The sequence below is a fragment of the Methylomonas sp. MgM2 genome (assembly GCF_054172045.1).
In genome coordinates this window covers 1-56245 of sequence record NZ_JBSYXO010000011.1, presented here as the reverse complement: position 1 = coordinate 56245, position 56245 = coordinate 1, and the positions used below count along the sequence as shown (strand labels likewise).

The 56245-nt window shown below is 49.6% G+C and carries 58 protein-coding genes, 3 tRNA genes and 1 pseudogene (1 of these 62 cut by a window edge); 42 read left to right on the top strand and 20 right to left on the bottom strand.

The features are described 5' to 3' along the window. Positions 1-114, top strand: partial view of a type I DNA topoisomerase gene (topA, locus tag ACW73I_RS10500; RefSeq protein WP_458029258.1) — the 3' end only. It extends 2205 nt beyond the left edge of the window; 114 of the gene's 2319 nt are visible here — the last part of the coding sequence; its start codon lies off the left edge, out of view; the stop codon is at positions 112-114. 35 nt (positions 115-149) lie between these two features. Here the strand turns inward: topA and ACW73I_RS10495 are convergent, their stop codons facing one another. Further along, positions 150-611 (bottom strand): DUF192 domain-containing protein, encoded by a 462-nt coding sequence (locus ACW73I_RS10495; RefSeq protein WP_458029256.1) that lies wholly within the window; start codon positions 609-611, stop codon positions 150-152. A gap of 65 nt (positions 612-676) precedes the next feature. On the opposite strand from ACW73I_RS10495, the gene ACW73I_RS10490 reads away from it, so the two are divergent. The 14 genes from ACW73I_RS10490 (at position 677) to cydB (ending at position 15362) form a co-directional block, all read left to right on the top strand. Beyond that, positions 677-760: transfer RNA gene (locus ACW73I_RS10490), tRNA-Leu, on the top strand. A gap of 112 nt (positions 761-872) precedes the next feature. Beyond that, complete coding sequence (tig, locus tag ACW73I_RS10485) at positions 873-2174, top strand: trigger factor (RefSeq protein ID WP_458029255.1); 1302 nt, start codon at positions 873-875, stop codon at positions 2172-2174. Positions 2175-2185: 11 nt separating this feature from the next. Beyond that, complete coding sequence (gene clpP, locus ACW73I_RS10480; RefSeq protein ID WP_458029254.1) at positions 2186-2818, top strand: ATP-dependent Clp endopeptidase proteolytic subunit ClpP; 633 nt, start codon at positions 2186-2188, stop codon at positions 2816-2818. Between the two features lie 105 nt (positions 2819-2923). Next, on the top strand, positions 2924-4198 hold the full coding sequence (clpX, locus tag ACW73I_RS10475) for an ATP-dependent Clp protease ATP-binding subunit ClpX (protein ID WP_458029253.1): 1275 nt from the start codon (positions 2924-2926) through the stop codon (positions 4196-4198). Between the two features lie 147 nt (positions 4199-4345). Then, the gene (gene lon / locus ACW73I_RS10470; RefSeq protein WP_458029251.1) at positions 4346-6760 is read left to right on the top strand and encodes an endopeptidase La; all 2415 of its coding nucleotides are present in this window, start codon (positions 4346-4348) and stop codon (positions 6758-6760) included. A 205-nt stretch (positions 6761-6965) separates the two neighbouring features. Next, positions 6966-7238, top strand: coding sequence for an HU family DNA-binding protein (locus ACW73I_RS10465; protein WP_013820824.1), 273 nt, complete (start codon positions 6966-6968; stop codon positions 7236-7238). Positions 7239-7251: 13 nt separating this feature from the next. Next, a tRNA-Val gene (locus tag ACW73I_RS10460) sits at positions 7252-7327 on the top strand. Positions 7328-7333: 6 nt separating this feature from the next. Then, a tRNA-Asp gene (locus tag ACW73I_RS10455) sits at positions 7334-7410 on the top strand. A gap of 93 nt (positions 7411-7503) precedes the next feature. Next, entirely contained in the window at positions 7504-9366 is a 1863-nt protein-coding gene (locus ACW73I_RS10450) for a SurA N-terminal domain-containing protein (protein ID WP_458029250.1), read from the top strand. 168 nt (positions 9367-9534) lie between these two features. Beyond that, positions 9535-10035, top strand: coding sequence for a hypothetical protein (locus tag ACW73I_RS10445; RefSeq protein ID WP_458029249.1), 501 nt, complete (start codon positions 9535-9537; stop codon positions 10033-10035). A gap of 162 nt (positions 10036-10197) precedes the next feature. Continuing rightward, the gene (phoB, locus tag ACW73I_RS10440) at positions 10198-10890 is read left to right on the top strand and encodes a phosphate regulon transcriptional regulator PhoB (protein ID WP_458029358.1); all 693 of its coding nucleotides are present in this window, start codon (positions 10198-10200) and stop codon (positions 10888-10890) included. 5 nt (positions 10891-10895) lie between these two features. Continuing rightward, entirely contained in the window at positions 10896-12170 is a 1275-nt protein-coding gene (phoR, locus tag ACW73I_RS10435) for a phosphate regulon sensor histidine kinase PhoR (protein ID WP_458029248.1), read from the top strand. Between the two features lie 633 nt (positions 12171-12803). After that, positions 12804-14192 carry a cytochrome ubiquinol oxidase subunit I gene (locus ACW73I_RS10430; protein WP_458029247.1) on the top strand — a complete coding sequence of 463 codons (1389 nt, stop codon included), beginning with the start codon at positions 12804-12806 and terminating at the stop codon, positions 14190-14192. Between the two features lie 3 nt (positions 14193-14195). Continuing rightward, on the top strand, positions 14196-15362 hold the full coding sequence (cydB, locus tag ACW73I_RS10425; protein ID WP_458029245.1) for a cytochrome d ubiquinol oxidase subunit II: 1167 nt from the start codon (positions 14196-14198) through the stop codon (positions 15360-15362). 311 nt (positions 15363-15673) lie between these two features. Here cydB and ACW73I_RS10420 read toward each other — a convergent pair whose 3' ends face one another. Next, the gene (locus ACW73I_RS10420) at positions 15674-16072 is read right to left on the bottom strand and encodes a cupin domain-containing protein (protein WP_458029244.1); all 399 of its coding nucleotides are present in this window, start codon (positions 16070-16072) and stop codon (positions 15674-15676) included. Between the two features lie 469 nt (positions 16073-16541). Next, a complete protein-coding gene (locus ACW73I_RS10415) occupies positions 16542-17345 on the bottom strand; it encodes a L,D-transpeptidase family protein (protein WP_458029242.1) in 804 nt (267 codons plus the stop codon). A gap of 428 nt (positions 17346-17773) precedes the next feature. On the opposite strand from ACW73I_RS10415, the gene ACW73I_RS10410 reads away from it, so the two are divergent. Continuing rightward, positions 17774-18196, top strand: coding sequence for a DUF6524 family protein (locus ACW73I_RS10410; protein ID WP_458029241.1), 423 nt, complete (start codon positions 17774-17776; stop codon positions 18194-18196). Between the two features lie 171 nt (positions 18197-18367). Here the strand turns inward: ACW73I_RS10410 and hisD are convergent, their stop codons facing one another. From hisD to ACW73I_RS10375, 7 genes are read right to left on the bottom strand one after another with little or no spacing between them, the layout of a single operon-like run. Beyond that, positions 18368-19669: a histidinol dehydrogenase gene (gene hisD, locus ACW73I_RS10405; protein ID WP_458029239.1), complete on the bottom strand. Its 1302-nt coding sequence runs from the start codon at positions 19667-19669 to the stop codon at positions 18368-18370. A gap of 4 nt (positions 19670-19673) precedes the next feature. Beyond that, positions 19674-20300, bottom strand: coding sequence for an ATP phosphoribosyltransferase (gene hisG, locus ACW73I_RS10400; protein WP_458029238.1), 627 nt, complete (start codon positions 20298-20300; stop codon positions 19674-19676). A gap of 13 nt (positions 20301-20313) precedes the next feature. After that, positions 20314-21579, bottom strand: coding sequence for a UDP-N-acetylglucosamine 1-carboxyvinyltransferase (murA, locus tag ACW73I_RS10395; RefSeq protein WP_458029237.1), 1266 nt, complete (start codon positions 21577-21579; stop codon positions 20314-20316). Next, positions 21572-21919 carry an STAS domain-containing protein gene (locus ACW73I_RS10390; protein ID WP_458029235.1) on the bottom strand — a complete coding sequence of 116 codons (348 nt, stop codon included), beginning with the start codon at positions 21917-21919 and terminating at the stop codon, positions 21572-21574. Before ACW73I_RS10390 ends, murA begins: the two co-directional genes overlap by 8 nt. Next, positions 21919-22383, bottom strand: a complete 465-nt coding sequence (gene mlaD, locus ACW73I_RS10385) for an outer membrane lipid asymmetry maintenance protein MlaD (protein ID WP_458029234.1) — start codon at positions 22381-22383, stop codon at positions 21919-21921. Before mlaD ends, ACW73I_RS10390 begins: the two co-directional genes overlap by 1 nt. Position 22384: 1 nt before the next feature. Beyond that, positions 22385-23167: a lipid asymmetry maintenance ABC transporter permease subunit MlaE gene (mlaE, locus tag ACW73I_RS10380; protein WP_458029233.1), complete on the bottom strand. Its 783-nt coding sequence runs from the start codon at positions 23165-23167 to the stop codon at positions 22385-22387. A gap of 15 nt (positions 23168-23182) precedes the next feature. Beyond that, positions 23183-24001 carry an ABC transporter ATP-binding protein gene (locus ACW73I_RS10375; protein ID WP_458029231.1) on the bottom strand — a complete coding sequence of 273 codons (819 nt, stop codon included), beginning with the start codon at positions 23999-24001 and terminating at the stop codon, positions 23183-23185. A gap of 191 nt (positions 24002-24192) precedes the next feature. On the opposite strand from ACW73I_RS10375, the gene ACW73I_RS10370 reads away from it, so the two are divergent. The 14 genes from ACW73I_RS10370 to ACW73I_RS10305 all read left to right on the top strand — a co-directional run bounded on the left by ACW73I_RS10370 (position 24193) and on the right by ACW73I_RS10305 (position 36736). Beyond that, complete coding sequence (locus tag ACW73I_RS10370) at positions 24193-25113, top strand: KpsF/GutQ family sugar-phosphate isomerase (RefSeq protein ID WP_458029357.1); 921 nt, start codon at positions 24193-24195, stop codon at positions 25111-25113. Between the two features lie 9 nt (positions 25114-25122). Continuing rightward, complete coding sequence (kdsC, locus tag ACW73I_RS10365) at positions 25123-25656, top strand: 3-deoxy-manno-octulosonate-8-phosphatase KdsC (RefSeq protein WP_458029229.1); 534 nt, start codon at positions 25123-25125, stop codon at positions 25654-25656. Continuing rightward, on the top strand, positions 25653-26219 hold the full coding sequence (gene lptC / locus ACW73I_RS10360; protein WP_458029228.1) for an LPS export ABC transporter periplasmic protein LptC: 567 nt from the start codon (positions 25653-25655) through the stop codon (positions 26217-26219). The genes kdsC and lptC overlap by 4 nt, the downstream gene beginning before the upstream one ends. Then, positions 26206-26706, top strand: coding sequence for a lipopolysaccharide transport periplasmic protein LptA (gene lptA, locus ACW73I_RS10355; RefSeq protein ID WP_458029226.1), 501 nt, complete (start codon positions 26206-26208; stop codon positions 26704-26706). The genes lptC and lptA overlap by 14 nt, the downstream gene beginning before the upstream one ends. A 1-nt stretch (position 26707) precedes the next feature. After that, the gene (gene lptB / locus ACW73I_RS10350) at positions 26708-27433 is read left to right on the top strand and encodes an LPS export ABC transporter ATP-binding protein (protein ID WP_458029224.1); all 726 of its coding nucleotides are present in this window, start codon (positions 26708-26710) and stop codon (positions 27431-27433) included. 13 nt (positions 27434-27446) lie between these two features. After that, entirely contained in the window at positions 27447-28889 is a 1443-nt protein-coding gene (locus tag ACW73I_RS10345; RefSeq protein ID WP_458029223.1) for an RNA polymerase factor sigma-54, read from the top strand. A gap of 38 nt (positions 28890-28927) precedes the next feature. After that, a complete protein-coding gene (hpf, locus tag ACW73I_RS10340) occupies positions 28928-29218 on the top strand; it encodes a ribosome hibernation-promoting factor, HPF/YfiA family (protein WP_458029222.1) in 291 nt (96 codons plus the stop codon). Between the two features lie 49 nt (positions 29219-29267). Further along, positions 29268-30125 (top strand): RNase adapter RapZ, encoded by an 858-nt coding sequence (gene rapZ / locus ACW73I_RS10335; protein ID WP_458029221.1) that lies wholly within the window; start codon positions 29268-29270, stop codon positions 30123-30125. Between the two features lie 31 nt (positions 30126-30156). Further along, complete coding sequence (mgtE, locus tag ACW73I_RS10330; RefSeq protein ID WP_458029220.1) at positions 30157-31515, top strand: magnesium transporter; 1359 nt, start codon at positions 30157-30159, stop codon at positions 31513-31515. A 73-nt stretch (positions 31516-31588) separates the two neighbouring features. Next, positions 31589-32338: a septum site-determining protein MinC gene (gene minC / locus ACW73I_RS10325; RefSeq protein WP_458029219.1), complete on the top strand. Its 750-nt coding sequence runs from the start codon at positions 31589-31591 to the stop codon at positions 32336-32338. Positions 32339-32358: 20 nt separating this feature from the next. Then, positions 32359-33171: a septum site-determining protein MinD gene (gene minD, locus ACW73I_RS10320; RefSeq protein ID WP_458029218.1), complete on the top strand. Its 813-nt coding sequence runs from the start codon at positions 32359-32361 to the stop codon at positions 33169-33171. Next, on the top strand, positions 33171-33425 hold the full coding sequence (gene minE / locus ACW73I_RS10315) for a cell division topological specificity factor MinE (protein WP_458029217.1): 255 nt from the start codon (positions 33171-33173) through the stop codon (positions 33423-33425). Before minD ends, minE begins: the two co-directional genes overlap by 1 nt. Positions 33426-33503: 78 nt before the next feature. Further along, positions 33504-33704 carry a winged helix-turn-helix domain-containing protein gene (locus ACW73I_RS10310; protein ID WP_458029215.1) on the top strand — a complete coding sequence of 67 codons (201 nt, stop codon included), beginning with the start codon at positions 33504-33506 and terminating at the stop codon, positions 33702-33704. Between the two features lie 251 nt (positions 33705-33955). After that, complete coding sequence (locus ACW73I_RS10305) at positions 33956-36736, top strand: glycosyltransferase (RefSeq protein ID WP_458029214.1); 2781 nt, start codon at positions 33956-33958, stop codon at positions 36734-36736. A 71-nt stretch (positions 36737-36807) separates the two neighbouring features. Here the strand turns inward: ACW73I_RS10305 and ACW73I_RS10300 are convergent, their stop codons facing one another. From ACW73I_RS10300 to ACW73I_RS10265, 8 genes are all read right to left on the bottom strand, one after another. After that, on the bottom strand, positions 36808-37704 hold the full coding sequence (locus tag ACW73I_RS10300) for a phosphoribosylaminoimidazolesuccinocarboxamide synthase (protein ID WP_458029212.1): 897 nt from the start codon (positions 37702-37704) through the stop codon (positions 36808-36810). A gap of 136 nt (positions 37705-37840) precedes the next feature. Further along, a complete protein-coding gene (pqqE, locus tag ACW73I_RS10295; protein ID WP_458029211.1) occupies positions 37841-38968 on the bottom strand; it encodes a pyrroloquinoline quinone biosynthesis protein PqqE in 1128 nt (375 codons plus the stop codon). Continuing rightward, on the bottom strand, positions 38946-39218 hold the full coding sequence (gene pqqD, locus ACW73I_RS10290; protein ID WP_458029210.1) for a pyrroloquinoline quinone biosynthesis peptide chaperone PqqD: 273 nt from the start codon (positions 39216-39218) through the stop codon (positions 38946-38948). Before pqqD ends, pqqE begins: the two co-directional genes overlap by 23 nt. Positions 39219-39251: 33 nt before the next feature. Further along, on the bottom strand, positions 39252-39806 hold the full coding sequence (locus ACW73I_RS10285) for a Uma2 family endonuclease (RefSeq protein ID WP_458029209.1): 555 nt from the start codon (positions 39804-39806) through the stop codon (positions 39252-39254). A gap of 2 nt (positions 39807-39808) precedes the next feature. Next, on the bottom strand, positions 39809-40534 hold the full coding sequence (pqqC, locus tag ACW73I_RS10280; protein ID WP_458029208.1) for a pyrroloquinoline-quinone synthase PqqC: 726 nt from the start codon (positions 40532-40534) through the stop codon (positions 39809-39811). An 11-nt stretch (positions 40535-40545) separates the two neighbouring features. Beyond that, positions 40546-41457, bottom strand: coding sequence for a pyrroloquinoline quinone biosynthesis protein PqqB (gene pqqB, locus ACW73I_RS10275; RefSeq protein WP_458029207.1), 912 nt, complete (start codon positions 41455-41457; stop codon positions 40546-40548). Positions 41458-41564: 107 nt separating this feature from the next. Further along, positions 41565-41639 carry a pyrroloquinoline quinone precursor peptide PqqA gene (gene pqqA, locus ACW73I_RS10270; protein ID WP_458029356.1) on the bottom strand — a complete coding sequence of 25 codons (75 nt, stop codon included), beginning with the start codon at positions 41637-41639 and terminating at the stop codon, positions 41565-41567. A gap of 135 nt (positions 41640-41774) precedes the next feature. Next, positions 41775-42575 carry a sulfite exporter TauE/SafE family protein gene (locus ACW73I_RS10265; RefSeq protein WP_458029206.1) on the bottom strand — a complete coding sequence of 267 codons (801 nt, stop codon included), beginning with the start codon at positions 42573-42575 and terminating at the stop codon, positions 41775-41777. 94 nt (positions 42576-42669) lie between these two features. On the opposite strand from ACW73I_RS10265, the gene ACW73I_RS10260 reads away from it, so the two are divergent. The 7 genes from ACW73I_RS10260 to ACW73I_RS10230 all read left to right on the top strand — a co-directional run bounded on the left by ACW73I_RS10260 (position 42670) and on the right by ACW73I_RS10230 (position 49789). Next, positions 42670-43914 carry a multifunctional CCA addition/repair protein gene (locus tag ACW73I_RS10260; protein ID WP_458029205.1) on the top strand — a complete coding sequence of 415 codons (1245 nt, stop codon included), beginning with the start codon at positions 42670-42672 and terminating at the stop codon, positions 43912-43914. Continuing rightward, positions 43911-44261, top strand: a complete 351-nt coding sequence (locus ACW73I_RS10255; RefSeq protein WP_458029204.1) for a DMT family protein — start codon at positions 43911-43913, stop codon at positions 44259-44261. The genes ACW73I_RS10260 and ACW73I_RS10255 overlap by 4 nt, the downstream gene beginning before the upstream one ends. Positions 44262-44287: 26 nt before the next feature. Next, a complete protein-coding gene (locus ACW73I_RS10250; RefSeq protein WP_458029203.1) occupies positions 44288-45136 on the top strand; it encodes a 23S rRNA (adenine(2030)-N(6))-methyltransferase RlmJ in 849 nt (282 codons plus the stop codon). 20 nt (positions 45137-45156) lie between these two features. Beyond that, positions 45157-45582: a hypothetical protein gene (locus ACW73I_RS10245; RefSeq protein ID WP_458029202.1), complete on the top strand. Its 426-nt coding sequence runs from the start codon at positions 45157-45159 to the stop codon at positions 45580-45582. A 36-nt stretch (positions 45583-45618) separates the two neighbouring features. After that, complete coding sequence (tldD, locus tag ACW73I_RS10240) at positions 45619-47058, top strand: metalloprotease TldD (protein WP_458029201.1); 1440 nt, start codon at positions 45619-45621, stop codon at positions 47056-47058. A gap of 61 nt (positions 47059-47119) precedes the next feature. Further along, on the top strand, positions 47120-48451 hold the full coding sequence (gene pmbA / locus ACW73I_RS10235) for a metalloprotease PmbA (RefSeq protein WP_458029200.1): 1332 nt from the start codon (positions 47120-47122) through the stop codon (positions 48449-48451). A 57-nt stretch (positions 48452-48508) separates the two neighbouring features. Further along, positions 48509-49789, top strand: coding sequence for an HD-GYP domain-containing protein (locus tag ACW73I_RS10230; protein WP_458029199.1), 1281 nt, complete (start codon positions 48509-48511; stop codon positions 49787-49789). Here ACW73I_RS10230 and ACW73I_RS10225 read toward each other — a convergent pair. After that, positions 49786-50799, bottom strand: coding sequence for a quinone-dependent dihydroorotate dehydrogenase (locus ACW73I_RS10225; protein WP_458029198.1), 1014 nt, complete (start codon positions 50797-50799; stop codon positions 49786-49788). The two genes, ACW73I_RS10230 and ACW73I_RS10225, sit on opposite strands and share 4 nt — an antisense overlap. A gap of 7 nt (positions 50800-50806) precedes the next feature. Then, the gene (gene thiO, locus ACW73I_RS10220; RefSeq protein ID WP_458029197.1) at positions 50807-51898 is read right to left on the bottom strand and encodes a glycine oxidase ThiO; all 1092 of its coding nucleotides are present in this window, start codon (positions 51896-51898) and stop codon (positions 50807-50809) included. 508 nt (positions 51899-52406) lie between these two features. On the opposite strand from thiO, the gene ACW73I_RS10215 reads away from it, so the two are divergent. The 5 genes and pseudogenes from ACW73I_RS10215 to ACW73I_RS10195 form a co-directional block, all read left to right on the top strand. After that, positions 52407-53141: a hypothetical protein gene (locus tag ACW73I_RS10215; protein ID WP_458029196.1), complete on the top strand. Its 735-nt coding sequence runs from the start codon at positions 52407-52409 to the stop codon at positions 53139-53141. A gap of 136 nt (positions 53142-53277) precedes the next feature. Next, positions 53278-54222, top strand: coding sequence for a prolyl aminopeptidase (gene pip, locus ACW73I_RS10210; RefSeq protein WP_458029195.1), 945 nt, complete (start codon positions 53278-53280; stop codon positions 54220-54222). Between the two features lie 15 nt (positions 54223-54237). Then, positions 54238-54819, top strand: a complete 582-nt coding sequence (locus tag ACW73I_RS10205; RefSeq protein ID WP_458029194.1) for a UbiX family flavin prenyltransferase — start codon at positions 54238-54240, stop codon at positions 54817-54819. Positions 54820-55020: 201 nt separating this feature from the next. Next, complete coding sequence (gene hxlA, locus ACW73I_RS10200) at positions 55021-55668, top strand: 3-hexulose-6-phosphate synthase (protein ID WP_458029193.1); 648 nt, start codon at positions 55021-55023, stop codon at positions 55666-55668. A 149-nt stretch (positions 55669-55817) separates the two neighbouring features. Further along, a pseudogene (locus ACW73I_RS10195) lies at positions 55818-56245 on the top strand (transketolase); the annotation flags it as partial.

Below are 56245 nucleotides of genomic sequence, written 5' to 3'. Positions count from 1 at the left end.
TTGACATTAAAGACTACTAAGCGGCGAGGAACGGAAAAGGTTTGTCCGCAAAAGGACTGCAAATATGCAACACCGTACGAGGGAGACCCCGGCGACGTTAACGGCCCCTCTTGAAACTAAATGTCGGCGGTGCAGGCTTAGAAGTCGGTTTAGTCGTAATCCAGCAGAAGCATGTCGCCGATTCCGATATGATGCTTGTCAATAGAGCCGGCGGTCACTTCGAGCATATACCGCGCATTTTCCGTCGATACGGATATTGGGCAAGGTTCTTTTCCGCAGGGTTGCAAGTTGTGGAGCATTGAGACCACTTTGCCGTTGTCGGATAAAAACAATACGTCAAGCGGAATAAGCGTGTTTTTCATCCAGACGCCACGGATAGCCGAATCTTGATAGACAAATAACATTCCGCTATTTTCCGGCAAACTAGGTCTATGCATTAGGCCTGTTTTGCGGCGCTGGTGTGTATCGGCAATCTCGACTTTGATTTGGTAACTATCCGGGAATGTTACCGAGCCTGGTTGCATAGTCTTGCCGTTTGGGTTTGCTTGAATCGGCAGTGTGGCTATGAATGCCAAGATCCCGCAGGAAAAAGCTAGTGATTTTATGTTCATATCTGAAAATTTAAATTTGGTTGTGTTTATTTACAGGTCTTATTATAATCGGATGTTCTTTTGTTGCGAGCGTGGCGAAATTGGTAGACGCGCTGGATTTAGGTTCCAGTGGCAACCCCGTGAGAGTTCGAGTCTCTCCGCTCGCACCATTTCTTTCCGTTTTCGCAGCGATACAGCATCTCTTCTTTGTTAAAGTCATGAATCCCGCTGGCCTGTCCCCCAAATCCAATTCGTTCTTTGTTAATTTTTTGAGGTAATCCAATGCAAGTTTCTGTCGAGAAGACATCAGAATTAAGCCGAAAAATGACTGTTAGTGTTCCTGATAATGTTCTTCAGGAAAAAATGGAGACTCGCTTTAAAAAATTGGCTCGGGAAGTAAAAGTCGATGGTTTTCGTCCCGGTAAAGTGCCGACCAGCATGGTTAAAAAACTATACGGAGAGCGTGTAAAAAGCGAAGTGGCCGGCGACTTGATTCAATCGACTTATTTCGAAGCGTTGCAACAGCAAGCATTGGTTCCGGCAGGACATCCTCACATTACTCCTAGCGATAAAAGCGAAGGGTTTGAATACGTTGCAGAGTTTGAGGTGTATCCGGAAGTTACTCTGGATACGATTAACGAGCTTGAAATCTTTCGCCCGCTCGCGTCAGTTACCGATACTGATGTCGAGAACATGATTGATAAGCTTAAACAGCAAAAGAAAGCCTGGAACGTTGCTGAGCGCGCCTCGCAAGAGGGTGACAAAGTCACCATTCACTTCTCCGGCGTATCCGAAGGCGAGAACTTTACCGATGGTAAAGTTGAAAACTACGCCGTAGTGATCGGCGATAAGCAAATGATTCCCGGTTTTGAGGATGAATTGAAGGGCCTGTCCGCCGGGGAAAGTAAAAGCTTTAACATCACTTTTCCCGAGAAATACAACAGCGAAAAGTTAGCTGGAAAGGCGGCAGAGTTCGAAATCGAAATGGTTAGGGTGGAAGAGCCTGTATTACCCGAGGTGGATGCTGATTTCATCAAGGCGTATGGTGTTGACGAGGGCGATATCGATACTTTCCGCGCCGACGTAAGAGCTAACATGGAAAGAGAGTTGGAACAAGGCATGAAAAATAAGTTGAAAACCAACGTCATGGATGCCTTATACGAAAATGTCAAAATCACCTTGCCTAATGCGTTGATCGACCAAGAAATTCAGGCCTTGATAAAGCCCTATGCCGACCGCGCAAGCAAGGCGCGCTTAAAGGTCGAAGACTTGAATTTGCCGCGCGAAATGTTCGAGACTCAAGCAAAACGTCGCGTTGCCTTGGGTTTGATCTTGGGTGAAATCATTCAGAAAAATGAGCTCAAAGCCGATGCCGACAAGGTGCGAGATGTAATCGAGAATCTGGCCAAAAGTTATGAGAAGCCAGAAGAGGTCATTAACTGGTATTATGCGGATAATAGCCGCTTGAACGATGTCCGGCAAATGGTGCTGGAAGACCAAGCCGTGGCTTGGGTCGTTGAGCGCGCTAGAGTCACCGACCAAAACGTCGGTTTTGAGGACGTCATGGAACGACAGCAAGCATAGGAAACTACTAAATGATCGATCGAAATGGCATGAATAGTATGGAGCCCCAAGCCGCTGGCGGTTTGGTGCCAATTGTGGTGGAGCAAACGGCGCGGGGTGAGCGTTCGTTTGACATTTATTCCCGCTTGCTGAAAGAGCGGGTTATTTTCTTGGTCGGCCAGGTTGAAGACTACATGGCCAACCTGGTGGTTGCGCAATTGCTGTTTTTGGAGTCGGAGAATCCGGACAAAGATATTCATTTGTATATCAATTCTCCCGGCGGTTCTGTAACGGCGGGTATGTCTATTTACGACACCATGCAGTTCGTAAAGCCCGATGTGAGTACCATGTGTATCGGTCAGGCGGCCAGCATGGGAGCTTTGTTGCTAGCAGGCGGCGCAGCCGGTAAACGCTATTGCTTGCCGCATTCCCGTGTGATGATCCACCAGCCTTTAGGGGGCTTTCAAGGCCAAGCTTCGGATATCGCTATACATGCAAAAGAAATCTTGTCTATCCGCGATAAGCTGAACAAGATTCTAGCGCACCATACCGGTCAGCCATTAGAGAAAATTCAACAAGATACCGACAGGGATAATTTCCTTAGTTCAGAACAGGCCGTCGAGTATGGTTTGATCGACAAGGTTCTATCCAGTCGTAACGTCTAAACTAATCATGAAAATTCGCCGCTAGGCGGCGAATTTTCTGTGAAAGTTAAGTTTTTTGATATATCCTTCAGCTATTGAAGAAATAGTTTACCTCGGGGTCTGTCTATGAGTAAGGACAAAAAAGGTAAGGACGAAGAGAAACTTCTTTACTGTTCCTTTTGCGGTAAAAGTCAAAATGAAGTCAGGAAGTTGATCGCGGGGCCGTCCGTGTATGTTTGCGACGAATGTGTTGAGCTTTGTAACGACATTATTCGAGATGAATTGTCAGAGGATGAAAAGGCGATAGGTAATGGAGCCTTGCCTAAGCCAAAAGAAATTAAGCAGGAGCTGGATAATTACGTCATTGGCCAGGAAAGAGCAAAAAAAATTCTGTCGGTGGCGGTCTATAACCACTACAAACGCTTACGCAGCAATAGCAAAAAAAACGATGTCGAGTTAGCTAAAAGTAACATTTTGCTAATAGGCCCTACCGGTTCCGGAAAAACCTTATTAGCGGAAACGCTTGCGCGTCTGCTCGACGTGCCTTTTACTATCGCGGACGCGACGACGCTTACCGAAGCAGGCTATGTTGGTGAAGACGTCGAAAATATCATTCAAAAAATCCTGCAGAAATGCGACTACGATGTGGATAAGGCAGAGACCGGTATCGTCTATATCGACGAAATCGACAAAATTTCCCGCAAATCCGACAATCCGTCGATTACCCGGGACGTATCGGGCGAGGGTGTGCAGCAAGCGCTCCTGAAACTAATAGAGGGCACCGTCGCGTCGGTGCCTCCGCAAGGTGGGCGCAAGCATCCGCAGCAGGAATTTTTGCAGGTCAATACGGCCAACATACTTTTCATTGTCGGGGGCGCTTTTGCGGGCTTGGATAAAGTCATCAAAAACCGTACCGAAAAAGGCGGCATCGGTTTTTCTGCTGAAGTTAAAGCCAAAGACCAGAATGAAAATGTCGGTGAGATTTTCGCCGATGTGCGGGCGGAGGATTTAATCAAATATGGGCTGATTCCGGAGTTCGTCGGACGCTTACCCGTTGTGGCGACGTTGGATGAATTAGACGAGGCTGCGTTGATCGAAATTTTGACCCAGCCTAAAAACGCATTGATCAAACAATATAGGCATTTGTTTGAAATGGAAGGCGCCGAATTGGAATTTCGAGATGATTCTCTAGCGGCGATCGCGCGCAAATCGATGGAAAGAAAAACGGGCGCGCGTGGATTGAGAACCATCGTAGAAAACGTATTGCTGGATACCATGTATGAATTGCCGTCGAGCGATAATATCGCTAAAGTAGTCATTGACGAAAGTGTTATCAACGGTCAATCCGAACCGATCCTGGTTTATGAGAGCGATTTGAAACGAGCTGTTTCTGATTCATAAACATTGATTTTCAACCGATTGAAAAAAAGGGAGTTTGTGTTCAAACTCCCTTTTTTTTGGCCGAAGCTTTGCAAATAACTTGTTTTCTTCTTTATCGCCCTCATATAGGATGGCAATTAACGTATTCCTGCTGAAGGACATCTATCAATGACGCACGTAAAAAACAAAGATGAGCTTATTCCTGTTCTGCCCCTGCGGGATGTGGTGGTGTATCCGCACATGGTGATTCCGCTGTTTGTCGGCAGAGGCATGTCGATTGATGCTTTGGATGCCGCTATTAAACAAGACAAACAGGTGTTGTTAATCGCGCAAAAGCAGGCCGACATAGACGAGCCCGAATTTGATGATTTGTATAAAGTTGGAACGCTCGCCAATATCTTGCAATTGCTGAAACTTCCCGACGGCACGGTTAAAGTGCTGGTTGAAGGCACTCAACGCTGCTCTGTCATCGAATTTCACGAATATGAAGGCTATTGCGTAGCGGATGTGCTGGAATTGGCTGACGAATTGTCTATCGACGAACAAGAGTTGGAAGTGCTGCAGCGAACAGCGATTAACTCTTTTGATCAGTATGTGAAGCTGAACAATAAAATTCCGCCGGAAGTTTTGAATTCCTTGTCGGGCATCGATGAGCCCGGCCGATTGGCTGATACCATGGCCGCGCATATGTCCTTGAAGGTTGAGGAAAAACAAAACATGCTGGAAATGGTCGACGTCGTCAAACGCTTGGAAAGTTTGATGACGCTGATGGAAGGCGAAGTCGACATTCTGGAAATGGAAAAGAAAATCCGGGGCCGCGTCAAAAAACAAATGGAAAAAAATCAGCGCGAATACTACCTGAATGAGCAGATGAAGGCCATTCAGAAAGAGTTAGGCGAAATGGACGAAGCCGCCAACGAAGTAGAAGAGCTGGAAAAGAAAATCCAGGCCGCCGGCATGTCTGCAGAGGCAAAGACCAAGGCTATGGCGGAATTGAATAAATTGAAAATGATGTCGCCAATGTCCGCGGAAGCGACCGTCGTACGCAATTATATCGATTGGATGGTCAGCGTGCCGTGGAAAAAGAAAACCAAAGTGAGGCACGACCTAAAAGTTGCCGAGCAGGTGTTGGAAGAGGAGCACTATGGATTGGAGAAGGTCAAGGAAAGGATTTTGGAATACCTTGCCGTTCAGCAGCGGGTCAAACAACTGAAAGGACCGATTTTATGTCTGGTGGGGCCGCCGGGCGTTGGAAAGACTTCGCTGGGCCAGTCAATAGCGCGCGCAACTAATCGTAAATACATCCGTATGGCCTTGGGTGGCGTTAGAGACGAGGCGGAGATCCGCGGCCATAGGCGAACCTATATCGGTTCAATGCCGGGTAAGATTTTGCAGAATTTAGCCAAAATCAAAACACGTAACCCTATGTTTTTGTTGGATGAGATAGACAAGATGGCTGCCGATTTCCGCGGCGACCCGGCTTCTGCGTTGCTGGAAGTACTCGATCCCGAACAAAACCATACGTTTGCCGACCATTATTTGGAGGTCGATTTTGATTTGTCGGACGTAATGTTCGTGGCGACTGCGAATACGCTAAATATACCGGCGCCGTTAATGGACAGGATGGAAATCATTCGTCTGGCCGGTTATACGGAAGACGAAAAAGTCAACATTGCCACGCGTTTTCTACTTCCTAAACAGATCAAGAACAATGGCTTGAAAGAGGCGGAAATCGATATTTCGGAAGCCGCGGTGATCGATATTATTCGATATTATACCCGTGAGGCGGGCGTACGCGGCCTGGAGCGGGAAATCTCGAAAATCTGCCGCAAAGTTGTCAAGGATTTATTGCTGCAGAAAGACAAGGGCAAAATCTGCATCAATAAAGAAAACCTGGACAAATACCTAGGCGTTCGTCGCTTCGATTATGGCATGGCCGAAGATAAGGATCAGGTCGGACAAGTCACGGGCTTGGCTTGGACCGAAGTCGGCGGCGAGCTATTGACTATAGAAACCGCCGTGATGCCGGGTAAAGGCAAGCAGCAGGCGACCGGTAAGTTGGGCGATGTTATGAAAGAGTCGATCGACGCCGCCGTGACCGTAGTCAGAAGCCGCGCCAATGTACTGGGTATAGATAGTGAAGTATTCCAAAAAAGCGATATCCATATTCACGTGCCGGAAGGGGCTACGCCTAAGGATGGTCCAAGTGCTGGCATAGGCATGTGCACAGCGATCATTTCGGCGTTGACTAAGATTCCGGTTAGAGCGGATGTGGCCATGACGGGAGAAATAACACTGCGCGGCGAGGTGTTGCCAATCGGTGGTTTGAAGGAGAAGTTATTGGCGGCCCACCGCGGTGGAATTACGACGGTGGTGATTCCTTCGGAAAACGAGAAGGATTTGACTGAAATACCCGATAACGTCAAGGCTAATCTAACGATTAAATGCGTGCGTTGGATAGACGAAGTGTTAGAGATCGCATTACAGCAGATGCCTATTCCTGTTGAGGTGGGCGAAACCAATCGATCCGATGCGCCCAATGGAAAAAATGAGAGTAAACACCAAACGGTACTTGCCCACTAAAACTAGGGTTTATTTTGCTAAACCTTAGATTTCGGGGCTTGTAGCCACTTCTATGCTTGACATGGCTTGTTTTCCGTTGATATAAAGTTCCACCTTCTAACAAAGAAGGTGGCGTTCAATGGCGGCGGTTTCCGGCCTGTTAGCGCCTATCATATCGCTTGTTTGCTTGCGTTTAATTTAAAAAACAACACCTAAGGGGAAATAAATGAATAAATCGGAACTGATTGATGCTATTGCTGCAGCATCGCAATTGACTAAGGCCGATGCCGGACGTGCTTTGGATGGTTTTATCAAGTCTGTTGAAGAAGCGTTAAAGAAAGGCGATTCAGTAGCCTTGGTTGGTTTTGGAACTTTCGAGGTTAAAGAAAGAGCAGAGCGTAAAGGTCGTAATCCGCAAACAGGTGAAGAGATCACTATCAAGGCAGCAAAAATTCCTTCATTTAAAGCTGGCAAATCTTTAAAAGATGCTGTAAACTAGCGTCTCTTTAGTCGGGTGCTTAGCTCAGCTGGGAGAGCATCGCCCTTACAAGGCGAGGGTCGGGGGTTCGAACCCCTCAGCACCCACCAGACTTAGGAGCGGTAGTTCAGTTGGTTAGAATACCGGCCTGTCACGCCGGGGGTCGCGGGTTCGAGCCCCGTCCGCTCCGCCAAAACAGAAACCTCGGGCCGTATGGCTCGAGGTTTTTTTTTGCGTGTTAATTTGTGCCTGAATCATCAGGCGAAATGCTGTTTAGGACAGGGTTATGCTATTAGAGATTAGAGAAAAGGTGCAGGGTGTTTTCGCATCGATCATATTAGTGTTGATTTGTGTGCTGTTTGGCTTATGGGGGATCCAAAATTATCTGGGAGGAGGCAAGGAAGCTCCTGTGGTTACCGTAGGAGATAAGGAATTCTTTCAGAATGATGTGGCCAGAGCCTATCAACAATTCGCTCAAAATCTTGCCGGTACGAAATTCGACGAGGAGGCCCTGAAAAAGCAAGCCTTGCAGAAGTTGGTTCGTGACGAAGTGCTCTTGCAATACGCTCAAAACCAGGACCTCGTGATCACCAACGAAACAGCGAGAGCCTTTATTCAGTCGTTGGAATATTTTCAGAAAGACGGCAAATTCGATAAGACTCAATATCAAACCTTACTCGGTTCGCAAGGCATGTCTTCAGATGAATTTGTCAGCCGAATTAAGAAAGCCTTGATCATGGAACAGGTGCAACGCGCTATTGTCGATAGCGGGTTTGTTACAAAAGCGGAAGTTGACGAATTCTTCAAAATTCAAAATCAGACTCGCGACGTGGAATATCTGACCGTTTCCTTAAAACCGTCTTCGGACATCCCTTCCGACGACGAGATCTCCGCTTATTATCAACAACATCAAGACGCCTATCAGACAGATGAACAAGTAAGTGTCGAATACGTCGAGTTGTCCTTGGATGATCTCGCCAAAGACGTCAATGCCTCAGATGAACAACTAAAAGCCTATTACGATGAACAAAAGGCCCAGTTTACGACACCGGAAAGGCGCAAGATCAGTCATATTTTGTTTGCGTTTGACAAAGAGAACCCCGAACAAGCCGTGCAAAGAGCGTTGAAGGCCAGGCAGGAGTTGCAAACTAAAGATTTTGCGGCTTTAGCGGCTGAGGTGTCGGACGATAAACTGACTGCCAAAAACGGTGGTGATCTGGGGTTATTTAATGTTGGTGTAATGGAAAAAGACTTCGAGGATGCCGCCGGCAAGTTAAAACTTGGCGAAGTGTCTGAACCGGTTAAATCTGCGTTTGGTTATCACCTGATCAAAGTAACCGAGCTGATTCCGGGTGAAGTCAAGTCGTTTGACGAAGTGAAGCCGGAATTAACCAAGGCCTATAAAAAAGTCCAAGCGGAAAATCGCTTTAACGAATTAGGCGAAAAACTAAGCGAGGTGAGCTACGAAAGCCCCGATAGCCTGGAGGCCGCCGCGAACTTATTAGGTGCCGAAATTAAGAAAACACCCCTGTTTACGCGTAATGTCGGCGAAGGCATCGCGGCCGAGGAAAAAGTCCGTCTGGCCGCTTTTTCAGAAGATGTTTTGAAAGGCAATAATAGCGAACCCGTTGAGATCGAGGGCGACAAGTTAGTGGTATTGAGAATGCAAACTCATTCGCCAGCCGCGGTTAAAGCGCTCGATGAGGTCAAAAATCAAGTTATTGCGGCTTTGCAGAAAGAAAAAGCAGAACGGCAGGCTAATGAAACTGCCGGCAAAATCAAGAATGAGTTGGAGACAGGTAAGGCTATGGAAGACATAGCAAAAACCTCCGGTTTAACGGTTAAGAAGCTCATCGGCCTAACTCGTATGAGTCCGGATGTCGATCAAACTATCAGGCAAGCGATTTTTCGGGCGCCCAAGCCACAAGCTAACCGCCCCAGTGTCGTGGTGATCGATGAGATATCGGGGGATAAGATCGTCGCCAGTATAAATAACGTGACAGAAGGCACGATGACTGACGCCGACAAAACCAAGCAGACCATGATCGAAAAAAATATGGCAATCGCGTTTGGCCGTGCGCAGTTTGAGGCTATGTTGAATCATCTCGAATCAAACGCAGATATTACAATTCGGTCTCCAAAACAGTAAGGCCTCATTCCAAAGGTCGTAGTCAACTGATTGCGGCCTTGTGGATTCATTTTCATCAAGCTAAGCCGACCCCTTTCATTCTGACCGTTTTGTTCCGTGACGGACTGATGCCGATTTTCGAATCAATACCTGGTAGCATTTAGATTCGACTATACCTAGGAGGTATTTATGGATGGCTTCAATACGAGTTTTCGGCGCCGCTTGTTTGTTGCGTTGATGGCTACATTATGTGCTTCACCTGGTTTCGCCGATAAGCCGCCGAATGCCGGAAACAGCAAACATAAACCGCCTCACGAAAAAACGCATACGTCCCGCGATAGCCGTTATGATCATTACGCAAACGAACGTTACTTCAATGATAGGCATCGCGCTATTATCCATGATTATTTTGTCGACGAGTTTCGCCGTGGTCATTGCCCGCCGGGTTTAGCAAAAAAACATAATGGTTGTTTGCCGCCGGGCCAAGCCAAGCGGTGGACGATCGGACAGCCGTTGCCAAGGGACGTGGTGTTCTACGATTTGCCCGATAGGGTGATCAGGCAAATGGACCAAATAGGCTACCCACCGCCAGGATATCGTTTTGTCCGCGTCGCGTCGGATATCTTGATGATAGCGGTCGGCACCGGTCTAGTTGTGGATGCCATTGCGGATTTGAATGCAATGCACTAGTTTTTTAAAGTTCAAGTTTGCGCAATTTTCACAGGCTTTGCGATTCGAAATATTTTGCTAATCGTTTCTGCTCGTTTTGGCGGGCCGAGTTTCTGATTGTCATAAAAAGGTAATATGGCATTGATAAATTTCCGGGTTAATTTGGCTAAATAAATAATGATCATGTCGAAATTGAATATCCTGGTTGTGGAAGATGAAGATGACATCAGGGACATGCTGGTAATGGTATTGGAACAGGCCGATTTACAGGTTTCGGCGGTCGCTAGCGCTGAGGAAGCATTGGCTGTGCTAGCCGAATACCGCGTCGATCTTATCGTTTTGGATTGGATGCTTCCGGGTATTAGCGGCGTAGAATTGGCCAGGCGTCTAAAAAAAGACTCGAGCTATAAAGACCTGTCCATTATCTTATTGACTGCAAGGGGCGAAGAAGAAGACAAAATTCGTGGTTTGGAAATCGGCGCAGACGATTATATGACCAAGCCCTTTTCTCCTAAAGAACTTGTCGCGCGTATCAAAGCAGTGATGCGGCGTAGCGGCAAGCTAACCGAGAGCGGCCAACTCAGCATCGGCGATCTGACGCTGGACGCCGAACAGCATCGGTTAACCATTGGCGGTAAAACCTTGGATGTGAGTCCTACCGAGTTCAGGTTGATGCAATTCTTTATGAGCAACCCGGATAAAGTTTATAGCCGTACGCACTTGTTGGACCAAGTCTGGGGGCGCAGTGTGTATATCGAAGAACGTACGGTTGACGTCCACATTCGCCGTTTACGGAAATTATTGGCGGAATTCGGTCGTGAAGAGCTCATACAAACCGTGCGAGGATTCGGTTACCGCTTTTCGATGGGCGGCTGATCACGATGGAGCGCTGGAAAAAAGAGATTGGCACGGCGATTGCCCTGCTATCGCTGGCGTTGGTATTGAGCGTTTTTATCGGCCATCTCAGCGAGATGTCACTACTCATCGTAACATTCATGCTGATTCAACAAACCCGGGCCGTTAACGAATTCGAACGCTGGTTGAGTCAGGGCGCCTTCAGAGATAATCGAAATCGAAAAGGAATCTGGGAAGACATCTATTACCATATCTGGAAGATCAAAAAAACCGACAAAAAGCGCAAGAAAAAGCTTAGTCGGATGATAGAACGATTTCGTCGATCGACAGACGCACTGCCCGACGCAGCCGTCGTATTGGGTGAACACGCCGAAATCGAATGGACCAACCGAGCGGCACGTGAGGTTTTAGGGCTGAAAAAATCCGACAAGGGCCAACGCATCCCCAATCTGGTTAGAAATCCCCAGTTCGTCGAATATTTAAAAGCAAACGACTATCACCAGAAGATTTGCATTCCATCGCCGGTTAACGAAGGCATCATTTTACAAATCAGTATCGTTCCTTACGGTATCGGAATGCGATTGCTGTTGGCACAAGACGTTACTCAAATCAAAAAAATGGAGCGGATGCGAACGGATTTTGTGGCCAATGTGTCGCACGAACTGCGCACGCCGCTGACGGTTTTGAAAGGTTACGTCGAAACCCTGCAAGAATTGGAAGACTTGCCGACGAGTTACGCCCGGTCATTTGCAAGTATGGCGACCCAGACGGAACGCATGCAAAATCTGATAGACGACTTGCTGCTCTTGACCCGGCTGGAAACCAAAGAAAAAAAGAACGAATGCGTCAACATGCAGAATCTGCTTCAGCAAATATGCAAAGAAAGTGATTTACTGGAAAAAGACGAGCGTCGGATTGAATTGAACCTCACGACCGATGCTAATCTTTACGGCGATACCCAAGAATTACAAAGCGCTTTTACCAATTTGCTGGTCAACGCGTTGAAATATTCTCCTGTCGGATCGCCGGTCAAAGTGGGCTGGCATCAAAATGCGAACGGCTCTCTTTATCTTGAAGTCGAAGATTTTGGGGAGGGTATTTCTCCAGCCGATATTCCGCGTATCACCGAACGTTTTTATCGGGCAGAAGTAAAGCGGAAACAGAAAATCACCGGAACCGGTTTGGGGCTTGCCATCGTTAAACACGTGCTAATGAGGCATGACGCTAAACTTGAAATAGACAGCCAATTAGGAAAGGGCAGTCTTTTTCGGTGTGTGTTTTCAGCCGAACGGATTTGCTAAGCCGGAACCGGAACCACCGGTAACCAGGAACGAAATCGACGACGGACGGCAGCGGGTTTTTACCTTGAAGAAAGCATTGCCGGTTTCTGTTATACGTTTATTCTGTCCCGGGGGCCGGCATTGCCTGGATCGCATGGTATCTGCAAGGCCCTGTTTCTATTCATCATGCCCTTTTGAACTCACAGACTGCGTTTCCGGTTTAACGGCATGGGCGCGACTCAGACAAGCCGAATCATTACGACCGCCTCAAAACCCAATAGTTAGTTCAGCAAATACTCATTTTTCGACGCGTCGGCCCTATCATTATTTCTATTAATAGCCATCAGGGTTAATATGCCGCGGATTCAGCTCTGAAGCGCATATTATTAAGCAGCGGCGGCTAGCCGGTAATTTTGCATCAAAGTTTGGGGGGTTCCCAATGTCTTGCGTGACGGTAAGCACGTTGGCCTGTGTTACGCCTTAGTTCTGTCGATATGGCCGATTGACTGCTTCCCACTGCGTCTGCAATAGCCTAACGGCAGCTGCCCCTTTTTTCCAAGGTTTTCAAGCTATGCAGGTATTGGCTGAATCTAGGTGCTAAATAAGCGGTAATAACTCTATAATTGGCCCTCTTTTAACCTTGAAGAGGTAGGGATGATTTCCGAAACCATTGTCGAATTATCGCGTTGGCAGTTTGCGATAACAGCGATGCTGCATTTTTTGTTCATTCCGCTGACGCTAGGATTAGCCTTGTTCTTAGCATTGATGGAGACGGCGTATGTCTGGAAAGGGGATGTCGTTTATAAAACCATGGCACAGTTCTGGGGCAGGGTATTCGCCATTAATTTCGTACTGGCCCTTATCACCCGTATGCTGGTGATTTTCCAATTCGGCATGAACGGCTCGTATTTTTCGCATTTCGTGGGCGATATATTCGCATTACCTTTGGCGATTGAAGTCATAAGCAGCTTTCTGCTGGTGGCAGTTCTTTTTGGTCCGTATTGGTTCGGATGGGATAAATTCACTCCCAAACAGCATCTGTTTTTGACTTGGTTGATCGCAATTGCAGTGAATGCATCGGCTTTTTGGATTTTACTCGACAACGGTTGGATGCAAAACCCGGTCGGTGCAATTTTCAATTATGAGTCCTATCGGATGGAATTGAGTGACTTTAACCATGTCTTGAGCAATCCCGCCGTGATCGCAAAATACGTACACACGGTCGCGGCGAGTTACGCGATGTCGTCTGCGACGCTAATCGCGATCAGCGCTTATTTTCTTAAGCGTAATCCGAGTGACCGGATGGCACTACTGACTTGCAGGCTATCGGCCGGATTGGGGTTGGTTGCAATTCTGGTGACGGTCGGCTTCGGCGATGCCACGCCAAACTTAAATCACATGGTTCAACATGCCAAAAAAGCCGCTATTTCCGGAGAAACCGACCGGAATTTGTTGCCCGAGGTGGAAGCTCGCGTCCGTAACGGCATTAAGGCTTACGAACAACTGGAAAGGCTACGCGACGGCGATAGGACGCCGAGCTTGCTGAAGGATTTCGAACGCTATAGAGCCGATTTGGGCTACGCCTTGTTTTTGACGCCTATTCACAAACAGATCGTCGGGGCCAGCGATAAACAGATATCTCTGGCAGCGCAATCGGTTTTACCGGCGTATCCCGGTTTGATTCGCTGGGCATACCGGTTGATGATAGCCTGCGGCATGGCGAGCGTGTTGGTATTTGTGCTGGCTGTTTGGGGCGGCTTCCAGGCAAAATTGCTGCAATCGCTAATTAACCTGTTTATTTATTCAGCACCATTGCCCTGGATAGCCAGTGTCTTCGGCTGGATCGTTGCCGAGGTCGGAAAACAACCTTGGGCAATTTCAGGTATATTGCCGACCTTCTTAAGCGTTTCATCGGAATCCGTCACCCAATTAATCGTCAGTACAGCCGCATTCGCGCTGGCTTATGCTTTGCTTGCGGCAGCAGGTCTGTTTTTGATGCGGCAAGCGATATCGGGTCGCAGTGCTGCTATGAAGGGGGGATGAAGCATGCCATTCGAACTAGAAAGTTTGCGTTTGATCTGGTGGGGCATACTTGGCGCGGTCATGATCGTTTTCGCGATGTCGGAAGGATTGTCTTTGGGCATTACCTTGTTATTGCCGATATTGGGCAAGTCAGAGCACGAGCGGCGCTATCTGATTAAACAAGCGGCGCCAATCAGTCTGGCCAACATGGCCTGGCTCATCGTATTAATGGCAATCATGTTTGCGGCTTGGCCGATTGCGTATGCGGTATCGCTGTCTAGTTTTTATCCGGTATTGCTGTTGATGTTGTTGGCGATGTTATTCCGGCCGTTGGCCTTATATTTTCCCGAGACCGTTGGAAGCAATCAGTCGCGGCTTTATGTTAATAAAGCGATCGGCATAAGCGGGCTGATCCCGGCATCGCTGTTTGGGCTTTTGGCAGGCAATTTGTTGAAAGGCATACCGTTTCATTTAGAAAGCGATATGCAAATCCGCTTCTTGGGCGACTTCCGGGGCTTGTTCAACCTATTTGCGGTCTTAATCGCATTGACCTCCATTGCTTTGTTCGCAATGCACGGCGCGGTGTTTTTACAATCACGAACCCGTGGCGAACTTCAACAAAATGCGAAAGGGATGGCTATTCGTGCCGGCGTACTGTTTTTGGTTTTGTTTGCCTTAAGCGGATTATGGATTACCCGTTTGGAGGGATATCACATTAGTTCGGAACTGTCGCCAAACGACGCTTCCAATCCATTGGCTAAATTCGTCAAACGCGGCGAAGGTTTATGGTTGGATAACTATGAACATTTGCCCGTGCTTTGGGTAATCCCCGCATTCGCTTTCATCGGTGCGGCGGCTACCATATGGTTCGCAAGAGCGCATAAATCATACCGGGCCATGTTGGCAAGTTCATTGACCGTATGCATGGTAGTGTTGACTTTCGGCATCTCTATGTTCCCGTTTTTGTTGCCGTCGAATATTTCCTTGAATAGCTCTTTAACGGTTTGGGACAGTAGTGCCGGCGGTTTAAGTTTGCAAGTCTTGCTATGGGTAGCCGTTTTTGCGCTGCCGTTATTGGCGGTCTGCACTAGATGGCTATATGCCTTATTCAGCGATCAACACCAATCGAATTTCTCCGAAACGTCGGACGCGGAAACATCCGGAGAGCCCGGGGCGGAAATGACGGACTGACCGAAAAGGACGATTTGCATTGGCCGATTTATACACAGTCGGACCATGCACGCCGCAGATATCGGCATCTTTTGCAGATGGCGAGGTCCCTTGTTTTATGTTGTTTCGCTTTGGCTGGATATGATCTGTTTGGTTTGACTAGCGCGCCTAAATTTACGCCACACCGCGATAGCGGAAACGTGAAATTAAGCCGGTGGCCGCGGGGATTGCGGCAACCGGTTTTTTTGCCCGTTTCCTTGAAGGCGGCACAAATAGACGAACTGTAATTTCCCCCGCGGATTCGGAGTCAACTAAAGCCACCGCAATTTGACCTACCGTGCGTCAGATTTTGTTGGAACTATCTCGAAAATGATGATTTCGGCATCGCCTTTGCCGACATTTTCTACCGTCATTTCAGCGCCGGTTTCCCAAAACACTTCGCCCGGTCCGAACACAGTGGTTTGACCGCTATCTTCAACTTTCAATTTCCCTTTGAGCACATAGCGTGGCCCAGGGCCTTCGTGAGTGTGTAACGGCGTTTTATAGCCCTTTGGAAATTGCACACGGATAACTTTGGTCTCAACATCCTTGGACGTTAACGCTGCCTGCTTGCTTAACAACACTTGGCGTGAAAATTTCGCCGCCGCTTCATCGGCATTAACGACAGGGACGCTGGCGAACCCCAAACCTAATGCAGAAACCCAATAAAAAGTACGAGCTACATGCTTCATGATTTATGTCTCCTAAAAACATGGACCGGTTACGGTTTGCGTGATCAAAGCCGGTTCGATAGGCAGCATTCCCGATAGTTCCACTCTGTTTAGGGCGCCATAGATCGGGATAAACTTTACCCTCCGGCTTCATTGTGGATGTCCGTGGAGCTAGGGTCTGGTGAGTTGCTGTTTCAGTTACTGCTAGTTGAAGCGGCACCGTGCCTCTTGTGAACGTGTCGAGGACAGCTTGAGTCGTGAGCTTGAACGGCAACCATTCGCGGGATGTCTTCTCGACTGGACTTGAGCGTGGCGGTTTTGTAGCAATTTCGATTTCTTGCGCTCCGAGCAGAAATAATAGTGCGTACTGAGCCAACGGCATCCGTCGGTGGAATCGGTGTGGTTTCGCTGAAATTACATGTTACTGTTCGATGGAATTTCCTGCACGCTGTTTACTGGAAAAACGCGACGCCGTTTAACGAAATTAACCCTACAAGCCCATTATTGCGGACTTCATCTCGGGTGAAAGGGCATTAATTTCGCGGGAGATCATCGCATAAAGCTCCGTAGTCCACTCCGGAAGTGTGGCGTCAGCCTCCAAAGAGTAGACCCTGGGGTCGTGCGGGGCAATCACGACTTTCACATTTTCGGCGCCCACTTGCGCGGTGAGGACGAAAAGTTGTTCTATCGCTTCATCGCCCATGGCGAGACAGCCGATGGAGCGGGCGCTGCCGTGGATAAAAATATCCGAACCAGGATTAGTGCGACCTTCCTGCCAGGCATGGAAAAGGTCGAATTCGTTCGGGTAATTGATTTTCATCGACAAGTGGTAATGGCTGTTGGGATTCAGTCCGGCGATACGATAGATGCCTTCCGGCACCTGTTTATCCCCTTGGCGCAATTTCGGGCCGCTCACTCCACTGGCCGCCTGGATGTCATAGTTGCGTATAAACCGAAATTCGCCGCTGTCTCTGGCCCATATCTCCAATCTCTTTTCCTGTTTCAAGGCGATGTAGGTGGCTTCCCGCGGAGGATAAGAAACCTTAGCCTTCGAGAAATAGGGTTTCAGTTTATTTGCCGCGTTTGTGCCGTATATTTGCAAAATATTCTCCACCGTCCGCTGGCCGAGCGGCGGCGGTAGAAAAGGAGCCGGAAGGGGCCGGGTAGTCCGGGCCTGAGTCTGCGGTTTAACGCTGGTGGTGTCTAGCCTTTTGGCGTCGGGCTTGTGACCGGAGCACGCACCGAGCAATTCCATCAGGGCCAAGCCGGCGATGATTTTGGCGCTTGATTTCATAACGTATGCTGGAAACGAGGTGGGGACCGGAATAGTTTAGGTAAAATCACAATCGGTCTGCAAGCGCCATCTGATCAGCCCGGTGGATAGCCGTGTTTGAGGGCTTTGCAATTGGGCTAAAGGTGTCCATCCCGGGAGGCAATATTCACCAAGCAACATCACCAAGAATTCGTGTTACCGGGCCTTTGATCCTGGACCGGCGAACCGATAATCAAAATCCGTAAATTAGCCGGGTCTTCGGTCAATGATACCGCTCATCGGCGGACAAAAAGCAGGATGATCCGGAGCGGTCAAAGAACACTTCGATCTAAGCGATCGATATTCCATTTACGCGGCAGGATGTGTATATTTCAGGCCTAGGCTGAATTCAACCTTAACCACGGCACGCTCCAGTACTGTAATAGCGTTCGTTTCGGAGAAACCCAATCATGAAATCATTCACTTTTTTCAGTTTTGCGTCGCGATTTGTTGGTTCCGTACTGATTGTTCTCTTGACGTTCAATCCCAGCGGTCATTCATATTATCACTGGGTCAGTGACGCGATTGGCAATTCAGGGTTCGGTCCTGAGCATGCCTTTTCGGGTGTTGTGCTGTTGATTGGTTGGTTTATTCTGATTCGGTCGTCTTATCGCTCCCTCGGCCCGATCGGCCTATTTTTAGCCTCCGCTTTCATCGGAACCCTGGTTTGGTTACTCGACGACTACAAACTGATCAGCGCGGACACAAACAGCGCCATCGGTTGGACTGCGTTGATCAGCCTTTCCGCATTATTGGCTATAGGCATGTCATGGTCTCATGTCCGCCGACGTCTGTCGGGACAAGTCGATATGGACGAGGTCGGTGGTGAGTGAACGGTTAGTGAGTTGTTTATCTTCATTAGGCCGCAGCCGCGACGGCTGTTTTAAAGTCGGTCCGCGAACCGATTTCTAAATAATTTGTCGCGACAGCGACGCATATTCAAAATTCCCTATAGCCCCCGGAAGGAGAGGGGACGGCTCTATCTTTTGCAATAGTGGGAATTGCTAAATCCGGTACTCCGCCGACCTAGCATGCGCCGTCAAGCTTTCCCCCCTCGCCAACACCGAAGCTATTTTGCCGAGTTCGGAGGCGCCGGCAGCGGAACAATTGATCAAGCTGCTGCGTTTTTGGAAATCGTAGACGCCCAATGGAGACGAATAGCGGGCGGTGCTGGAGGTCGGCAGCACGTGGTTGGGGCCGGCGCAGTAATCGCCTAGGGCTTCGGCGGTATAGCGGCCCATGAAAATCGCGCCGGCGTTGCGGATTTGCCGGCAAAGATCTTCGGGGTCGGCGACCGATAGTTCCAGATGCTCGGGCGCGATGCGGTTGGCGACTTCGGCGGCTTCCGACAGGTTCTCGACCTTTATGAAGGCGCCGCGGCCGGTCATCGAAGCGCGGATGATGTCGGCGCGCTCCATGTCGGGCAGCAGCTTGTTGATGCCGGTTTCGACTTGATCCAAAAATTCGGCGCTGTGGCTGATCAAAATCGCTTGAGCGTTTTCGTCGTGTTCGGCTTGAGAGAACATATCCATTGCGATCCAATCCGGGTTGGTTTGGCCGTCGCAGATGATCAATATCTCCGACGGGCCGGCGATCATGTCGATGCCGACCTGGCCGAACACCAGTTTTTTGGCGGTCGCGACGTAGATATTGCCGGGGCCGACGATTTTATCGACGGCTGGCACGGTTTCGGTACCGTAAGCCAGCGCCGCGACGGCTTGGGCGCCGCCTATCGTGAACACGCGGTCGACGCCGGCGATATGGGCGGCGGCCAATACCATCGCATTGGTTTCGCCGCGCGGAGTGGGGACGACCATGATCAATTCGCCGACGCCGGCGACTTTCGCCGGAATCGCGTTCATCAATACCGACGACGGATAGGCCGCTTTGCCGCCGGGTACGTACAGGCCGGCTTTGTCCAACGCGGTGACTTTTTGGCCCAACAGCGAGCCGTCGGCTTCGGTAAATTGCCAGGATTGCATTTTTTGATGCTCGGCATAGGCGCGTACCCGATCGGCGGCGGTTTGCAGGGCATGGGCTTGTTCGGCAGGCAAGCGATCCCGGGCTTGCTGCAGCGCGGTTTTCGGCAGTTCCAATTGCGCGCCGGCCTTAAAAGCCGTGCCGTCGAAACGGTTGGTGTATTCGATCAAGGCCCGATCGCCGTTTCGACGCACGTCGGCGATGATGTCCAATACCCGTTTATGGATTTCCAGATCGTCGCTGGCGTCCCAGGCCAGACGCTGCTTCAACTGGGCGTCGAAATCGGCGGAAGAACTGTCGAGTCTAAGCATCTTGATCGGGGTCATGGTGTTACCTTTGCGCTAGGGTGTCTTCAAATTGGTCTATCAAGGATTGTATGGCTTGATGCTTCATTTTCATCGCGGCCTTGTTGACGACCAGGCGCGAGGTGATGTTGGTGATCAGCTCGCGCGGTTCCAAACCGTTTGCTTTCAAGGTGTTGCCGGTGTCGACCAAATCGACGATGCAGTCCGCCAAGCCGACTAAGGGCGCAAGCTCCATCGAGCCGTATAACTTGATGATTTCGGCCTGTATACCCTTGTCCGCGAAATAGCGTTGCGCGGTTTTGACGTATTTGGTCGCGACACGCAGGCGGCCTTTGACCGGCGGCGCGTCGACCGGGCCGGCCGTCATCAAGCGGCAGCCGGCGATGCCTAAATCCAACGGTTCGTATAGGCTTTCGGCGCCGTGTTCCAGCAAGACGTCTTTGCCGGCTATGCCCATGTCGGCGGCACCGTATTCGACGAAGGTCGGCACATCGGTGGCACGGATGATCACCAATTGCACGTCGGGCCGGGTAGTTTGCAAAATCAGTTTGCGGCTTTTATCCGGGTTCTCGGTGGGCGTGATACCGGCTTGTTCTAAAAAAGGTAGGGCCTCTTCATAGATGCGGCCCTTGGATACGGCGATGGTCAGCATGATTCTGTCGATATTAATTTGGGACGCGGCGGATGGATGCGCCCAGTTGGGTGAGTTTTTCTTCGATGTGATCGTAACCGCGATCGATATGATAAATACGGTCGACCAACGTATCGCCGTCGGCCACCAGGCCGGCCAATACCAAGCTGGCGGAAGCTCGCAAGTCCGTGGCCATGACGGGTGCTCCCGTCAGGCGGTCTATGCCGCTGATGATGGCCGTGTTGGATTCCAGTTTGATCTGCGAGCCCATCCGTTGCAGTTCCTGTACATGCATGAAGCGGTTTTCGAATACGGTTTCGGTGATCAGGCCGACACCCTCCGCCACCGAATTCAATGCGGTGAATTGGGCCTGCATGTCGGTCGGAAAGGCCGGATAAGGCGCGGTACGCACGGTGACCGCTTTAGGGCGCTTGCCGTGCATGTTTAATTCTATCCAGGTATCGCCGGTCGTGATTTCGGCGCCGGTTTCACGCAATTTGTCCAGTACCGCGTCCAGAGTGGTGGGGTCGGTTTTTTTCAACTTGACCCGGCCGCGGCTGATAGCCCCCGCCACCAAGTAGGTGCCGGTTTCGATGCGGTCCGGCAGAATTTCATAATGCAGGCCCGGTACCCCGAGTTTTTTGACGCCTTCGACAGTCAATATGTCGGTGCCGATTCCGCCGATTTTGGCGCCCATTTCGTTCAGAAAATTGGCGAGGTCCGATACTTCCGGTTCTTTAGCGGCATTTTCGATGATGGTGGTGCCTTCCGCCAAGGTGGCTGCCATCAGGATGTTTTCGGTACCGGTCACGGTAATTTTATCCAGGACCAAGCGGCAGCCCTGCAGGCGTTTCGCTTTGGCGTGTATGTAGCCGGCTTCGACTTGAATGTCGGCGCCCATTTTGATTAAGGCGTCGATATGAATGTCGACCGGACGGGTACCGATCGCGCAGCCGCCCGGCAGCGATACGTGTGCTTCGCCGAACCGGGCCAATAAAGGCCCTAATACTAAAATCGAAGCCCGCATGGTTTTGACCAGTTCGTAGGGGGCTTCATATTTATTGATAGAGCTGGAATCGACCTCAACGTTTATTTTTTCGTCGACCGTTACGCCCACGCCCATTTGGCCGAGCAGCTCCAGAGTGGTTGTGATATCGCGCAAGTGCGGAACATTGCCGACGCTGACAGGGCAGTCGGACAGCAGTGTTGCGGCCAAAATAGGCAGGGCGGCGTTTTTCGCTCCGGAAATGCGCAATTCGCCGTCGAGTGGTTTGCCGCCGGTGATCAGTAATTTATCCATGGATATCGTTTACAGAGTTTGGGGCCGTTCTGGGTGAACTGCCGGAATAATATTCAGTTTTGTCGAATCCGCTCAGTTTGGCCAGTGTCAGTAGCTGATCGGGGATGTTTTTGAAACGTAATTGCGCCCGTATCGCTCGACTCTGTTTGACCCATTCGATCATCAAGGCCAAGCCCGCGCTGTCGGTTTTGCCGACTTTTGCCAAGTCGATGCAAATCGTGTCGATGCCCTTTAGAAATTTGAAAGATTGCAATGTCTTTTTATCGATCGTGGCAAAAGTCAAATTGCCTTCGACGGTAAAATAGCCGGGCGACTGCTCGACGAGATGCAGCTTGGCCATTATTTCTCGTCCACCTTGTTCATCATGAATTTGCCTATCATTTCCTCCAATACGATAGCCGAACTGGTGATGTCGATTTGGCTCTTGTCCTTCAAAAATGCATCCGACGCACCGGGATCGATATTGATATATTGTTCGCCCAATAATCCCGCGGTATAGATGCTGGCGCCGGAATCGTCGGGCAAATTGTCGTATTGGGAGTCTATGTGCATTTCAACCACCGATTCGTGCGTGTCGTGGTCCAGTTTGATCGAGAACACGCGGCCGATACGGACGCCGGCAACCGATACCGCTGATTTGACTTTCAGACCGCCGGAGTTTTGGAAACGGGCGGTCACGGTATAGGTATCGCTGCTGGTGTAAGTGCCTAGATTACTGACTTGCAGTGCCATATAAAACAGCGAGGCAATGCCCGTGGCAACGAACAGGCCAACTAACGTGTCCTGAGTCTTCGAATGCTGCATGTTAATTATCTCCAAACATCAGTGCAGTTAAGATGAAATCGAGCCCGAGTACCGAAAAGGCGGAATTGACGACGGTACGGGTGGTGGCGCGGCTGACGCCTTCCGAAGTCGGGACGGCGTCATAGCCTTCGAATAGGGCAATCCACGACACAACGAAGCCAAACACGACGCTCTTGATGGTGCCGTTAACAACATCCTCATGAAAATCGATGCTGGCTTGCATTTGCGCCCAGAACGCGCCGTCGTCGACACCCAGCATGCCGACGCCGACTAAATGTCCGCCCATGATGCCGATCGCGCTGAATATCCCGGCCAATAAGGGCATAACCAGAAAGCCGGCTAGAAAGCGTGGAGAGATGATGCGGTTAATCGGATCGACGGCCATCATTTCCATGCCGGATAACTGTTCGGTTGCTTTCATCAAGCCGATTTCGGCGGTTAATGCCGAACCGGCGCGACCGGCGAATAGTAAGGCGGAAACCACGGGGCCGAGTTCTCTTACCAGCGATGCGGCAACCATGACGCCCAGCGATTCTTCCGCGCCGAAATCGGACAAAATGTTGAAGCCCTGCAGTCCCAGCACCATGCCGACGAATAGACCGGAAATACTGATAATCAGAAAAGACAGTACGCCGATGGAGTACATTTGTTTGATCAGCAAATTCGGACGCGGCAATATTTCCCGAACGCCCCCTAGGCTGTGTATCAGAAAGAACGTGCCGCGGCCTAGCTTGGCAAAGCTTTCTCGCGTGATTTTACCCAAGGATTCTAAGAATTCGAGCATATTTGGATTAAGGATTTAGCGATTGGTAAGCAAGTCGTCCATGTAATCATTCGCCGGATAGTGAAAATGCACGGGACCGTCGGCTTCGCCGTTCATGAACTGTTTCACCCAGGCTGAATTGGATTGGCCTAGTTGCTCAGGGCTTCCCTGGCCGACAATTTTGCCGTCCGATATGACGTAGATGTAGTCGGCTATGGCGGCCGTCTCGTGCACGTCGTGCGAAACGACAATACTGGTCAAGCCTAAAGTAGTGTTCAGGGATTTGATCAAGTGTAATAACACGCCCATCGAAATGGGGTCTTGTCCGGTAAATGGCTCGTCGTACATGATCATCATCGGATCCAAGGCGATAGCCCGTGCTAATGCGACTCGCCTCGCCATGCCGCCGGATAACTCACTCGGCATTAGCTCGCGAGCCCCGCGTAAGCCGACCGCATGCAGTTTCATTAGTACCAGGCTTCGGATCATCGATTCGGGTAAATGCGTGTGCTCGCGCAACGGAAAGGCCACGTTGTCGTAAACGTTCATGTCGGTCAAAAGAGCGCCGCTTTGGAACAACATGCCGATCCGCTTACGTAATTCGTACAAATCCTTGGTTCTCAATTCATGCACGTTTCGACCGTCCACGCGAATTTCGCCGGAATCCGGAAAAAGCTGGCCGCCGACCAATTTCAGCAATGTCGTTTTTCCTGTGCCGCTCGGTCCCATGATCGCGGTGACTTTCCCGCGCTGAATATCGAGGCTGATGTCGTCGAAAATTTTTCTGTTTCCGCGCGAAAAGCTCAAATTTTTGACGGAGACGATATGATTTGTTGGGCTTGCGCTATTAGGCATTTACCAGGTAATTATAAGAATTTTTAATTTGGATCGTCTATTTTCTATGAGGGATCAAAGATAAGTCAATGACTGCGGATGAAAACGTGAGTCATAACATGCAATAATAGTTCCTTTTTGGTCATGAGGTAAAAGTATTGGTGCGTGATCGGGACATTCAGGAGTTAGCGCAAGCGGTTATTCAAGCCGAAATGCAAGCCGTTGCCAAGTTGGTCGAACGCATCGATGAGCATTTTATCAAGGCGTGCCATCTGTTGCTGGCGTGTCATGGACGGGTTGTTGTCACGGGCATGGGAAAGTCCGGGCATATCGCCGGTAAAATAGCCGCTACCCTGGCCAGCACCGGTACTCCGGCTTTTTTCGTGCATCCCGGCGAAGCAAGCCATGGCGATCTGGGTATGATAACGCGGCAGGACGTGGTGCTGGCCTTGTCGAATTCGGGTAACACCGAAGAGATATTGACGATTTTGCCTATCATCAAACGCTTGGGGGTCCCGTTAATTGCCATGACCGGCAATCCGGAGTCGGCATTGGGCCGGTTGGCCAGCGTTCACATCAATGTCAGTGTCGATCAGGAGGCTTGCCCGCTGGGTTTGGCGCCGACTTCCAGCACGACGGCGGCTTTAGTGATGGGGGACGCTTTGGCCGTATCGCTATTGCAAAGCAAAGGTTTTACGCGCGATGATTTTGCCCTGTCGCACCCTGGTGGTAGTTTAGGTAAACGTTTATTGCTACAAGTCGGCGATATTATGCACAGCGGTTTGGAAATACCGAAGGTGGCTAACACGGTTCTGGTTAGCGAAGCCTTGCTGGAGATGACCGAGAAGAAACTGGGTATGACAGCCGTGCTTGATCGCGATCGGCGCGTAGAGGGCATTTTTACGGATGGCGATTTACGCCGCATGCTTGAAAAAGGCTTGGATGTGCATGCGACGCCGGTTTCCGATGTAATGACCAAGCCTTGTACGGTGATACAGGTCGACATTCTGGCGGCCGAAGCCATGCAAATCATGGAGGCCAAGAAAATCAACGCATTATTGGTGGTTGACGACGAACGGAATTTGCTGGGGGCATTGAACATGCACGATTTGCTACGGGCAGGAATCGTTTGAGTAGGGGATATGGTGGATTTGACACAGGAACAACGAGAGACCGTCAAGCAGTTAAGGCTTTTGATTCTGGATGTCGACGGTGTTTTGACCGATGGGCGCCTATTTTTCGATGATCATGGCCGGGAATATAAATGTTTTCATGCTCGCGATGGTCATGGGCTCAAATTGTTGCGGCAAAGCGGCGTCGACGTGGCTGTGATTTCAGGGCGTAAATCCAATTCGGTGACGTCACGCATGCAAAGTTTGGGGATTACCCGTGTTTACCAAGGACACGAAGACAAGCGATCGGCTTTTCTGGAAATATTGCGAACGCTTGATTTGAGTCCTAAGCACGTGGCCTATGTCGGAGACGATGTGCTGGATTTGCCGGTCATGATTCAGGTTGGGTTTTCCGTGGCGGTTGCCGACGCGAATTTTGCCGTCAAGCAACGAGCCAATTGGTGCACTCAAACCGCTGGCGGCTTGGGCGCTGTGCGCGAGGTCTGCGACCTGATCATGCAAGTCCAGGGTACGTTTGATGCAATGCTACAGAAATATTTATGACTTTTTGGGATAAATATCATCTTTATGTATATGTTGCGGTTGCCGCCTTGTTAAGCTGGTGGCTGCAGCAGATTTACGAGCAGCGCGCGACGGAAGCGCGGGTTGCGGAAAATAGCCCGGATTTTTTCAGTACGGGCTATTACAAAAAAGAAATGGATTTGGAAGGAATACCTAAAAATGAATTGATAGCCGATAAAATGCAGCATTACAAAGCGGATGGCAGCACGCATTTGGAAAAGCCTGTGATGACCTTGTACAACACGGATGCCGAACCTTGGATAATACAGGCGGAAATCGGCATTATGGCGGCCGATGGCGATCATCTGCAATTGAACGGGCATACGGTCATCAATCGTGAAGCGTCCGAGAATACCTCGGCCTTGAAGGTGATCACCTCCGATTTACGCGTGACACTGTCAAAAAATTATGCCGAGACAAAAGCCTGGGCCGAACTTATCAGCCCTCCGAATAAGACATCAGGAACCGGAATGGAGGTTACTTTTGTCAGTCCTATACATTTGAAGTTATTGTCTAATGTCAAAGGCCGCTATGAGATTGATTAGGTTGTTCGGTTTAATGTTATTGTTGCCGGCAGAGTTTGCGTTCGCGTTGAATACCGATTCGGAGCAACCCGTCTATATCGACTCCGACAACGCAGTTTACGATGAAAAAGCGGAAACCAGTACCTACACGGGGAATGTGATCGCAACCCAAGGGAGCATTAAAATTGATGCCGACAAGCTGGTGGTTTATATGAAAGATGGCGACATTATCAAGCTGGTTGCAACCGGTAATCCATCGCACTTTGAACAACTGCCTTCCGAAGGCAAAGATAAAATATATGGCGAAGGCTTGATCAATGAATTTTATCCCGAGAAAGACTTGTTGATATTTATGAAAAAAGCGTCGGTGCGGCAAGGCGATGCCAAACAATCGAGCGAGTACATCGAGTACGATACTAAAAACTCCTTATTGAAAGCGGGCGAGAAAAGCTCCGACGGCAAACGAGTCCATTCGGTGATCAAGCCGAAGGCGAAAACGAAGAATTAACATGACGCAATTGATTGCGGAACAATTATTTAAAAGCTATCACCGGCGTAAGGTCGTTAACGGCGTAAGCCTTACGGTCAACAATGGCGAGGTAGTTGGTTTATTGGGGCCGAACGGCGCGGGGAAAACGACCAGCTTTTATATGATGGTCGGTTTGGTTAAGGCTGATTCAGGCGAAATTATTTTGGATAATCAGCGAATTACCCATCATCCCATGCACAGAAGGGCTAGGTTGGGAATAGGTTATCTGGCTCAGGAAGCCTCGGTATTTCGTAAGCTCAGCGTCGCCGATAATTTGCGTGCAGTGTTGCAGATTCGGAACGATCTAACCGATGGTCAGATTGAATTGATGATAGACGAGCTATTGGGAGAGTTTGGAATCAATCATTTGCGCGATCAGCTTGCTTTAGGTTTGTCGGGCGGAGAGCGGCGACGGGTTGAGATCGCGCGAGCGCTTGCGTCAGAGCCTATGTTTATTTTACTTGATGAGCCATTTGCCGGCGTCGATCCGATATCCGTCCTGGATTTACAGAAAATCATTGCCCATTTGAAAAACAGAGGTATAGGGATCCTGATTACTGAACATAAAGTGAGAGAGACCTTGGAAATATGTGATCGTGCTTACATTCTTAATGGCGGACAAGTGATTGCCGAAGGGCAGTCGCGGGAATTGGTCGATAATGAGGAAGTTCGCAGAGTGTATCTAGGCGATACGTTTAGTTTATAGAGTTCGAGTGGTTATGAAGCAATCTTTACAGCTCAGAATTGGTCAGAGTTTGACAATGACGCCGCAGTTGCAGCAGGCGATTAAATTGCTGCAAATGTCCACTCTGGATCTTCAGCAGGAAATTCAGCAGGCGCTTGAATCCAATATGATGCTTGAAGTCGAAGAAGATGAACTGACAACATTGGAATACCGGGAAAAGAAAACCGAAAATACGGATCAAGTCACTAGTGAAGGTTCGCAAACCGATTTGCCGGATGAATTGCCGGTGGATGTGAGCTGGGACGATGTTTATGAAAGCGTGTTACCTGTTGGAGCGGGTGACGACTCGAATGAAACGGCCGAATTCGAGTCCTTTAGGAGTAAAACGCAAACATTGCAGGATCATTTGATGTGGCAATTGGAACTAACCCATCTTTCCGAAAGGGATTATGCCATCGGCGTCGCGATTATTGATGCGATCAACGACGACGGATACGTGGCGAGCGATTTGAACGATATCTATCAAGGATTATTGGAACAGCTGGACGATCTGGAAATGGATGAAGTCAAAGCGGTTTTACACATGATCCAGAATTTTGATCCGGTCGGTGTTGGCGCGCTCGATTTGGCCGACTGTTTGCGCCTGCAGTTGCTGCAATTGCCGAACGACACGCCGTATAAATCCGATGCGATCGATTTTGTGTGTCGTCATCTGGACTTGTTGACCAGTTGTGATCAGATCCGCTTAATGAAGCGAGTTGGTTTCTCCGAGGAGCAATTGAAGGGGGTATTGGCTTTGATTAGAAGCCTTGACCCGAAACCGGGCGCTCGCCTGCAGGAAACCGATGTGGAATATATCGTACCGGATGTATTCGTGATTAAAGTCAAAGATCAATGGCAGGTCAGTTTGAACCCTGACATTGCACCCAAGTTACGCGTCAATCCGTTCTATTCCGGTATGATTAAGCGTGCCGATAGTAGTCAGGATAATGTCAGCATGAAAAATCACCTGCAAGAAGCGCGCTGGTTTATCAAGAGCTTACATAGCCGCAACGATACGCTGCTACGTGTGGCCAAGAGCATTGTCGAAAAACAAGGTGAATTTTTCGAGCACGGACCTATCGCGATGAAAGCGATGGTGCTCAGAGACATTGCCGAAGAATTGGGGTTACATGAATCGACCATCTCCCGAGTAACCACGCAAAAATATATGCATACCCCGCAGGGCGTGATCGAATTTAAATATTTCTTCTCCAGCCATGTCAGTACGGACGGAGGTGGCGAGTGTTCGGCTACGGCTATTAGAGCACTGATAAAAGAATTGGTTGGTAATGAAAACCCGGCCAAGCCATTAAGCGATAGTAAAATATCCGACTTATTGAACGAGAAAGGGATTAACGTGGCGCGTCGTACCATTGCCAAATACCGCGAAGCCATGTCGATTCCTTCCACTAGCCAGCGGAAAAGGCTGATTTAACTAACTGGAAGTACATTTTTAATAAACAGGAGTATTCCATGCAAGTCAGTATCACAGGTCATCACGTAGAAGTTACCGAGGCTTTGAAAGCCTATGTCGAAGAAAAGATTAGCAAAATCAAGCGCCATTTCGATAACGTGGTTGATGTTCATGTCATTTTGACAGTTGAAAAGCTACAGCAAAAGGCGGAGGCGGCTGTACAAATCAGTGGCGCAAAACTTTATGCCGAAGATACGCAAGAAGACATGTACGCTGCGATCGATTTTATGGTTGACAAACTAGACAGGCAAATTGTCAAACACAAAGAAAAATTACATAGCCATCGCTAATTAGCTATCGGAGGACAGGGCGGCTTACTCCGCCCTGTTTGATCGTTTTATGAAATTGGTGATTGTCAGCGGCTTGTCGGGTTCGGGTAAGAGTATCGCTCTGGATACGCTGGAAGATTGCGGCTATTACTGTATTGATAATCTTCCGGTGGCCTTATTGCAGGATTTTATCGATCATGTGATGTTGGTTAATCGGGAGACTTACAATAAAACCGCTATCGGTATCGATGCTCGTAACCAGACCGAAAAGTTGGCCGAATTTCCCGATGATCTCAAACAAATTCGCGACAAAGGTATAGAGTGTAAAGTCGTTTACATGCAGGCCGAGGAGAAGATTCTCCTGAAGCGATACAGTGAGACGCGCCGTCGGCACCCTTTAACCACTGCGCAAAGGCCCTTGCGCGAAGCCTTGGAAATCGAACAAGAAGTTTTGAGGCCGGTCGCCACTCACGCCGATATTGTTATCGACACGAGTTATACGCTTTATCACCAGTTAAGAGACTTGTTAAAAAACAGACTGGATGAAAAAGGTAAAGGCCGTTTATCGATTCTTTTTCAATCTTTCGGTTTCAAATACGGCATACCTCTAGATGCCGATTTCGTCTTCGATGCGAGGAGTTTGCCAAACCCGTATTGGATAGCTGAGCTGCGCGCCTTCAATGGAATGGATCAGCCGGTCATCGATTTTCTCAACGGACACTCGATCGTCGTCGAATTCTTCGAAGATATTAGTCATTTTATAGAGCGCTGGGCCCCCCGGTTTGAGTCGGATAATAGAAGTTATCTGACGATCGCGGTTGGGTGCACCGGTGGTCAGCATCGTTCAGTTTACCTAGTCGAGGCGCTCGGACGGCATTTTAAAAAAATTATTCCAAATGTAATCGTTAGACATAGAGAACTACGATAACCAGCGCCGGAACCTCCAGAATCATTTTCCTATGACGTCTCCATTACAACAACAGAATAGAAAACAATTAGTCGATAAAGCCGTTGAAGTTTTAACAAAAGATTCTCAGATCGAAGTCAGAGACTTGGTTTATTCCCTGTATCCGGCTGAAACCGCGCATATTCTCAATTCATTGGCGCCTGAACAGCGCGCTAGAATTTGGGCCGTTATTCCACCTAGCGTCATGGGTGAAATATTGGTTGAAGTCAATGTCGAGGTCGGCAGCTATTTATTAAAAATCACCGACAGAAAAGATTTGATCGCCGCTTGCGAGCATATCGGATCCGGTCATATGGTCGATTTATTGCACGTCTTGCCGGAGCCTTTGTTATCGCAGCTCATTGAAATTATTGGCGCAAATAACCGCGCGCTTCTTGAGGAGGCGATTGGTTACGACGAGCATACGGCCGGTGGCCTGATGTCGAAAGATATATTGACGGTGAGGGCTGATGTTACGTTGGACGTTGTGGCCCGCTATCTGCGGTTGCGCGGAAAAATCCCTGCCGATGCGGATAGTTTGATTGTGGTTGATCGGCAGGAGCATTTTCAGGGCGTATTGCCCTTGAGTCGGTTTTTGTCTTCCGACCCGCATAAAAAGGTAGCCGACGTGATGGATGCTCGGGCAGCGGCCGTATCCTACCGCATGTCTAGCCACGAAGTAGCCCTTTTATTTCACCAGCAAAAATTGTTATCAGTACCTGTATTGGCGGATGATGGTAAAGCCATAGGCCGTATTGGTATCGATCATGTGGTGGACGTGATTCGTGAAGAAGCCGATCACTCGCTGATGGGAATGGCGGGCTTGAGCGAAGATATCGATATGTTTGCTCCGGTTATTAGCAGTGCCAAGCGGCGAGCGGTCTGGTTGGGCATCAATCTAATGACCGCTTTTTTGGCGGCGTGGGTGATTGATTTGTTCGAAGATGCCATACAACAAATCGTCGCCCTTGCGGTGTTGATGCCTATCGTTGCGAGTATGGGCGGCATCGCGGGTAGTCAGACGCTGACCTTAGTCATTCGAGGCCTGGCATTGCAACAGGTGTCTTCGGGAAATACGATTAGTCTGTTTTTCAAGGAAATTTCCGTCGGCATCGTGAATGGTTTGATCTGGGCAGTGGTCGTTGCCAGTGTGGCGGCTTTCTGGTTTCATAACCCGAATCTCGGTTATTTGCTAGGCGCGGCGATGATGATCAATTTGGTATGCGCGGCATTGTCCGGGGTTGCTATTCCGGTGGTGCTCGATCGTATGGGAATCGACCCGGCTTTGGCTGGAGGCGTATTGTTAACGACGATTACGGACGTGGTTGGTTTTATGTCTTTCTTAGGATTGGCAACTCTGTTTTTGCTCTAAATGTGTCGAATGCATTTTCCGGACGAAAATGATAGTATTGATCGTCAATTAATTGATTCCTTTTGAAAGTTCAATGTCAAGCAATGCCCCTAATTTGTCAAAAGTCGCCTTAGAGTTCAAAAGCACGTCATTGACTATTCCGGTTTTGCTGCTTGCGAGCAATGATATGGGGCAAATCGAACTGCAGTTGCAGGAAAAAATAGCGCAGGCGCCGGAATTTTTTAAGAACTCGCCATTGCTAATCGATTTTCAGAAATTGAACAATCAGAATTTTGAGATTGCCGTTCGAGATATTGTCGATCTGCTGCGTGACAAAGCGTTCATGCCTATCGGTATTCGAGGCGGAACGGAACAACAAAACCAAGATGCATTGGCATTGAATCTGCCGGTCCACTCTATACATGGTAGCAATACCGCAATCAATAATACTAAGCCGGAACCCAAGACCCTGACAATACCCGAACCCGAGTCCGAAGAAATAAAACAAACGGAATCCGTTTCCGAAAATAAGCTGATCACTTATCCGATCCGCTCCGGGCAGCGAGTATATGCTAAAGGTGATTTGATTGTGACCGCAACGGTTAGCGCAGGCGCGGAAATCATGGCTGAAGGGAACATACATGTTTACGGAGCATTGCGTGGTCGGGCTTTAGCGGGAGTATTAGGCAATGTGGAAAGCCGAATTTTTTGTTCGGACCTGGCGGCCGAGTTGATCTCAATCGCAGGTATTTACAAGGTCAGTGATGATATAGACCCCGAAACGGCGCATAGGCCGGTTCAAATCAGTCTAAATAACCAAACACTTATTATTCAAGATATTTAAGCTTTGTCGGAGGAACAACATTGGCCAGAATAATCGTCGTAACGTCAGGAAAGGGTGGCGTGGGCAAAACCACAACCAGCGCGGCTATCGCAATGGGCTTGGCAAAGAGAGGTTTTAAGACCGCGGTCATCGATTTCGATGTGGGGCTACGTAATCTCGATTTGGTCATGGGATGCGAGCGTAGAGTTGTATATGATTTGATTAATGTCATCAACAACGAAGCGACTCTGAAACAGGCTTTGATCAAAGACAAACGCTGCGATCAGCTCTTTATCCTGCCGGCGTCGCAGACGCGCGATAAGGATGCGTTGACTATCGAAGGGATAGAAAAAATTTTTGAAGAGTTGTCCAAGGATTTTAAATACATCGTATGCGATTCGCCTGCCGGCATCGAGCGCGGTGCGACCCTTGCGATGTATTTTGCCGACGACGCGTTTGTCGTGACGAATCCGGAGGTATCGTCTGTGCGCGACTCCGATCGCATGTTGGGGATTTTGGCGAGTAAATCGCGTCGTGCAGAGAGAGGCGAAGAGCCGATTAAGGAATATCTGTTATTGACACGTTATTCTCCGGATCGCGTTAAGCTCGGGGAAATGTTGAGCGTGGACGATGTACAGGAAATTTTATCCTTGCATTTGTTGGGCGTGATTCCGGAGTCGAAGTCGGTATTAAATGCGTCTAACTCGGGTGTGCCTGTAATTTTGGACGAGCAGAGCGATGCGGGTCAGGCCTATCAGGATATCGTTGCTCGTTATCTAGGTGATAATAAACCTCACCGTTTCATTGAGGAAGAGAAAAAAGGCTTGTTTAGCAAGTTATTCGGGAGTAAGTGATGAGTCTCTTGGATTATTTCAGGTCATCGAAACCTAGTTCGGCGTCGGTTGCGAAAGAGCGCTTACAGATTCTAGTGGCCCACGAGCGCGCTTCTAGAAACCAGCCGTCTTATTTGCCGCAATTGCAGCAAGAGCTGTTAGCCGTCATTCAAAAATATGTCAATGTGGGTCAGGATGCCATTACCGTCAACTTTGAACAAGACGGAAATCAGGAAACATTGGAATTGAATATTGTGCTGCCGGAAGAGCATTAAGCTTCGGTTACAATGCCGCCAATATCTGAGGCCTGAGGCTGGATAAAAGGTTTTTTACTGAAACGCGAGGTGTTGAATATGAGAGATGTAATTGGTGAAGCGGCCGGTAAAATCTGGCATTACTTAGACGAAAACGGTGACGCTAGTGTGACGAAATTGGCCAACGAAACCGGACTTGGTAAAAACGAGGTTCAGCGGGCGCTTGGTTGGTTGCTGAAAGAAGATAAACTCAATGTCGAATCCTCCGGCCGTACCGAAACCATATCTTTGAAAAAATAATTTGCCCCAATAAAACCCTGCTTAAGTTTAACCTAAGTAATTTAACGCAAATTAGCGCTTCACATTAGCGGCATGTTGTTTAGGCTGGATGTGCAGGGTTTTTATCTTCATTGATTGTATATGGCTGAAAGGCGATATATACACCCTTCTTCTCAAACATAAAAAATCGACTACAGTTACTGCCTGCAGAATTTAGTAACTGTTATGCGAATTCTGTAATTCCCTTTTTGATTCGGAGTGCTTTGCTCGAAATGAAAGCCAAAATCGCTACTTTATTAACGATTATCTTTTTGGTAGTCATCAACTTTGCTATCTGGACTTATGTCAACGACCCGTTGCATCTACAGTCATGGAATAACACCATGATGGGGGTGACATATAACGGCACACGCAAAGACTTCAGTCCCGAAAAGAAGAACTTTCCAACGCGTGATCAAGTTCGGGAAGACTTGGAATTATTGGCGGACAAAGTCCATGCTATAAGAACTTATACCTCCCTTGAAGGCATGGAGGTCGTGCCGGAATTAGCCGCGCAAAACAAACTCAATTTGGCTATGGGAGCGTGGATCGACTTAGTGGACGAGACCACGACCGAAGAAGAACGCCTGAAACTTATAAATAAAAATCGCCAAGACGTCGAAAACCTGATCAAGTTAACCAACGAATATCCTAAAACCATAGTGCGGACCTTGGTAGGCAACGAATCCTTATTAAGGGCTCGATCCAAACTTGCCGGACCGATTGCATATCAGATCAGGGAGCAATACAGCGGCGAGCTGAGCGAAAAAGAAATCAACGATAAAATCGACGAAGAAATTAAGGTCAAAGTTGCTGAAAAAGCTAACGAATTAATCGAATATATTCGCGAAGTTAAAAAACGCACATGGAAGCCGGTAAGCACATCGGAAACTTGGGATATTTGGGCCTCGAATCCCGCCTTGGCGGCCGAAGTCGATTACATCGGTGTGCATATTTTGCCTTATTGGGAGGGTGTGCCGGTCGATTTGCCTAAGGGTGCGGAAGGCGATGCCGCGGTCGATTACGTATTTAAACGCTATTATGAATTACAGCAACTTTACCCGAACAAGCCTATCGTCATTACCGAGACGGGTTGGCCTTCCGATGGCCCGCCTCACGGTGCCGCCACGACCTCATTAATTAACGAGGCCAAATTTTTGCGAGCGTTCCTGAACCGGGCGACAGCGGAAAAAATCATTTATTACGTTATCGAAGCATTTGATCAACCGTGGAAGATTGAACTGGAAGGCACTGCCGGTGCATATTGGGGTTTATTCAATGCCGACCGTCAGCCCAAATTTCCGATGGAAGGCGATGTGCTGGCTAATCCGATGTGGCGCAATTTCGCCACCGGCGCAGCCTTACTCAGTATGATCTTGATGGCGGCATTTTTGTTTAAGCGGAAAAGCCTGAAATTGCCGGGAAAACTATTATTCGGGATTATGGTCAACTTGGCTGCTTCCGTGTTGTTCTGGTCGGCTTCCGTCGCTGCTGCCCAGTACCAAACCAGCTTTTCTATCGTGTTTTGGAGCATCTTGCTGCTGATGCAAGCGATGGCGATATTGGTTTTGTTGACCGAAAGCCTGGAATTAGCGGAAGTGTTATGGCATCGCAAAGGGAGGCGCACGTTCAAGCCGTTAACGCCTAGTCCCGAGTTTAGCTATCCCAAAGTTTCCATTCATTTGCCGATTCATAACGAGCCGCCGGAAATGGTGCGCAAGACCCTGAATGCATTGGCCAAAGTGGATTATCCGAACTATGAGGTGCTGGTGATGGATAACAACACCAAGGATCCGGCGGTTTGGATGCCGGTACAGGAGGATTGTGACCGGCTGGGTTCGAAGTTCCGTTTTTTTCATTTGGACAATTGGCCGGGATACAAAGCCGGCGCGATCAATTACGCTTTAGACAATACGGCGGACGACGCCGAAATCATTGCGGTCATCGACAGCGACTACATTCTGTCGCCGGATTGGCTGAAGTCCATGGTGCCTTATTTCGACAGAAAGAATGTCGGCTTCGTCCAATCGCCGCAAGATTATCGCGACGGCCACATCAGTACCTTTAAAGATATGTGTTATTGGGAATATGCCGGATTCTTCAATATCGGCATGGTGCAGCGCAACGAATATAACGCCATTATCCAGCACGGCACGATGACCATGATACGCAAGTCTGCCTTCGAAAAAGTCGGGCCGTGGGGCGAATGGTGCATCTGTGAAGATAGTGAACTGGGTTTACGCTTGTATGAAGCCGGTTATGATTCGGTTTACTGCAAGGAGTCGTTTGGTCGCGGCTTGATGCCGGACACCTTCTCGGGTTATATGACGCAGCGTTTCCGTTGGGTTTACGGCGCAATGCAAATCATCAAAAAGCACTGGCGCCATTTCTTGCCGAATAAAAAATCGGCCTTGACGTCGGCGCAGCGTTACTATTTTGTCGCCGGTTGGCTGCCGTGGTTCTCGGACGCCTTAGCTTTATTGTTTACCGTCGCAAGCTTGATTTTAACCTCCATGCTGGTGACCAACCCGCTTCATAGCGAACTTCCTATCAATGCGTTCTTATTGCCGACCATTGGTTTGTTTGTGTTTAAAGTGTTGAGGGGCTTATGGCTGTACAAAGCGCGTGTGAACTGTTCGGCGCTGCAGGCCTTGGGAGCCGCATTGGCGGGTTTGTCGTTGACTCATACCGTGGCAAGAGGGACTTTGCAAGGTTTGTTCACCTCGAATAAACCCTTTATGCGCACACCGAAATATGAGGCACAGGGGCCGTTAATCGCCGGTTTGCTCGTGATCTGGCAGGAAATCCTGCTGCTGACCTTATTGATCGCCGGTATCGTCGCGATGCGCATGGAACCTGAATTCGACAATGCCAGCGGTCAGCTTTGGGTCGCGGTATTGTCGGTGCAAGCCGTACCTTACGTGGCGACGTTTTTGACAATCTTAATCAGCGTCGCGCCGAGCTATTTTCCCGGTAACAAATTATCCTCGGATGAACTGGATGCCGACGCTTAGCTTCGGGCTGCTCTAAAAAAAAGCCCGCATCGCATGACGCCGATGCGGGCTTTTTTTAGCGGGTTAGAAAACTAACGGCCGATCAGTTTTTGTTCGGCTTCGCGATACTTAGACGCGCACTGCTGTGAGACATCGGGCGGTAATTTAGGTCCCGGCGCCGTTTTATTCCAGTCCAAAGTCTCCAGGTAATCACGCAAATATTGTTTATCGAAGCTAGGAGGGCTGATGCCGACCTGGTATTGCTCAACCGGCCAGAAGCGGGAAGAGTCGGGTGTTAAGGCTTCGTCTATCAAAAACAGCTTTCCGGTTTCGTTCAGTCCGAACTCGAATTTAGTGTCGGCGATAATAATGCCTCGCTGAAGCGCGTACTCCGCGGCGGCGGTATAAAGCTTAATGCTGACATCGCGGACTTGTTCCGCGATTTCCTGACCCATCAACGCAACAGTGTCCGCGAAACTGATGTTCTGATCGTGAATACCCACTTCGGCCTTGCTGGAAGGGGTGTATATCGGTTCGGGCAGTTGCTGAGCTTGCTGTAATCCTTCCGGCAACCGAATCCCGCAAACCGAACCCGTAGCCAAGTAATCTTTCCAACCCGAACCGATGAGGTAACCGCGAACGATCGCTTCTATCGGCAGCGGTTTTAGGCGTTTGACGATAATCGCACGCCCCTCTACTTGTTGACGCAAACCGGCGTCTGGAAGAACCTGCTCCAAGGTTAAATCGTCGGCTAAATGATTGGGAATGATGTCGCGCATTTTGTTAAACCAAAAATTTGAGACATTTGTCAGCACTTGCCCCTTACCGGGGATAGGGTCGGGCAAAATGACGTCGAACGCCGACATTCTATCGCTGGTGACGATTAACAAATGTTGCTCGTCGATCTCGTACATATCGCGGACTTTACCGCGTCCGAGCAGTTTTAAATTGGGGAGGCATGATTCGTAAAGCGCGGTAGGAGCATTCATGGCACGGGAAAATCGGTAATGTAGGAAACCCGAATTTTATCACTAAAGCGCTGCCGGATAAGACAGTAGACCGTTATCGCAAATAGCGCGGCGAACAACAACCCGACGGTTGAACGCCGGGGGATGTAAAGAGCGGTTAAAAATACTGTTTGGAGTTCTTAGTGTTACGGAAAAGGAGCGGCTTTTCTTCAGCGGAAATAGCCAGTTCCCGAGCCGACGCTATCGCGGCGTCGATTTTATGACGTTGCGGCGATTTGTTGCAAACCGGGTCCGTGCTGTACATATCGCCATTGAACAAATAGGCCTGGCAGCGGCAGCCGCCGAAGTCTTTGTGTTTCTCGTCACAGCTGCGGCAGGGTTCCTGCATCCACTCGGTGCCGCGGAAGAAGTTGAAAGTCTTGGATTCGTTCCAGATTTGCTCGATACTGTAATCCTTGACGTTCGGGCAGTCGAGGCCCGGCAATTCGCGGGCGGAATGGCAAGGCAATGCGGTACCGTCCGGGGCAATAGTCAAAAACGTGGTGCCCCAGCCGTTCATGCAGGCTTTGGGTCTGTCTTCGTAATAATCCGGCACCACGTAATAGATCTTCATCCGACCGGCGACTTTCTCCTTGTAGGCTTGAGCGATTTTCTCGGCTTCCTCGAATTGCTCTCTGGTTGGGAGCAGAATGTCGCGGTTGGCGTGGGCCCAGCCGTAATATTGGGTATTGGCCAATTCCAAATAATCGGCGCCCAGATTTTCTGCCATGGCCAGAATCTCAGGCATTTGATGAATGTTCTGGCGGTGGATGACCACGCACAATACCATAGGATAGCCGTGCTTTTTGACTAGGCGGGCGACTTCCTGTTTGTGTTCATAGCTTGCCGTGCCGGCGATGTGATCGTTGAGTTCCTGTGTGCTGGCCTGGATGCTGACCTGGATATGGTCGAGCCCGGCCTGCTTCAGTTCGATGATTTTTTCCTCGGTCAAGCCGTAACCGGAGGTGATTAGATTGGAGTAATAGCCCAAGTCGCGGGCATAGTGGACCAATTCGGTTAGATCCGTTCGGGTCAAGGGTTCGCCGCCGGAAAAGCCCAATTGCACCGCGCCCATCTTGCGAGCCTGGCTGAGCACGCGCTTCCAATCCTCGGTGCTCAATTCGTCCGGGTATTTCGCATAATCCAAGGGGTTGGAGCAATACGGGCATTGTAACGGACACTTGTAGCTGAGTTCGGCTAGCAGCCAGCGAGGCGGTGTGGGTTTAGTCTTGTCGGATCCAGCCATTTTGCAAAGCAATGTTCAGGAAGTTGGTGATGTCGTTGGCTAGGCCGGTGGTTTCGAACTTTTCTTCCAGCTCGGCAACGATTTGCGGCAGATTGTGCGCGCCGTCGCAAAGTTTGAGAATTTCCGCCGAACTTTGGTTCAATTCCACCATGCCTTCCGGGTAAAGAATCACAAACTTTTGTTGGGCTTCCTCCCACTGCAGACGGTGTAGTGGGGAAAATTGTAATGTTGAATCGGGATTGACGCTCATAGAATAAAATATTGTGGCTTTGGGTTACGCCGTTCAGATATCTTCAAAAATGTCAGCCAAAGCGAGGCCGATGTCCAGGCTCTGGAATTCACAGCTTACTTCGCCATGATAGTCGTGCAGTAGCCATTCATTGTTGCTGGTGCGGCGAAAGCACTCCACCCGGCGACTATCGATATCGACGATGACGTATTCTTGCAACGATTCCAGGCCGCGATAGGCGGCGAATTTACCGCCCCGGTCGTAAGCGGCGGTCGATTCCGACAAGACTTCGACGATTAACGTCGGATGCGAAATATACTGCTGACTTTTCAGGTCGTCCGGATGACAGGACACCATGACGTCCGGATAGAAAAACGCATCGGCGGTTTCGACGCGTAGCTTCAAATCGGAGATGTAAGCCCGACAAGGCGTGCCTCGCAGGCGTTGTTTCAAAGCCGCGGCGATGTTGAGGCTGACGACGACGTGGTTCTGTCGCGCGCCGACCATCGCAAACGCTTCGCCGGACACGAATTCGTGCTTTTCGGTTTGGGTCGCTTCCCAAGCCAAAAAATCATCGGCTGTCATGCTCAGGCGTTCGGCGGTTTGCATGCTTACTCGATATTGAAATATGGGGGCATGTTGTTGACATAGGCCAGATACATCGCATCGGCCATGCTCCACAATACGTCCAGCTTGAATTTCAGGATTTGCAACATCCGTTCCTGTTGTTCGCGGGTTTTGTACCAATCCAAAGTCAATTGCAGGCCGTGTTCGACATCGCGGCGGGCTTCGGTCAGGCGTTTCTTGAAATAGATATAGCCTTCTTTTTCCACCCACGGATAGACGTCGGGCCAGTTGTCCAGGCGTTGTTGGTGAATTTTCGGCGCGAAAAGCTCCGTCAGGGACGAGCTGGCGGCTTCGTGCCATTCCGCGCGTCGAGCGAAATTGACATAAGCATCCACCGCAAAGCGCACGCCAGGCAGCACATGTTCCAATGACGTGATTTCTTCGCGGGTCAAACCGACCGCAATACCTAATTGAATCCATGCTTCTATGCCGCCCGGATCGCCGGGGTGGCCGTCGTGATCCAGAATGCGCTGCACCCACTTGGCGCGCGTTTCCCTATCCGGGCAATTGGCCATGATATTGGCGTCTTTGATCGGGATCATCACTTGATAGTAAAAACGGTTGGCGACCCAGCCTTGCAGTTGTTGCTTGTTCAGTTTACCTTCATTCATCAACACATGCATCGGATGATGAATGTGGTAATACTTTTCCATGCCGCGCAATTTGGCTTCGAATTCTCCGCGGCTCCAGGGTTGATTGTCAGTAGTCATAAAACACCTTATTACAAATCGATTTCCAAACCGTCGTAAGCCACTTCGATGCCGTTGGCATCCAATGTCCTACGCTCGGGTGAATCTTCGTCCAGGATGGGATTGGTGTTATTGATATGGATCAAAATCTTTCTGGCCTTCGGCACGTCGTTCAGTACTTCTATCATGCCGCCCGGGCCGGATTGCGGCAAGTGGCCGATTTCTCGCGCACGTTTTTGGCTGATGCCTTGTGTCACCATTTCGTCGTCGGTCCAGAACGTGCCGTCTACCATCAGGCAGTCGGCATTTTGCATGGCCTTGAATACGTGCGGTTCGATTTCGCCCAAACCAGGCGAATAATAAAGCTTCTTGCCGGTGGAAACCTGTTCGATAACCACGCCAATGTTATCGCCGTCGTGCGGGTCGTGCCGATGCGGCGAATAAGGAGGAGCCTTGCTTTTCAGCGCATGGGCATAGAGGCGGATGTCGTTTATGCCGGGAATTTCGAACGGAGTTTCGTCGCAGGCGATCGAGTGGTGATTGACGGTGCAATAATCCTTCAACATCGTGAACAGCGGAAAACCGGTGGTCAGGTCTTGCCGGACCATTTCGGTGCAATAGACATCCAATGGTTTACCTTCGCGCAGCATCAACATGCCGGTCGTGTGGTCGATTTGGCTGTCAATCAATAATATCGCTTTGATGCCGGTGTCGCGCACGCCTTCTTTAGGTTGTATAGCAGGAAAAGCCTCCAGTTGGGCGCGGATATCCGGTGAGGTGTTGAATAACAGCCAATTGCGGTTATCGGTGCTGATCGCGATGGAAGATTGGGTGCGGGGCTTGCCGTTGAGTTGACCGATACGTAGTCGGTGACAGTTATTGCAATTGCAGTTCCATTGCGGGAAACCGCCGCCGGCGCCGGCGCCGAGAACTCTAATTTTCATATTCGTTCGGATTTGTTCGATGTGTGCTGCATGATACGGGATTAAAAAACGACAGGCAAAAAAAAGGGGCAGGTAAATGCCCCTTTTTTATTTACAAGCGCTAAGAATTAACGGTTGTAAATATACATGGTGACTTCAAAACCGAAACGCATGTCATTGAAAGCAGGTGTTTCCCATTTCATTTGTAATACCCTCCAGAGGTTTGTTGTAGTGTGCTAGCTTGATCAAAAAAGCTGGCCGAAGTATACGATGAAGTTTTTTTTCGCGCAACTTGCTAATTCGCGTTTCCAGCCGCTCTGCGACTTTGCTTTCGGCGACTAAGTTCCTTGGTTTAGGATCATTTTTACCGCTATTAACAAAATGACTACCGCGAAATAGCGCTTGAGCTGTGGCGACGGTAATCGCGTGGCTAATTTGGCGCCCAATGGTGCGGTGATCATGCTGGTAACGATGATGCCGAAAAACGCGGGCAAGTAGATGTAGCCGATACTGCCGAACGGTAAATGTTCGTTATGCCATCCTAACAGAATGTAACTGGCGGAGGCCGACAGTGTGACAGGCAAGGCGCAAGTGGATGAGGTGGCGACGGCGTTTTTCATCAATAAACCTTTTTTAGCCAAGTACGGTACGGTCATCGTGCCGCCGCCTATGCCTAGCAATGCCGATAGAATGCCGATGGCAAAACCGATAGGGTAATCCAAGCGAGGGTGTTTGAAGGATAAGGAAGTCGTTTTTTGGGGAGGGAAGGCCATTTTAAAACCGGTATAGGCCAAATAAGCGGTAAACAGAATAGCTAATGAGTCGCCAACGATGTATTTGGCGGCCAATGCGCCGGCACTGGCGCCAAGTAACATGCTTGGACTGAGACGAAAAGCAATTCGCCAAACGATATTGCCCAGGCGATAATGGGTCGTTACTGACGCGGCCGAGGTGAACAGCGCCGTAGCCAAGGACGTGGCAATCGCCATTAGCATAATGTTCTGAGATTGAAAGCCTTGATTTTCGAACAGCCAGCTCAAAACGGGCACAACCAATACGCCGCCGCCGATGCCGAATAAACCCGCGCTAAGTCCTGCAGCCGCACCTAAAAATAAACCACTCAATAAAATTTCGGTCATAAACGAATATTGGACGCTAATAAGCAGGGCACTATGATAGCGAGTCATTTATACTGTGCGCTTAAATCCTTCAATTTTGCGTGAGTCGGAATTCATGAAAACTTATCTGGTTGGCGGTGCCGTGCGAGATCGTTTACTGGATTATCCGGTATCGGAACGGGATTGGCTGGTGGTCGGTGCCAGTCCCGAGGCCATGATGAAACTGGGTTACAGAGCGGTGGGTAAGGATTTCCCGGTATTTCTGCATCCCGACACACATGAAGAATATGCGCTGGCACGTACCGAGCGGAAAACCGCGCCCGGTTATAAGGGGTTTGATGTTGACGCCAATCCTAACGTGTCATTGGAAGAAGATTTAATGCGGCGCGATTTGACCATCAACGCGATGGCGATAGACGAGGACGGTGTGCTGGCCGATCCTTTTGGCGGGCAGAAAGATCTGCGCGACCGTATCCTACGGCATGTTTCGCCGGCTTTTGCCGAAGATCCGGTGCGCATATTGCGTGTCGCCCGTTTTAGTGCCCGTTATGCGCATTTAGGCTTTAAAGTCGCCGAAGAAACCAGGCAATTGATGCGAGCTATGGTGGCTGCCGGTGAAGTCGATTATTTGGTTCCGGAACGTGTTTGGGCTGAGTTAAACCGGGCTTTGAGCGAGCAGACGCCGGCGGCATTTTTTGAAACGCTGAAAGATTGCGGGGCGTTGCAGGCAATCTTTCCGGAAATTCATGCCTTATTCGGCGTGCCTCAACCGCCTAAATATCACCCGGAAATCGATACCGGCGTGCATAGTTTAATGGCGCTGACCCAAGCCGTTCGATTATCCCCTAAACCGCAGGTGCGTTTGGCAGCGTTATTGCATGATTTAGGTAAGGCTTTGACCGATCCGAACTATTGGCCTAGCCATCATGGTCATGAGCGTAAGGGCTTGCCGATACTGGAAAAGTTCTGCCAGCGTTTGCGTATCCCGAAGGCTGTCAAAGCCTTATGTGCGCAGGTAATGGAATATCACACGCATTGTCATCGGGTGTTTGAGTTGCGGGCCGATACCTTAGCCGAAATGTTACAGAGTATCGGCGCATTCAAGGCCGAAAACCAGTTACAGGATTTTTTATTCGCTTGCGAGGCGGATGCTAGGGGGCGGACAGGCTTCGAAAATATATCGTATCCGCAAGCCGAATTCATCAAAGCCGCCGCCGAAACCGCGCGTGAGGTGGATACTCGCGACGTGCTGCAATCTAATTTACAAGGTGCGCAAATCGGCGCGGCTATCCATGGTTTGCGCAGCCAAGCCATCAAATCGTTGAAACAAGCCTCTTCTTTTTCCTTAAGCCACGTATGACACCGGTTTTTATTTCGATTAGCTTGCTGATTTGCAGTAATGTGTTCATGACTTTTGCCTGGTATGCCCACCTAAAAGAACTTAATCATAAGCATTGGTTGCTTGCGGCCTTGCTGAGTTGGGGATTGGCATTTTTCGAGTATCTATTGCAAGTTCCCGCCAATCGTATAGGCCATTCGGCACTGAATGTAGGGCAATTGAAAATCATGCAGGAGGCGATCGCGCTCAGCGTGTTTGTGCCGTTCTCAGTGTACTATCTGAAAGAACCCTTGACGCGAGATTACCTGTGGGCGGGTTTGTGCGTGATGGGGGCCATTTATTTCATGTTCAGGCCCAAAATGGGTTGAACATAGCCGAAAAACGGAATGTCGTCATGCTGAGTTATCGCCACGGTTTTCACGCCGGCAATTTTGCCGATGTGCTGAAACACAGTCTGATTGCCTTGGTTATTAATGCGTTAAAGCAAAAAGATAAGCCTTTTGTCTATATCGATACTCATGCCGGCGCCGGTAAATACTCGCTTAATTCCGAATTCGCCCAACAAACCTGCGAATATCAACAGGGTATCGACCTTATTTGGCGAATTCAGGATTCTCCTGAACACATCAAACCTTATCTATCGGCGGTAAAGGCGGAAAATACCAGCCTCCAATTGGTGCGTTATCCCGGTTCTCCGCAATTAGTCAGACGTTTAGTCAGATCTCAGGATCGTCTGCTCCTTTCAGAGTTACATAGTGCCGACTACGAACAGTTACGAGAATTGTTTGCCGGCGATAAGCAGGTTGTCGTCGCTAAAGAAGACGGCTTACAAACTCTGAATAGAAAGTTGCCGCCGGTTCAAAGGCGCGGTTTGATCCTGATCGACCCGAGCTATGAGCTGAAATCGGACTACCAGAAGGTGGTCGATGTATTGCAGAATGCTCATCGCCGATTCGCGACAGGAATTTATGCATTGTGGTATCCGGTCATTCAGCGAGACCGAATCGAAAAACTAATCCAAAGCCTTAAATGCACCGGCATACCCAAGCAATTGCGTATCGAGCATTGCGTTGAGGGGGATAGTGCAATGCGAGGCATGACCGGTTCTGGTATGCTGTTTATCAACCCTCCCTGGCAATTGCCGAGTCAGGCTGAAGCCCTTTTGCCGTGGTTGAACGAAGTCTTGACCGGTGGATTGGGAAATTGGAAAGTCGAATGGATGGTGTCGGAATCGGGCAAATAAAGGGCAACTCCGAAATGGATATGGTTAAAAAATATTTGGATTTGATCATAGTCGCTTTCGTAACGCTGGCGCTGCTGTTTTATGATGTTACATTCGACTTATTGACGGAATTGTTGCATTTCCTTTTAGAGCGCGGCCACGAGCTATTCGAGTGGGTTGAGCTCGGTATCGAACATACGGTGGAGCATGTGTTTCATACCAGCCACCACGGCGCCCAGATAGTTACGTTTTATATTTTATTGGCGCTGGGCGCTTATTTCGCTTATCGTCTATGGCATGCGTTGCCGCGTGTTTATAAGCGAATGAAACACGGTTTGGTGGAAACATGGCATCGACGTAAAACGGAATGGGAACTCTATTGGCTGACGTTAACCTTACCCTATAAGCTGTTGATGCTTGCCATTGCATTGGGCGTTGCTTATGTGGCTTCGTTTTTTGTAATGTGACCTAATTTATTGTTTCCTTAAATCTTTGTGGTACACATGCTTTTATCTGAACAAGTTAAACAAACCATTCTCGCCGCAAACGGCCTGGAAGTTCGAGACGTCGACAGAGTGATGTCCGCGTTGTTGAGTACGCCTGTGGATGCGGCCGACATTTATTTTCAAGCGAGCCATTTCGAGTCATGGTCCATGGAGGGAGGAATAGTCAAAGAAGGGACTCATTCCATTGAACGCGGTGCCGGTGTCCGGGTGGTCAGCGGTGACAAAACCGGTTTTGCCTATAGCGACCGCATCGAGTTACCGATTCTACTGGAAGCGGCCGATAATGTGAAAGCGATTGCCAGACAAGGTCAGCATGCGCAGCATAGAATCGCGACCCGAACAGCTTGGCCGCAACTTTATCAGCCCTTCAATCCGCTGAAATCGCTGGATGATCTGCAGAAAATCGATTTGTTGAAACGAGTCGACGCCGAAACGCGGAAGCTCGACAATCGAATCGAAGAAGTCATCATTAGTCTGGTTGCGGTCTACGATAACGTTTTGGTTGCGACTCCCGACGGCTCTTTGATTGCGGACGTGCGCCCATTGGTTAGGATGAACGTCAGCGTCATCATGGTGGAAAACGGCCGGCGGGAGCAAGGTAGTATGGGCGGCGGTGCGCGCAGCGATTACAGTTACTTTTTAGATGGCGATCGAGCGTTCGAATACGGACGCGAAGCCGTGCGTCAAGCCCAAGTCAATTTGCAAGCCGAAGATGCGCCGGCCGGCGGCATGACCGTGGTACTCGGCCCCGGTTGGCCCGGTATTTTGTTACACGAAGCGATAGGCCACGGATTGGAGGGTGATTTCAATCGTAAAGGTACGTCCGCGTTCAGCGGACGTGTGGGCGAGCGGGTTGCATCGGATTTATGCACCGTGGTCGACGACGGTACCTTGCCGGGACGACGCGGTTCATTGAGTATCGATGACGAAGGTACGCCAACCGAAAATACCGTGCTGATCGAAAAAGGCATATTGAGAGCTTATATGCAGGACAAGTTAAATGCGCGCTTGATGGGCGTTAAGCCTACCGGTAACGGCCGGCGTGAATCTTATGCGCATCTGCCCATGCCGCGCATGACCAATACGTACATGTTACCCGGCAATAGCGATCCGGATGAGATTATCCAATCCGTCAAAAAAGGTCTTTACGCGCGCAATTTTGGAGGAGGTCAGGTCGATATTACCTCCGGCAAATTTGTTTTTTCCGCCAGTGAAGCGTATCTCATTGAAAACGGGAAAATTACATGTCCTGTTAAAGGTGCGACTCTGATCGGCAATGGGCCGGATGTGCTGACCAAGGTATCGATGGTCGGTAACGATATGCAATTGGATAGCGGTGTCGGTACCTGCGGTAAAGAAGGGCAAAGTGTACCGGTGGGTGTAGGCCAGCCGACCTTAAAAATCGACAGCTTAACTGTTGGCGGTACCAGCGTTTAAACGTGTAAAGAGTTAAATGCATTCCACGTCAAATGATTAATTAATCCGAAGAGAGTTTTCCTTGCAAGATCAAGCAGAAATCAACCGTTTAAAAAACGTGGTTCAGCAGTTGCTGGACGAAGCGAAGCAGCAAGGCGCCACGGCGGCCGAAGCGGCTTTCAGCGTAGACAATGGCTTGTCGGTATCCGCTCGGATGGGCGATGTTGAAACCATTGAATATCACTGTGACCAAGGCATAGGCGTGACCGTATATTTCGGTCGGAAAAAAGGTGCGGCCACCACCAATGATGTTTCACCGGATTCTTTAAAAGAGACCATAAAGGCCGCATGCAGTATTGCGCGCCATGCGAGTGAGGATGAATACGCCGGTTTGCCTGATCCTGATCTATTGGCGACTGAATTTCCGGATTTGGATTTAAATCACCCGTGGTCGATCGATGCCGAAAAAGCAATTGAACTGGCGATCGAATGTGAAGATGCCGCCCGGAACTATCATAAAGCGATTACTAATTCGGAAGGCGCTTCAGTCAATACTCATCGAGGCACGCGAGTATTCGGTAATTCGATGGGGTTTTTACAAGGCTACCAGTCCACGCGGCACTCCATTAGTTGTTCCGTGCTAGGCGGAACAAGCGATGCGATGCAACGCGATTATTGGTATAGCGTGTCACGGAATCCAGCTTTGTTGGAATCGGCGCGCGATGTCGGCGAAAAGGCGGCGAAACGGACGGTCGCACGCTTAGGCGCGCGTAGTCTCAATACGCGACAATGCCCTGTGCTGTTTGCGCCGGAAATGGCGGCGGGTTTGGTCGGTGCTTTCTTGGGGGCGATTAGTGGGAGCAGTTTGTATCGCAAAGCGTCTTTTTTATTAGATAGTTTGGAGACGCAAGTGATGCCGGGTTTCGCGCGCATCCATGAGCAACCTCAAATGGTGGGCGGTTTGGGTAGTGCTAATTACGATGCCGAAGGCGTCGCTACTCAAACGCGCGATATCGTCAGTAACGGCATTTTGCGTTCTTACATTCTTAGTACCTATTCCGGACGTAAACTTGGAATGAAAAGCACCGGCAACGCCGGTGGGGTGCATAACATCGTAGTCGAGGCGGGCGAAAACGATTTCGATGGCATGCTGAAGTTGTTAGGCACCGGTCTGTTAGTGACCGAGCTGATGGGCCAGGGCGTTAATCGGGTAACGGGCGATTATTCTCGGGGTGCTTCGGGTTTTTGGGTCGAGAACGGTGTTATTCAATATCCGGTACAGGAAATTACCATCGCCGGTAACTTGAAAAGTATGCTGCGTAACTTGGTGGCAGTCGGGAATGATGTCGATTTGCGCGGCAATATTCGGGTGGGATCGATTTTGCTGGACCAAATGGCGATTGCCGGCGGGTAGAACAATACAGAGGGCTTGGCAGGATGGAATACTTTTCTTCTCTAAATGTGGCGTCGAGTGGCTGACAAATTCAACGGCTTTATGATCGATTCGGTTGAGTTGATTCGAATCGACGTCAAAGAACTGAAAATCGGTATGTTTGTTTCTAAACTGGACCGGCCGTGGCTGGAAACCAATTTCCTGTTTCAGGGTTTCGAGTTAAAAAATCAAGCCGACATCGACGCGGTACAAAGGCAGTGCGACTATGTTTACATCGATGTCAGTAAGCAAACCAAGGTTCCGCAATACGTGGCGCGCAGCACGCCCTATAGCAAAGATTATCTGGAAAAGGTCAAGCCGCCGGAAAAACGCACCTCGTTTAAGCGAGAAATCAAACAAGCGGAATCCGTCTACCAGAAAACCAGCGGCCTGGTTAAGAGTTTCATGGAGGAAGTCAGTTTGGGCCGGCCCGTCAATGTATTGGCCGGCAAGCGAGCCGTGTCCCGCTGCGTCGACAGTATCTTGAATGCTCCGGATGCGTTGATGTTGATGACGCATTTGAGAAACCGAGACGAATATACCGCGCAGCACAGCATGAATGTATGCATATTCGCAATCGCATTGGGGCGGCAGATCAACTTGTCGGTTGCCGAACTGAATGACTTGGGTTTGTGCGGCATGATGCACGATATGGGCAAGATGCGGGTGCCGCTGGAGATATTGAACAAACCGGGGCGATTGACGCCGGAAGAGATGCAGACCATGCAAGGCCATGCGACTTTGGGGTGGCGGATTTTGCTGTCGACCAACGGCATGTATGCGGGAGCGATCGATGTCGCATACAGTCACCACGAGCGCTTAGACGGTAACGGCTATCCCAGAGGGTTGAAAGCCGAGCAAATTACCCCCTATACGCGAATGGTCGCGATCGCCGATATGTACGACGCGGTCAGCAGCGACCGGGTTTATCAAAAAGGCCGGTCGCATCTGGAGGCGATCAAGGTATTGACCGAGTGCTCATCCAATGGACATCTCGATCCGGCATTAACCATGAAGTTTATCGAATGCTTGGGTATTTATCCGGCAGGCAGCATTGTCGAGCTTACTAGCGGCGAAGTGGCGATGGTGGTTGAGGTCAACCCTAAGGCGAAACTCAAACCCAAGATCATGATGCTGCGTGATTCGGATCAAGCCGCGTGTAACCCTTTCATCGTCGATCTGTCTATGGTCGGATTGAAAGAGGACGGACAGCAATACACCGTCAAGAAAGTCTTGCGTCCGGACGAATGCGGCATTGATTTGCTCAAATACTACAAAAACGGCTTGTTGCAAAAAGGTTGGGAAGAACCGGAAGCCTAAAGGCTGCGTAAGATTTCTTCTAATAATTGCGGACCTTGGTAAATCAGTCCGCTGTAGATTTGAACCAAACTTGCGCCTGCCTCCAGTTTCTCGTTGGCGTCGTCAGCGCTTAATATTCCGCCAACACCGATAATCGGCAATTTTCCGTTAAGTTCCGCAGCTAGGCCTTTCACAACGGCAGTCGAGCTTCCTTTGACTGGTGCGCCGCTTAGACCGCCTGTTTCGTCGCCGAATTTATGGCCTTGTACTTTGTCGCGAGCGATGGTGGTGTTAGTCGCGACGACGGCGTCCATGTCGAACTCAAGCAATAACCGGGCGATATGGCTGATCTGTTCGGATGTTAAATCAGGCGCGATCTTTACCGCGATCGGCGTGTATTTGCCATGTTCGGTTTGCAGTTTGAGTTGCTCTTGTTTTAACGCGTCCAATAAATGTTTGATCTCGTCGCCTTGTTGCAATTGACGCAGATTTTTGGTGTTCGGCGAAGAAATGTTGATTGTGACATAGCCGGCTGGCAGGTAACTTTTACGCAAGCCGATTAAATAGTCGTCGATTGCGTTTTCAAGCGGCGTATCGGCGTTTTTGCCGATGTTGATGCCTAAAACCCCACGATAACGGCTACGTTCGACTTGCCGTATTAAGTGGTCTATGCCGAGGTTATTAAATCCCATCCGGTTGATGATTGCTTGATGTTCGGGAAGGCGAAACAATCTAGGCTTGGGATTTCCGGGCTGCGGACGCGGTGTGACCGTGCCTATTTCGATGAATCCGAAGCCAAGCGCCGCTAAGGCATCGATATAGTCGCCGTTTTTATCCATGCCGGCGGCCAGACCTACGGGATTCTTGAAGTCCAGCCCCATTACGCGTACGGGTTTGTCAACCGAGCGGGCGCGGCTTAAAACGGATAAGCCGGTTTGATCGGCCAGTTTTAATAATTTCAGCGTGACCTGGTGAGCCGTCTCAGGGTCGAGCTTGAAAAGGAGCGGGCGGACTAATGGATACACGTTCATGGTTCGGTCAATGGTGTAAGGAATAAGGGGCCGGATCAACTTCGGTTGGGCGCTGTAGGATCAAGTCCGCCAAAAGCCGCGCGGAAGCGGGGCCCATGACTAGGCCATTGCGAAAATGGCCGGCGTTGATGCTGAGATTGTCAACGTCGGGATGAAAACTGATATAAGGGACGCCGTCGGGTGTGCCGGGACGTAATCCGGCCCAATGTTCACATACGGGATAATTTTTTAAGTCCGGCAGCAACTCGGTAGCGAAACGATGTAGCGTTTCTTTAGCTTCTTGAGTGGTGACTTTCTCGAAACCGACTTGTTCGACTGTGCTGCCGGCCAAAATTTTGCCATCGCGCCGTGGAATCAGATAATGGTCGCCGTCAAGTATCATGTAGTTTAGCGTCTCCGGTCTTGCATCGAATAGCAGCATTTGTCCGCGGACGGGTTGTATTGGCAGTTGGACGGAGGCGTGAGGTAGCCAGTCGGCAAGCAAATTTGCGCTCCATGCGCCGGCGCAAATGACGACATGCTTCGGTCTAAAACTCTGTCGGCCCATATTTATGCTCGTTAAGTGTCGTTTTTCGACATCGACGCCGAGAATTTCGGTCTGTTCGATCAGGCGAACGCCTTTTTGTATCAAATAAGCTTTTAGAGATTTCAGCAGCCGCGGGTTACGGGCTTGAGCGATATCGGGTAACCATAACGGCTGCTCGAATCGGGTGTTCAAGTTTTTCAACAGCGTCGGTGGCGCGTCCCGGTAAGCAACATGTCTACTTTCGCACCATTGAATGGCGACGTCGTAATCCGGATTTTTACAGATTAACATGCCGCAGGGGTTCCACTCCGGATCAATGTCGGTGGCTCCGTCTAGCTCTCGGCTAAGCGATGGATAGCGTTGCAAGCTGTTGATCACTAGATCGGAAATGGCCTTCTTTTGGCGCCAAGGGTAAATCGGTAGAAGGATGCCGCCGCCGGCCCATGAGGCTTCGCGTCCAATACGCGATTTGTCGATTATCGTAACTTCTCGACCGGCCATTCGCAGTTCGCGTGCGGTTAACAAGCCGCTGATGCCGCCGCCTACGATCAAGATGTCTGTTTCTAAAGTCATTTGCAAAATGCTGGTTTCGGTTCCTTTCAAGTTAACACGAAACCCTGCCGATTAGCTGCCCCATCTATAGATTTTTTTGTAGGGACGATAGGCCCGACGTGCCATACCTGCTCTGATTTGGTGCAACTAGGCCCTATTTCTGAATTGGTGCGGCTTTTAAACTATTTGTTGTTTTTTTTAAACAAGCGGTGATTTTTCTTTATCGATGCTCTATATATTATTGAAAGTTAATGTGTTTTTTTTATTAAAAAAATAGACGTAAAACTTGTAAGGATGGGAAAGTGCTGCTATTATTGCCATCGTTGAAAAAATCTGTGTTGCAATTAAGCAAAATGCAATCTGTCTAACAACAATGACCCTTGGGGGGGACGACATGACTTTTAACAAAACTCAATTAGCGCTAGGCGTTGCCGTAGCGTCTTTATCTATGGCAATCGTTGCCCCTGCGCAAGCGGCGGACAGCAAAACTGAAGCGCTGGAAGCTCAGATGCAACAAATGGCGGCGCAAATGCAAGCCATGCAAGCCGAATTGAACCGCGTCAAGGCTCAAACTGAAAAATCTTCGACTGAAACAGCCAAAGTCCAAGAATTGGATCAATGGATGGCTTCAGTTAAGGCGGCGCCTGCTGTGGCGGCTCCGAAAGATAATTTGATTGCGGTTCGCGGCGGTTGGGCGACATTGGATCAAGATAGAGGTGGTGCGTTAAACAATAAAGGCGCCTTGCTGTCAAATAACGAAAACAACGACGGCTGGTATATTGGCGGTGCGTTTGACTTCAATGTCAATAACGATTTGTTTGGTTTGATGGATGATACTTCGTTTGGCGTTGAGTTGGGTGTGCAGTACGATCAATACGGTTCGGGCCAAAATTCTCTAACAAATGGCACTTTCACGGCTATTCATACTGAGAGTGGTACTACTGTTCCGCTTAACGCCGGCAACCCTGTTTCAACCGACGCTCGTTTGAGAATTATGGCGTCGCCGAAAATCAAATTCATGCACGGCAGTAAATTCCGCCCGTGGCTGATTCCAATTGGTTTGGATATCAATATCTTGGGTGTTCCATCCAACGCGGTTTCTGTGTTGAATGCAGGCATGAATTTCGGTGCGGGTGCTGAGTATGAATTGTATAGAGGCATAGTGCTTGGTGCGGATACTCGCTACCACTACTCAACTAGCCGTACCGACGGTACTCCAACCGACGGTTTGACTGCTGGTGGTTATCTAGGTTTCCAATTCTAATATCTTAAGTCGGACACGCCCCAAAAGGGAAGGCAAAGGCCTTCCCTTTTTTATGCTTGAGCGGCGATGCTATACTGATAGCCTAAATGGTATCGGCTTCATGTCGATTTCGGTTCATTCGTAATCTTTGTCGGCAATGAAATCCCTCTATCCTGAAATTTCCCCTTTTCATCGTTTTTTTCTCGAAACGGAAAGTGTTCACCGGGTCTACGTTGAGCAATCCGGCAATCCTGCCGGTATTCCGGTAATTTTTTTACATGGCGGACCCTGTTCAGGTACTAAGCCTGATCACCGGCGATTTTTTGATCCCGATAGGTATCACATTATTTTGATGGATCAGCGCGGATGTGGGCAGTCTTTGCCATTTGGCGAGTTGGCCGGTAATACGACGCAGGATTTGTTGATGGACATGGAGCGTATTCGGCAGCAATTGCGGATCGACCGGTGGTTATTGTTCGGCGGGTCTTGGGGCGGCGCGTTGGCCTTGTTGTATGCGCAACGATTTCCGCAGCATGTGTCTGCGATGATATTACGTGGTGTATTCCTGGCACGCCGGGCCGATATGGAGTGGTTTTTACATAACGGAGTAAATCGCATTTATCCTCAGAGATGGCAGGATTTGTTGGATGGCATCGGGTCAAAACCGGACGACGATGTTTTGCAAAGGTTGTATAAGGCGGTTTTTGGTAGCGACATAGAGGCTTCGCAAAGTGCGGCTTTACAGTGGCAAACTTGGAGCGGTCAAGTGGCTTTGGGGAATGAGTTTTTGCAGAGCGGGAGTTCTATCGGCGACACAGAAATCAAGCAAGTGCAAATGGAACTGCATTATGCAAAAAATCACTATTTCATTGAAGAAAATCAGATCCTACAACATTGTGATGTGTTACAGGATGTTCCGGCTATCATTATTCATGGCCAGAACGATTTGACCTGTCCGCTGGAAGCGGGTTGGCGTTTGCATAAGGCTTTGCCGCACGCGAAATTTGTAGTATTACCCAATGCAGGGCATGTCGCTAAAGGGGCTGATATGATCGATGCGTTAGTTTCGGCTTCCGACGAAATGCTCAGCGTACTTTCCTGAAGCCGAAGGCGCGGTATGGATAAGAAAAAACGTCTCGTTATCGCGATGACCGGCGCTACCGGCGCCGTATACGGTGTGCGCATGCTGCAGGTGTTAAAGGATTTGCCGGAGTGGGAAACGCATTTAGTTATTTCGTCGGCGGGTTTGGTCAATTTAAAGCACGAGCTCGGTATGAGTCGTGCGGCATTGTATGCCTTGGCGGACGTGGCGCACGGAATCAACGACGTTGCCTCTTGTATCGCCAGTGGTTCGTTTAAGACCGAAGGCGTCATCATCGCGCCGTGCTCGATGAAGACCTTGGCTGCAGTGGCTCACGGTTTTGGTGATAATTTGATATCGCGCGCAGCCGACGTGGCGCTGAAAGAACGGCGAAAAACCGTATTGGTTCCGCGCGAAACGCCGTTAAATTTAGCGCATATTCGCAATATGGCGGCGGTCACGGAGATGGGGGGGGTTATATTTCCGCCCATGCCGGCATTTTACAATAAGACCGATTCGGTCAAGACCGTGGTAGATGAGGGGGTTGGGCGCATATTGGAAATGTATGGCGTTGCGGTGGAAGGGCTTTATACGCCATGGGTCGGATTGAGCGATTAAAATCAAAATTCGACAGAAAATTAAGAAAATTAGCGTCTAAATAGCTGGCTTTCGATTGACAGCGCGCATCATTCTGATTTAGAGTTGCTGCCAGTTTTTTTATTGCCCATCGACAAATGTTATTTTTGCTTCATTTGGCACATGTCCAGGCGTTGGTGAGCGGTCTTTATAACTATAACTGTAACAATCGGAGCACATCTCATGGCAAGACCATTAATTCAAATGGCGTTGGATTCACTGGATTTCGACCAAACCGTTGCGTTGGCTGATCAAGTAGCGCCTTATGTTGACATTTTTGAAATAGGTACGCCTTGCATTAAATACAACGGTATCAACCTGGTTAAAGAACTGAGAAGACGTTTCCCTGATCAACTGCTGTTGGTTGACCTGAAAACCATGGATGCGGGTGAGTACGAAGCCGGCGCTTTCTACGCGGCTGGCGCCGACATCTGCACCGTGTTGGGTGTATCTGGTTTGGCTACTATCGGCGGTGTTGTTAAAGCTGCGAAAAAACATGCGGCTGAAGTTCAAGTTGACTTGATCAACGTGCCTAACAAAGCGGAATGTGCTCGCGAATCTGTCAAACTAGGTGCTCAAATTATGGGCGTTCATACCGGTCTGGACGCGCAAGCGGCTGGCCAAACCCCATTCGGTGATTTGAACGAAGTCGCTTCATTGGGCTTGGGCGTACGCGTTTCGGTTGCCGGCGGTATCAAACCGGCAACCATCGATCAAACCGTTAAAGCGGGCGCGAACATCATCGTCGTTGGTGCCGCTATTTACGGTGCACCTTCTCCTGCAGATGCTGCTCGCGAAATTCGCGAATTGGTTGAAGCTGCAGCTGCTTAATACTCGCTTTGGTCAAAGTTAGCTTTAGCTAATTAAACTGAGGACGGCTGGTTAGCTCCACCCGTCCTTTGTTGTTTTATCTATCCGTAAAATAATAGCGGTCGTTGAGCCGCAATCTCAGCATTTATCATCAATTTAAGGAGACACACATGCCTTCGCGCCGAGACTTAGCGAACGCCATCCGCGCACTTAGCATGGACGCCGTACAAAAAGCCAACTCAGGGCACCCGGGTGCGCCAATGGGGATGGCGGACATAGCGGAAGTTTTATGGAACGACTTCCTGAGCCACAACCCGAACAACCCGAAATGGGCCAATCGCGACCGTTTTATACTGTCCAACGGCCACGGCTCCATGCTGATTTACTCTTTGCTGCACTTGGCCGGTTACAACCTGCCCATCGAAGAACTGCAAAGATTCCGTCAACTGCATTCGCAAACGCCCGGTCACCCCGAATACGGTTACACCGAAGGCGTCGAAACCACCACCGGCCCTTTGGGCCAAGGCATCACCAATGCCGTCGGTTTCGCATTGGCCGAACGCACCCTGGCCGGCCAATTCAACCGTCCGGGCCATGA

What these genes read in the sequence shown, in the direction of transcription:
- ACW73I_RS10495 (WP_458029256.1), bottom strand. Translation starts at nt 611, where the DNA reads ATGAACATAAAATCACTAGCTTTTTCCTGCGGGATCTTGGCATTCATA.
- tig (WP_458029255.1), top strand. Translation starts at nt 873, where the DNA reads ATGCAAGTTTCTGTCGAGAAGACATCAGAATTAAGCCGAAAAATGACT.
- clpP (WP_458029254.1), top strand. Translation starts at nt 2,186, where the DNA reads ATGATCGATCGAAATGGCATGAATAGTATGGAGCCCCAAGCCGCTGGC.
- clpX (WP_458029253.1), top strand. Translation starts at nt 2,924, where the DNA reads ATGAGTAAGGACAAAAAAGGTAAGGACGAAGAGAAACTTCTTTACTGT.
- lon (WP_458029251.1), top strand. Translation starts at nt 4,346, where the DNA reads ATGACGCACGTAAAAAACAAAGATGAGCTTATTCCTGTTCTGCCCCTG.
- ACW73I_RS10465 (WP_013820824.1), top strand. Translation starts at nt 6,966, where the DNA reads ATGAATAAATCGGAACTGATTGATGCTATTGCTGCAGCATCGCAATTG.
- ACW73I_RS10450 (WP_458029250.1), top strand. Translation starts at nt 7,504, where the DNA reads ATGCTATTAGAGATTAGAGAAAAGGTGCAGGGTGTTTTCGCATCGATC.
- ACW73I_RS10445 (WP_458029249.1), top strand. Translation starts at nt 9,535, where the DNA reads ATGGATGGCTTCAATACGAGTTTTCGGCGCCGCTTGTTTGTTGCGTTG.
- phoB (WP_458029358.1), top strand. Translation starts at nt 10,198, where the DNA reads ATGTCGAAATTGAATATCCTGGTTGTGGAAGATGAAGATGACATCAGG.
- phoR (WP_458029248.1), top strand. Translation starts at nt 10,896, where the DNA reads ATGGAGCGCTGGAAAAAAGAGATTGGCACGGCGATTGCCCTGCTATCG.
- ACW73I_RS10430 (WP_458029247.1), top strand. Translation starts at nt 12,804, where the DNA reads ATGATTTCCGAAACCATTGTCGAATTATCGCGTTGGCAGTTTGCGATA.
- cydB (WP_458029245.1), top strand. Translation starts at nt 14,196, where the DNA reads ATGCCATTCGAACTAGAAAGTTTGCGTTTGATCTGGTGGGGCATACTT.
- ACW73I_RS10420 (WP_458029244.1), bottom strand. Translation starts at nt 16,072, where the DNA reads ATGAAGCATGTAGCTCGTACTTTTTATTGGGTTTCTGCATTAGGTTTG.
- ACW73I_RS10415 (WP_458029242.1), bottom strand. Translation starts at nt 17,345, where the DNA reads ATGAAATCAAGCGCCAAAATCATCGCCGGCTTGGCCCTGATGGAATTG.
- ACW73I_RS10410 (WP_458029241.1), top strand. Translation starts at nt 17,774, where the DNA reads ATGAAATCATTCACTTTTTTCAGTTTTGCGTCGCGATTTGTTGGTTCC.
- hisD (WP_458029239.1), bottom strand. Translation starts at nt 19,669, where the DNA reads ATGACCCCGATCAAGATGCTTAGACTCGACAGTTCTTCCGCCGATTTC.
- hisG (WP_458029238.1), bottom strand. Translation starts at nt 20,300, where the DNA reads ATGCTGACCATCGCCGTATCCAAGGGCCGCATCTATGAAGAGGCCCTA.
- murA (WP_458029237.1), bottom strand. Translation starts at nt 21,579, where the DNA reads ATGGATAAATTACTGATCACCGGCGGCAAACCACTCGACGGCGAATTG.
- ACW73I_RS10390 (WP_458029235.1), bottom strand. Translation starts at nt 21,919, where the DNA reads ATGGCCAAGCTGCATCTCGTCGAGCAGTCGCCCGGCTATTTTACCGTC.
- mlaD (WP_458029234.1), bottom strand. Translation starts at nt 22,383, where the DNA reads ATGCAGCATTCGAAGACTCAGGACACGTTAGTTGGCCTGTTCGTTGCC.
- mlaE (WP_458029233.1), bottom strand. Translation starts at nt 23,167, where the DNA reads ATGCTCGAATTCTTAGAATCCTTGGGTAAAATCACGCGAGAAAGCTTT.
- ACW73I_RS10375 (WP_458029231.1), bottom strand. Translation starts at nt 24,001, where the DNA reads ATGCCTAATAGCGCAAGCCCAACAAATCATATCGTCTCCGTCAAAAAT.
- ACW73I_RS10370 (WP_458029357.1), top strand. Translation starts at nt 24,193, where the DNA reads ATGCAAGCCGTTGCCAAGTTGGTCGAACGCATCGATGAGCATTTTATC.
- kdsC (WP_458029229.1), top strand. Translation starts at nt 25,123, where the DNA reads ATGGTGGATTTGACACAGGAACAACGAGAGACCGTCAAGCAGTTAAGG.
- lptC (WP_458029228.1), top strand. Translation starts at nt 25,653, where the DNA reads ATGACTTTTTGGGATAAATATCATCTTTATGTATATGTTGCGGTTGCC.
- lptA (WP_458029226.1), top strand. Translation starts at nt 26,206, where the DNA reads ATGAGATTGATTAGGTTGTTCGGTTTAATGTTATTGTTGCCGGCAGAG.
- lptB (WP_458029224.1), top strand. Translation starts at nt 26,708, where the DNA reads ATGACGCAATTGATTGCGGAACAATTATTTAAAAGCTATCACCGGCGT.
- ACW73I_RS10345 (WP_458029223.1), top strand. Translation starts at nt 27,447, where the DNA reads ATGAAGCAATCTTTACAGCTCAGAATTGGTCAGAGTTTGACAATGACG.
- hpf (WP_458029222.1), top strand. Translation starts at nt 28,928, where the DNA reads ATGCAAGTCAGTATCACAGGTCATCACGTAGAAGTTACCGAGGCTTTG.
- rapZ (WP_458029221.1), top strand. Translation starts at nt 29,268, where the DNA reads ATGAAATTGGTGATTGTCAGCGGCTTGTCGGGTTCGGGTAAGAGTATC.
- mgtE (WP_458029220.1), top strand. Translation starts at nt 30,157, where the DNA reads ATGACGTCTCCATTACAACAACAGAATAGAAAACAATTAGTCGATAAA.
- minC (WP_458029219.1), top strand. Translation starts at nt 31,589, where the DNA reads ATGTCAAGCAATGCCCCTAATTTGTCAAAAGTCGCCTTAGAGTTCAAA.
- minE (WP_458029217.1), top strand. Translation starts at nt 33,171, where the DNA reads ATGAGTCTCTTGGATTATTTCAGGTCATCGAAACCTAGTTCGGCGTCG.
- ACW73I_RS10310 (WP_458029215.1), top strand. Translation starts at nt 33,504, where the DNA reads ATGAGAGATGTAATTGGTGAAGCGGCCGGTAAAATCTGGCATTACTTA.
- ACW73I_RS10305 (WP_458029214.1), top strand. Translation starts at nt 33,956, where the DNA reads ATGAAAGCCAAAATCGCTACTTTATTAACGATTATCTTTTTGGTAGTC.
- ACW73I_RS10300 (WP_458029212.1), bottom strand. Translation starts at nt 37,704, where the DNA reads ATGAATGCTCCTACCGCGCTTTACGAATCATGCCTCCCCAATTTAAAA.
- pqqE (WP_458029211.1), bottom strand. Translation starts at nt 38,968, where the DNA reads ATGGCTGGATCCGACAAGACTAAACCCACACCGCCTCGCTGGCTGCTA.
- pqqD (WP_458029210.1), bottom strand. Translation starts at nt 39,218, where the DNA reads ATGAGCGTCAATCCCGATTCAACATTACAATTTTCCCCACTACACCGT.
- ACW73I_RS10285 (WP_458029209.1), bottom strand. Translation starts at nt 39,806, where the DNA reads ATGCAAACCGCCGAACGCCTGAGCATGACAGCCGATGATTTTTTGGCT.
- pqqC (WP_458029208.1), bottom strand. Translation starts at nt 40,534, where the DNA reads ATGACTACTGACAATCAACCCTGGAGCCGCGGAGAATTCGAAGCCAAA.
- pqqB (WP_458029207.1), bottom strand. Translation starts at nt 41,457, where the DNA reads ATGAAAATTAGAGTTCTCGGCGCCGGCGCCGGCGGCGGTTTCCCGCAA.
- ACW73I_RS10265 (WP_458029206.1), bottom strand. Translation starts at nt 42,575, where the DNA reads ATGACCGAAATTTTATTGAGTGGTTTATTTTTAGGTGCGGCTGCAGGA.
- ACW73I_RS10260 (WP_458029205.1), top strand. Translation starts at nt 42,670, where the DNA reads ATGAAAACTTATCTGGTTGGCGGTGCCGTGCGAGATCGTTTACTGGAT.
- ACW73I_RS10255 (WP_458029204.1), top strand. Translation starts at nt 43,911, where the DNA reads ATGACACCGGTTTTTATTTCGATTAGCTTGCTGATTTGCAGTAATGTG.
- ACW73I_RS10250 (WP_458029203.1), top strand. Translation starts at nt 44,288, where the DNA reads ATGCTGAGTTATCGCCACGGTTTTCACGCCGGCAATTTTGCCGATGTG.
- ACW73I_RS10245 (WP_458029202.1), top strand. Translation starts at nt 45,157, where the DNA reads ATGGTTAAAAAATATTTGGATTTGATCATAGTCGCTTTCGTAACGCTG.
- tldD (WP_458029201.1), top strand. Translation starts at nt 45,619, where the DNA reads ATGCTTTTATCTGAACAAGTTAAACAAACCATTCTCGCCGCAAACGGC.
- ACW73I_RS10225 (WP_458029198.1), bottom strand. Translation starts at nt 50,799, where the DNA reads ATGAACGTGTATCCATTAGTCCGCCCGCTCCTTTTCAAGCTCGACCCT.
- thiO (WP_458029197.1), bottom strand. Translation starts at nt 51,898, where the DNA reads ATGACTTTAGAAACAGACATCTTGATCGTAGGCGGCGGCATCAGCGGC.
- ACW73I_RS10215 (WP_458029196.1), top strand. Translation starts at nt 52,407, where the DNA reads ATGCAAGCCATGCAAGCCGAATTGAACCGCGTCAAGGCTCAAACTGAA.
- pip (WP_458029195.1), top strand. Translation starts at nt 53,278, where the DNA reads ATGAAATCCCTCTATCCTGAAATTTCCCCTTTTCATCGTTTTTTTCTC.
- ACW73I_RS10205 (WP_458029194.1), top strand. Translation starts at nt 54,238, where the DNA reads ATGGATAAGAAAAAACGTCTCGTTATCGCGATGACCGGCGCTACCGGC.
- hxlA (WP_458029193.1), top strand. Translation starts at nt 55,021, where the DNA reads ATGGCAAGACCATTAATTCAAATGGCGTTGGATTCACTGGATTTCGAC.